This is a genomic window from Marinobacter sp. NFXS9 (assembly GCF_040148665.1).
In the GTDB taxonomy this organism is placed as follows: Bacteria; Pseudomonadota; Gammaproteobacteria; order Pseudomonadales; family Oleiphilaceae; genus Marinobacter_A; species Marinobacter_A mangrovi.
Map to the genome: position 1 here is coordinate 1 of NZ_JAGDDW010000016.1, position 55,220 is coordinate 55,220.

Here is a 55,220-nt window from a genome sequence, read left to right on the forward strand (position 1 = left end):
ATATAAATGACTATATTGAAGACTTTTATAATCGCCAACGGCTGCACAGTGGCCTGGGTTACCGGACTCCGCTAGAGTTCGAGGAAATCAACTGAAAGGGCGTGTCCGATTTATTGGGGGAATTCCAACGTCCCTGACGGGCCGCCGCTTCGCTCAGCGTTAAAAAACAGGATCTATGAGGAATCATCGAGAATGAATAGAGGATTTTTTGCGCTGTGCTTACTTTTCGTCACAGGGCCATTGTTCGCAGGAACTCAGATTAAGAGCCATTTCGACTTCACCGCTGTGCTACCAGATGGGTGGGTGCAGGTTGGCCCTAGTTCTGCATCAACGATGGAAATAGAGGACTTTTCCAAAGCGAGCCCCATCAATAAAGAAACTCTACATCAAATCAGGAATAAGGTAGCAGGAAAAGAGGTTGAATTCTTTTATGACGTAAAAACCCTCGAATCTGACTTTAAATCAAACATAAGCATTCAAAAAAGTGAGCCTGTTTTAGTCGATAGTCTGAAGGAGCTGAATTCAGAGTGCTCCAGCCTTCCTGAGGCTTTAGAGGAAGTCTATGGTGAGCCGGTTGACATCAAATTCTGTGAAGCAGGAATTTTGAACAAGTGGGCCGTCTTTCGTCATGTTTATGTGGTTCCGTCCCAAGAAATAATGATTATCAACGATACGTTACCCGTAGACGCGAAGCACTCTCTCATTATTGTTGGCGGTGCGCCAGTTGCCGACAAGGAGGGCTTGCAACGGATTCTACCAGCGCAGCAAGCCTTGTTAGACGGTTTGACAAATCACCTTCTCGATGCACAAATGGAATCGAAAAAATAGATCCTAATCCTAGAGCCCTGACATCAAGTGGATTCGGTATTTTTTAACAAAGCAATCAAATTCGTTCCGGCCTTTGGCCTCCACCGGATGCCCTTATCAGGGCGCCGTTTATTGCTGGCGTTAAAGCGCTCCACACAGATCATAGAGTAAACCGTGCTAGAAATTCGCTTCCTCTCACAGAATCAATTCAAAGTCGCCGAGGCTAGTGCAATCCTCAATGGTGCTGGTGTATCGGTTATTCCGATATCTAGTAAGGTTGAGGAATTGCAGACTGAAGACTCCAAGCGTTTGGTCAAGGACAAGGCGATTAAGGCTTTCAAACAAGCTGGTCGCCCGCTTTTTGTCGAGCATACGGGCCTATACATCGATTATATGAACGGCTTGCCAGGTGGTTTGACCCAAATTTTCTGGGATAACCTCCAGGCGGACAAATTTTGTGAAATCTTTGGAATGGCCTCAAAAAACACGCTGGAAGCCAAGACAGTTATTGGATTCATTGATGGCCAGCAGTTTTTCTTCTTCGAAGGCTCCATTCGTGGGACTGTACCTCCTGAACCACGTGGTGATAGATCATTTCAGTGGGATTGTGTGTTTGTTCCGGATGGCTATTCATCTACCTTCGCGGAAATGGGCGATCAGAAACACGATATCTCAATGAGAAGGCGGGCTTTGGACCAATTTTCTGAGTTTTTGAGAAAGCGAGGTATGGTTTAGATGCAGGAACTAGCGGCTGCTATCAGGTCAAAGAAAGCTGTGTTGTTTGCAGGTGCCGGCCTCTCAATGAACCTGGGCTTGCCTTCATTTGGAGGTCTAATCGACAAACTTGCTCGTGATCTAGGCTTCGATGTTGAAGTTTTCCAGAGTTGTGGAGATTATCTGGCGTTAGCGGAATTCTACTATCAGAAGAAGGGGAGCTTAGGACCGCTGAGAAGTTGGATGGATACCACTTGGCACTCAAATGATGTCGAGCTCGAAAAATCTGAAATCCACAAGACCATAGTCGAGCTGGATTTCCCAACGATTTATACCACGAACTATGATCGCTGGATTGAGAAGTCATTCGAGCTGTGGGAGAAAAACTATTGCAAAGTTGCAAGCGTTGCTGACCTAGCTGAAGCACATGATTCCTTGCCACAGATAGTTAAATTCCATGGCGATTTCGACAATGACGAATCTATCGTACTGACTGAATCCAGCTACTTTGACCGACTGGATTTTGAATCACCTCTGGACATCAAGCTACGTAGCGATGTACTCGGAAAAACAGTGCTATTTCTCGGTTACAGCCTATCTGACATAAACATCAGGTACCTATTGCATAAGTTGCAAAAGCAGTGGTCACGATCAGCAAATGGTAAAGGGCGTCCGAAATCTTACATTTTCCTCACAAGGCCAAATGTCGTCCAAGAGGAGTTGCTGAAAGCTAGGGGTGTCACTCCCATTGTTGCGGAATTGGACGATCCAAAAGAAGCAACTTTATCGTTCCTCAGGGAGTTGTTGCATGAAGCGTACGGCAAAACTGCCGCGCTTTAACAAGTGCGGTCAAGGGACGCTCCTATCGTCGCGCCCCTGCCGCTGGCGTTATGCATATGGTTTTGAGCAATGTTTAGATTAGCTGCTTTGTTAGTAATGCTGGTTTCGCACAATGCATCGGCTCAGAGTTTCTTGGACTCGGTAGCCGCAAAGTACTCAGACATGTTCTGTGAACATCAGGGTTTTCTGGAATGTGCTGAGGCGCAAAAGGTTGAGTGCGTATCTGCAATTGATCGTTCGGTTCAGCATTGCGACCAGTTTGCTTTGAAAATTTACAAAGAGATCGAGGCAGGTGAGGATTCCAGACCTTCAGGAGAATCATTTGCAGACTGTTTTTCGACGACCTTTGCCAATGGAATGGACCTCGAAGAAGAGAAGTTTGATTCTTGCAGCTTTCCCGCTCTTCGAGACCATCAAAATGAGCTACGAGAAAAACTTAGGTCTAAGCGGTCCTAAAATGCATAACAAGTGGCTGTTGTCGGACGCACCTACGCTGGCGCTCCGGTGCGCCGCAAAGCCAAAGCGTTAGGTACATAAAAAGGAATTCTGAGTTTGATTAAGAAGTGGGCAATTCCGTTGGTAACTGTGTTTGCGACTGGCTGTGCCAGTAAATACCCAGTGACGTTTGACTCCTACCCTCAAGGAGCGACGCTGGTGTGTAATGGTACCAACTGGGGGTATACACCTAGGACTTTGTATTACGAACCAGAGGTAAAGGAACAACAGTATCTATATCTGAGTGCATGTAGCGCAAATTGGGCAAGTGGAGCCAAGAAGGTCTATGATCCCGTGCCAGTTCAGCAGTTCCAGGATGGTGTACGTCAAACCGCGCAAAGACCAAATGTGCCAGGATTTCAACAGGACTCCGAATTTGCGCTAAAAGTTCAGCAAATGAATTATCAGAGACGCCAGGCACAAGCGGCTGAGCAGTCAGCATATGAGCAACAGCGTCAGAACAACAAAACAACCACCTGCATTACCAATTACGGATTTACTACATGCCATTGAGTACGTCTATTTTTACGTTCGGTTTAGAGAAATCCTCGGATTCGTCAACGGAGCAATTCGTAAGTGCACTATCTTGTGCCAGAGATTCGATTGAAAGCGTTTTGGACAATGAGTCCTTGAGCATCACCGTTGAAGGTCATTCGGTTGTCATCAAATCTCGAGATTCGGAACAGCCCATCGGGATGACTTTGGCGGATTGTCGCGAAAAACTTAAAGGTAGTTTTTGCGATTCATCCGGACAACTATATCCCGAATTCGCAAAGGTTGTGCCTGCTGGCAAAAATACCTAACCATTGCAGGCACAGCGACGCCCACTACATTGCGCCTTCGGCTCCATTCCGTGGGCGCGCATGCTGCAGGCGTTAAAACCACAAAGAATCGACCAGGGAGGGCGCGCAACATGATTTGGTACATCATTTTCCCGGCTACCTTACTCGTTCTGTGGGATCAGATTGGCCTCGCGTCCGATTCAATTTGGCAGGCCGTTTTTGCACCACTTTTATTCACATTAGTGTTGGTCTATTTCCTCATGTGGCTATTCTTGAAGTTCCTCGGAGGAGGCTCATCTGGTTCCCCTGGAGGTCTTGGCGGCTACATTGGTGGAGGCGGTTCAGGAGGCGATGGCGGAGGTGATGCTGGGTGCTAGGTTTTAACAAGTTGTTGTAGTTTGTTCCGGCCTGCGGCCTCCACCGGACGCCCCTGTCGGGGCGCCGCTAAACAAAAGCGTTAGCTGCTAAGGAAGCCGTTCATGAAGCTTTCAAAATCAAAAATAGACCGTGCTGGCGTTGCCCTAGCAAAAGATTCTTACCGAGACGCCGACGAATGGGTTGAGTACGAAGATGTACTTGATAAGTATCGTGAGGCTCACTTGCAGCCATTGACAGAGACCACTCTCGAGTTACAGCAATGGTTGACTGGTTGGACTTCCCCCGGTGCAGTGGACACTCCTAGCCTATGATTGGACTTCCCCCGGTGCAGTGGACACTCCTAGCCTATGATTAGAGCATAGGAGGATTGCCATGAGCAGCCAACGTTACACCCCAGAATTCAAGGATGAAGCGGTCCGACAAGTCCTGGAGCGGGGCTATACCGTATCGGAAGTATCGCAACGACTTGGAGTCTCCGCTCACAGTCTCTACAAATGGGTTAAAGCGGTAAAGCCGGATAAGTCCGATCAGCAGGCTGCCGAACTGGTTGAAGCCAAGAGTGAGATCCTCAGGCTGCGCGCCCAAGTGCGTCGGGTTGAAGAAGAGCGCGATATCCTAAAAAAGGCCGCTCGGTACTTTGCCAGAGAGCCCGAGTAAAGTACCGGTTCATCAACGATCACCGGCGTGAATTCAATACCAAAACGATGTGCCGGGTTCTCCGGGTCGCTCGTAGCGGTTTTTATCAATGGCTGCACAAACCCCTGTCTGACCGAGCCATTGATAACCAGCGACTGCTGGCGCAGATCCTAGCGTCTTATCAGGGCAGCTCCGGCGTTTATGGCTCCCCAAGAGTGTTTCTGGACCTTCGGGAGGCCGGGGAAACCTGTGGTTTGAATCGCGTGGCACGTTTGATGAAAGAACATAAAATCAAAGCGCTACGAGGTTATAAAGCGCCTCGAGTGATCGCAGGAAGGCCGTCCATCCTGACCCCGAACAAGCTTCAGCGCGAGTTTACGGTGGACCGCCCGGACAAGTCCTGGGTGACTGATATCACCTACCTTCGGACCTGGCAGGGATGGTTGTACCTGGCGGTGGTCGTTGATCTCTTCTCACGCCGCGTGGTGGGCTGGTCGATGAAACCTACTCTACACCGCAGCCTGGTGGTGGATGCGCTACTCATGGCCGTTTGGCGGCGTCGACCGAAGGACTCCGTCCTGGTCCACTCCGACCAAGGCGCGCAATATGGGAGCGATGATTGGCATCGGTTCTGTCGCGCCCATAATCTCGAACCCAGTATGAGTCGACGAGGCAACTGCTGGGATAATGCGGTAGCCGAGTCCTTCTTCAGCAGCCTGAAAAAGGAACGCATCCGCAAACGGATCTACAAAACCCGTGATCTGGCCAAGGCGGATGTGTTCGACTACATCGAAGTATTCTATAACCGGCTTCGGCGTCACACCCACTTGGGAGGCGTCAGCCCGGAGGCCTTTGAGCGGGCCTCCGTTTGAGGCTGGGGCGTGTCATGCATAGCGGGGGAAGTCCACCTAAGCAGGAGAAAACCGATGCCGGAAATGATCACGGGTAAGAAAACCCAGCAGTACAGCGCCGACTTCAAAGGCAAAGCGGTGAAGTGGAGCCACCTGGCCTCTACAGGAGCGCATCTCATTTGACAGGAATTGCCGCCAGGTAGCGGGCGTTTCTCGCTCCCTCAAATAACCCCAATAAACTGCAGCCTTTCCGAAACCAGATCCTGGTACCGAGCCTTCATCTCGTCGGGCAGGTAACTCGATCGAATCAAGTTCGGCGCGGCCTTTTCCACTCGTCCGGCCAACCGGCGAATACGGCTGGCGGCAGCCTTCTCTCCCAGACTTGCACTCGAAGCCAGTTCAACGAAATCCGATCCCGAGTAATGGCCATTGCCCATTTCCGCGTGGTAAGTCGGTTCCCGGTCCGGGAAGAATTTGAGCGCCATCGCCCGGCCGCCCTGATTGTAAAGACTGGCGGCGAGGACGTCGTAGGCGGGCGCGAGGACGATCGGTTGGCCCAGGACAAAGCTGATGTTCTTGAGGTGATGGTCGTCGTTGCCGACCAGGTAGGAAAAGACGAGGCGATCCAGCAATCTTGCGGCAACCGCCGTGCCGCAGCGCTCCTGCGTCAGCGCCAGCACTTCGGAGTAACTGGCTGAGTCGTACTTGGAGTCGGACGCGTCGTTGCGGATCCCGAGGGCTTGCATGGCGTCCTCTTGATGGCGTTTGCCGTCGGTGGTGCGATCGTAGCGCCGAATGACGAAAACGCGGTGACCATCCTGCAACGTGATCAAGCCACACGGCGGTACCTCAAACCCCACCTGGCGCATCAACGTCAGGGTCAGGTGCTCGTTTTCGGCAACGTATTCAAAAGACTCCGGGCTGGGTTTGAGGATCAGGTCGCCATCGTGGTCCACCAGCTCCAGTTTTTCTTCAATAACCTTCAACTGGGCCTTGATCTGGACGCCACTGATGGAAAACCCCTGGGTCATGCGCGGCATCTCACGGACCAGGTCGCCCCGTGTTGCGGCAAGGTCCGTTGAGACTTTCGCGCTCCCGAAGAGGGTTTTCAGGCAGGCCGGGTGATACGGCTTGTTGCCCGAGTCCTTAAGACAAATCTGACAGTTCAATGGTCACCGCTCCCGGCAGGTCTCTGCCGTTATGAACCAGCAAGGCGAACTGGTCGTTGGGATCAATATGCTGCTGCTGGGACTGCATGCGCTTGAGCCACCCTTCACTCACCAGTCCGCTGAAATAGCCGGGCAGCCCCTGGGTGATAAAAGGCGCTTCCTGCAGCGGCAGGCTCATGCTGAGTGGTGGGCGAGAGAGGGCCAGGTAATCCGGGGCGTACTGGAACATCACGGCACCATCGGGCTTTCTCTCCAGTGTTCCGGCCAGCTCGCCATGCAGGTAGACGTGGGCTCTCATACCATCTCGATCCAGAGCTTGAAGTTCAGGACCCGTCCCACACTTTCCAGCGTCTCAAGCCGCGGGTTGCCATCGGCTCGTTCCAGGGCCCGGTAGGTGTTGGGCGACAGACCAGCCAGCTCGGCCGTTTCCACCGGGCTGAGGCTGAGCTGCTCGCGCCGCTCCTGGAGCAGGTCGGGCAGATGCCGGATTTCCCGGAGATCCGGCGTGGTGGAGTGCTCAAGATCGTCCACGAGCGTCTGGAGCGACGTGATTTGATGCTTGAGCGCCGCAACGATTGTTGCTTTTGTGCGGACATCATCAGCCATGGCCGGACACCTCATTCTAGGATGTTCAATATATTGACCAGTAAGTCGTTTTGTATGTCTTTTGACTCACTATTTTGATTTTCTGGTGAGCTTTAGTCAATAAACTGCGCTTATTTATTCAAATGGCTATTTTTGATCATAAAAATGAATGGTTTGCCTGGAATGGTCCTTCCTGATGGGGGGATTCTGATGTGGGTGCTTTAGGCAGGGTACTGCGCGGCGCGTCAGCGTGGGGAGATTTTCTCGGGCATTGAGGTAACGGCAAACCGGGACGTCGGGCTTCCTCCGCGTCATCCCGGTTTGCTTCCTGATCGACTTCGCTGGCATTCGCTCATTTCAAGCGCCGGATCAGGGCCCGGAAGACCTCCCGCCGGGCGCGGCGCTGATCCCGTTTGACCCGCTCCAGATCAATGCCGCCCAGCCCGTCGCGGTATCGGGGCGAAATGCTCTCCTTGAGTGATTCCCTCTCCTCAACGGCGTGATCCTGACGTTTGACCAGGCGGCCGGGAATGTACGGTGCTTGTCCTGAAACCATCATCGTGTGACCTCCTTAACGCCGCCCCAATCAGGGGGCGTTGGTTATCCCGTGGATTCAGGAAAATGCTAACCTTGTTCTCTGTTGCACAACATTCCATAAACGTGAGTGTTTACTTTGCAAAAACGAACAGGGGAATCCGGCCAACCGGCAGCATCCAAAGCGCAGAAAACACGGAGTGCCCTGGCCTGGAACGACTTTGAGCTCGTCCTGGCCATTGCGACGGCGGGCTCGCTATCCGGAGCCTCGCGCACCCTGGGCGTCAGTCACGCCACGGTGTTCCGGCGGTTGGGTGAGATCGAGCGACGTCTGGGCGTGGCGCTGTTCGAGCGGGGTCGCACCGGCTATCAACCCACGCTGGCCGGTGAGGAGCTGGCCGACACCGCCCGGGTGATGGACGAGGCGGCCCTGGCCGCGGAACGAAAGGTGGCCGGGCGTGATCTGGAGCCGACGGGGGAGATCTGGACCACCACTACGGACTCGCTGTTGATGGGCCTGCTGGCGCCGCTGTTCACGGAGTTCCGGCACCGGTATCCGGGCATCGTGCTGGATGTGGCGGTGTCCAACCAGTTGTTCAACCTGACGCGCCGGGAGGCGGACGTGGCCATTCGCCCGTCCAACCGCCCGCCTGAGAACCTGATCGGCCGACCGCTGACCACCATCGGCCAGGCCGTTTACGGCCACCGCAGTCTGGGGCTGACGCCCGGGGCGTCCATCGAGTCCCTGGCCAGCCAGCCCTGGATCGGCGCCGGGCCCCGCCTGACGGATTCCGCGCTGGACCCCTGGATGGAAAAGCACGCCCTGAAGGCATCCTGCATCTACCGTGTGGATACGCTGGTGAGCATTCTGAGTGCCGTGCGTTCAGGCATGGGGCTGGCAGTCCTGCCCTGCTACCTGGCTGACGACGATCCGGACATCGTGCAACTCACCAGCCCCATCCCCGAGCTGCAATACGGCCTGTGGTTCCTGATGCATCCGGATCTGCGGGGCGTCGTGCGGATTCACGCGCTGATGGATTTTCTGACAGAGGCCGTGCGAGCCCAGAAGAAGCGCTTGGCAGGTGCGGATATTGGTTGATGCCGTTCCGGCCTGTACATAGGGAAAGGACAATGAACCCATGACGATCCTCATCATCGCCCCCGATAAAGATCCCGAACCGTGGATTAGCGCCCTGAAAAGCCTGGATCCGGAGCTCGACATCCAGGTCTATCCCAACGAGGCCCGCAAAGCCGACGTAACCTTCGCCCTGTGCTGGAATCATCCCGAAGGCGTACTGCGGGACTACCCGAATCTCCGCTGCATCTGTTCCATGGGGGCCGGCGTGGATCATGTGTTGAGCGACCCGCAGTTGCCTGAGGGCGTGCCGGTCATTCGACTGGTCGATCCGCAACTGGCGCAGTCGATGTTCGAGTATGTCTGCGCGGCGGTGATGGTTTACTTCCGGGACTTCGATGCCTACCGAGCCCAGCAGGAACAGGCGCTGTGGCAACCGCGGGCGCCAAGGCCGATCGGCGAAACGACAGTCGGCATGATGGGCCTGGGGCAGTTGGGTGAGTATTCGGCGATTCGTCTTTCGAGGCTGGGCTTCAATGTGATCGGCTGGTCCCGGACGCCGAAAACGATCGAGGGCATTACGGCCTACGCCGGAGCTGAGCAGCTGGAGGCTTTTCTGTCACAGACCGATGTACTCGTCTGTCTGCTGCCCCTGACGAATGAAACCCGCGATATTCTCAATCTGGACAACCTGCGCAAACTCCCGGCCGGCGCGTGTCTGGTGAACGTTGCCCGCGGCGAACACGTGGTTGACGAGGATCTGCTGGCCGCGCTCGACGAGGGCACGTTGTGGGGCGCCCGCCTCGACGTCTTCCGGCAGGAACCTCTCCCCGAGTGTCATCCCTTCTGGCGCCATGAAAAAATACGGCTGACACCACACTGCTCCAGCCTGACCGATCCGGTGTCCGTTGCGCCACAGATTGTCGAAAACGACCGCCGCCTGAAGGATGGGCGGCCGTTATTGAATCGGGTTATGCCGTCTCGGGGCTACTGAGCAGCGTTCGGTCACTGCGGCTGAGGCGCCCGTCTATTGACTCTGGCCAGCCCCGCGGTCATCGCGATACTGGCAAAGATCATCGCCGCGACGTTGGGGCCGAGCGCGTCCAGCAGCAGCCCGAACAGCGGTGCCCCGGCGGTCTGGCCGATAGCTATGGTAAGAAATCCAACCATCAACCCGGTGGCCGGCCGGTCTGACAGGGCCGTGACGCCCCAGATCAGGTAGACCCCGGTCAGCATCACGTAGGCGGCACCGAACAGCGCGCCACCCGCGATCGTCGTGCCCGGTGTCGCCAGGCCCGAACCCACGGCGAGAATACTCACCGCCATGGCGCCCAGGAAGCCCCAGTGGACCCGGTCAATGCCGAAGCGTCCAACCAGCGAACCGGCCCCGGCCCCGGCGATCCCGGCCGCGCCGATCGCGATCCAGAGCACGCCGATGCCGGTGGTGCCCCAGCCCAGCCGGAGCGTCGCCAGCTGCCCGCCAAAGGACCAGATGGCGGTGCTGGCGGCGCCCATGATGAAAGCAGCCATAATCAGTCGGGCGACGTCGTCGTTGATAGGCGGCAGGACGCTGGCGGTCGCCGAACGGCTTGTGGCCGAGGGCACACAGCGAGCGGTGGCAATTGTCAGTACGAGCGCCGCTGCTGTAAAGGCGGCAAACGCCAGGCGCCACTGGCCGCCAATCGCCAGGGCGACCGGTCCGGACAGCGCTACGCCAACGCTGGTACCGGCGTTGATCGTCGAATTGGTTTTATCCTGCCGGTCCCGGCGCACCGCGGCGGCGACCGCGGCCGCCATCGGTGGGGAGGCCAGACCGGTGCTGGAGCCGGCCAGCATGACGGCGCCGGCGAGCCAGAAGGCGTTGGGTGCCATTGCGATGCCCGCCATACCCACGGCCGCCACCAGAGCGGCACTGACGGCGACGGCCCGCGCGCCGATCCGTTCGGTCAGGTAGGCCGACCCGACAATCGCAAGGCAATAACCCAGAAACGAGCCGCCAGAAATGACACCCGAGAGGGCGGGGCCGAGCGCCAGATCGGCATCAATCTCGGGGAGGAACAGGCCAAAGGCAAAGCGCGCAAAGCCGTAGCAGACGCCAATCAGGCTGAAGCCGACGATGCCGAGTCGTAATGCCGGACTCATGGCCGCACCTGTTTGATCAGGATCGCCGCCGCTTGCCGGGCCGCCGCAATGGCTTCCGGCCCCCGATAGACGGATGCAGCCGTGGCGCCCTCGAAGAGCACCAGGATCTGGTCGGTCAATGCGTCACCGCCGGTCTTCCCGACATCCTGCTCAACCACGTTGGCAATGTGGCTTCTGAACGCGGCCTTGTGCGCGGTCACGGTCTCGGCAATTTCCGGTGTGTCGCCCCCGGTCTCGCTATAGGCCCGAAGGAACAGACAACCGCGCGAGCCCTCGTCCCGCACCCAGTCCTCCAGGGCGGCAAAGAGCGCATCCACGCTGTGAACGTCGAGATAGTGCATGAAGCGGCGCTCGCGCTCGGAAAGCACCAGGGCCGAGAGTGCGGCCTTGCTGCCGACATGCTTGTAGACCGTCCGACTCGAAAACCCGGCGGCCTTCGTCAGCCGGTCCATCCCGGTGGCGGTGAACCCGTGTCGATCGAAGAGTTGTTCGGCGGCTGTGATGAGCTTTGTCTTAATATCCATGCTGAACAGGGTAAAGTGATCGTTTTACCTGTGTCAACGGTGAGCGCCTCTTCGTTACCGTTTGGCGGGAGCGGCCCATGGGAGCCCTACACAGCGGCGCCCTGCGACAACCACCAGCGAGCCACCCCGAACAGCAGCATGCCAAAGCCGACGACCACGAGGGTTTTGCGCGTCAGCAGACTCAGGGCAATCGTACACAGGCCAGCCAGCAGATAGGGCAATACCACACTGCCCGGGCCTTGTGGTGTCTGGAAGACGATGGGCGCCCACATGGCGGTGAGCACAGCCGGCGCGGTGAAATCCAGCGCTCTGCGGAATAAGCCGGGCAGCTCAAATCGAATGCTTTGAGCAAGGAACACATACCGGCAGCTGAAGGTGACGACGGCCATCAGAACAATGTTGAGCAACGTGTTCATACAGAGGCCCGTCGACGCGGGCCATTCATCGACGCCAAAAGCCCGACCAGCATACCGGCCCCGGTGGCCAGGATCAGCCCGTGCTCAACGCCCTGATGGTTCAGGCTAACGGCACTGACACCACTGGTGATAACACAGAGCAGCGTCGGACAGCTGCGAATGCCGGGGATGACGATGGCGATGAAGGTGGCCGCGATAGCAAAGTCGAAGCCAAACTGATCGAGATCAGGAGCGGCATGACCAAGGACAATGCCGGCCAGCGTCGCGAGATTCCAGACGCCGTACATGGCGAATCCGGCGCTGAGGGCGTGACGCGGGCAAAAGTCGGCGCCGCGCCCGAGCCGGTTGGTGACAACGGCGAACATTTCGTCGGTCAACACAAACGCCAGGGCCAGGCGCCACCGGAGATTCAGGCTGCGCACTTCGTTCCGGAACACGGCGGCATAAAGCAGGTGCCGGGCACTGATTACGGCGGTTGTGCCCAGTAGCGAGCCGGTTGAGGCGCCGGCCGCAAACAGTTGCAGGCTGGCCAGTTGAGCGGCACCCGCGAAGACAAGCAAGGACATCAGTTGGGCCTGGATGGCCGTCAGGCCCACATCCACCGCCAGTGAACCACACAGGATACCCCAGGGGATCGTGGCGAGGGCGAGCGGCAGGATATCCACCATACCCTGGCGAATCGGGCTTTCTTCGCGATAGGGGCTTACGGAGGGAGCAACGGGCATAGCGGGCCGGCCTCTGTCGATTCAGTGAGGCAGACAGGCTATCCGCGCGACGACTATCCGGCTTGTACGGTCTTGCTCAGGGCTTTCTGGTAGCGGGCGGGTGTGGTGCCCATGCAGCGCTTGAAATTGTGGGTCAGGTGGCTCTGGTCGTGAAAGCCGCAGGCAACGGCGACGGTTGCTGGACTCAGGCCGTCCTTCAGCAAGGCTTTGGCACGAATGACCCGGGCCTGGACCTGGAAGGCATGGGGCGGCAGTCCGAATTCGGCCTTGAACTGCCGGACCAGATGATAGGGGCTGAGCTGGGCGACGGTGGACAGTTCATCGAGGGTCAGGTTCTGCTCCAGATGATCCATGAGGTAGCTGCGCACCCGTTGGAGCACCGGCTTGTCGGGCCTTCGCGGCCGCAACGGTTTGCGGGTTCTTGAGTGTCGCAGTACCAGCCCGCTGAGGATGGCATACAGGACCGTGTCCAACAGCAACCGGTTGGACGGGCTGTCGAGAAGTTCGTAGAACAGCCGCAACTGGGCGGCGATCTGGGCGTCTTCCACCACGGCATCCGGAAAGTACGGAGCGCCCCGGTCGCCGCAGAGCAAACCGTTGCAGACCCGTTCAAAATGGTCGGGCAGTGGGTAGATCGCGCGATAGGCCCAGCCCCCTTCGGTTTCCGCCTCGCCGGTGTGGACGTCATCCGCATTGACCAGGATGATGCCGTCCCGGGCAGCAATGTGCTGGGCGCCGGTCCGGTAGAAACGTTGGGCCCCGGTTTCCACCAGACCGATGGTGTAGGTTTCATGCACGTGCCGGGCAAAGGTATGCGTGCGGTACTGCGCCTCGACCATCTCGATATCCTGCCCCGCGCTGGGGTCGGGCACCATGCCAAAGCGGACCTTTTCGGTCAGTTCGTGTTTTTCCATAGGCCTATCATTACCGATTTTGGCGTCGGGTCTTGTAAAAAATTGCGCGGAATCGGGTAAATGGCGTGAATACCCACTTTGGGTATTTTTGTGCCCAAATTGGGTACTGAAGCAACGCCCAATCTCAGGCCCGTTGCCATAGCTTGATAGAATCGTTTTCGCTACAGTCGAAATGCAATGACTGGATGGCTGCTCTGCCCGTCCGGTGCTGCCCAGATCCCCACTCAATCACAGGTACGGCTTTTGACGTTCGAACTCGACGCCTTCAACGGCGTCATTATCCAGTCCGATGCGATGCCCGCTGAAACCGGGGCGTTTCGCGACGCTCTGCAGGAGATCGTGACGTTCTCGCGCCGTGAGTCGAAGAACATTGTCTGGCTGACGCTGTCGATCCAGTGTTCGCACCTGATCGCAGTGGCGACGGAGTTGGGGTTCGTGTTCCACAACTGCCAGGAGGACGAGTTGACGCTGATCCTGAAGGCACCGACGACGACTTTCGTGCCGTTTATCCCGACCCATACGGTCGGAGCCGGGGCGATCATCACCAACGATCGGGGCCAGATCCTGGTGATCCGGGAACAGGGCATGACCGGTTTCAAGCTGCCCGGTGGGCATGTGGAGCTGGGGGAGCGGATTGAGGATTCCGTGGTGCGGGAAGTCTGGGAAGAGACCGGTATTCGGGCCCGCTTTCTCTCGATTGTGGGCTTCACGACCCGCCACCCGTTCCGGTTCGGTAAGTCGAACGTCTATTTCGTGTGTCGGTTGGCGCCGTTAACCGAAGACATCGCGATCCAGGATCCGGAAGAAATCGCCGAGGCTCGCTGGGTCGACTGGCACGATTTCATTGCCGACAAAACCAACTCCCCGTTCAACCGCCAGATGGTGGAAGAACTGAGCCATGTCGACGGGTTACGCGCCTTTGAGCCCACAAACAACACCGGCCCGTTCCGCAAGCACGAGACCTTCTTTGCTAGAGGCAAATGACGTTCCGGGCCGAATCGGCCGTCAGGCCACGCAAACGCTATTACGGCCACCGTCCTTGGCCCGGTAGAGCTGTTCATCGGCGATCCGCAGCATGTCGTGCTGCGTGGTCTGCAGGCTGGTCAGGCCAAAGCTGGCGGTGACCTGCAGGCCGACGGCGATCTGGTGCCAGCTGTGCTCTTCGATGTGCCGGCGCATGCGCTCGGCAATCTCTTCCGCCATCTCTACGGATGTATCCGGCATCAGCAGGATCAGCTCTTCCCCACCGAAACGGGCCAGGATGTCGTGGCTGCGGACGCACTCGCGCAGCAGGCGCGCGATCTGTTGCAGCACGGCGTCGCCGGTCTGGTGGGAGAAGTTGTCGTTGATGCGTTTGAAATGGTCGACGTCGATGATGATCAGGGCCAACTGGCGTCCCTCGCGCCGGCACTCGCCGAACCAATGGTCGAACTGTTCGTTGAAGTAGCGGCGGTTGTACAGGCCGGTCAGCTCATCGGTGTAGCTCAGCTTTTCCAGGGTGTGGGCCTGCCGGGCGATGGTGGCGTTGGAGGACTGCAGGGCCTGGTACTTGTCGGTCAGCTCATCGCTCATCCGGTTGAAGGCGTGGGCCAGTGTGGCGATTTCGTCGCGGCCAGAGACGGTAATCGGCTCGCTCCGGTTGCCCGGCTCCATCCCGTCGACTGCGTTGCTCAGATGACGCAATTGACGCAGCATCGGCCGAGTCAGGAAGAACGCCACCAGAAACGAGAGCACCAGCGCGACACCGCCGGCGACGGCGAGGCTTTGGTAAAGCAGGGTGCGGTAGCTGTCGTCGAGGCGGGTCTCCGGTGCCGTGCCGGCGGCCAGGGCGTAGCCCACCGGTTGGCCGTTGAGCGTCAACTCATCGGCCCGCAGGCGCTCCAGCCAGGTCAGCTTCTGGCCGGCCTGGTAGTCGAAGAACGGATGGAAGACGTAGCCTTCGGTGTCGGCCAGCACGAATCGCATGTCCTGTGAGACAAAGGGGTCGCCCTGCTGCCGGCCGGGTGGCCCGAAACCGGGCGGGGGTGGAAAGCCCGGCAGCGGCCTTCGACCGGCTGGGTGCCGTGCCTGGCGTTGTGAGTGCCTGGCCTTGTCCACTTCGATAATACGGTGGTACAGATCCAGTGCCGCGTCACGATTGCCCCAGGGCAGCGCCCCGGGCATCTGCTGGTAGCGCTCGATCAGGTGGGTAAAGTGGTCGAAGTGGGTGTTGCGGGCCTGGCCCAGGAATCGGTGTTCCATCAGCCAGGGTGTGACCAGGGCCACCACCAGCACGGCGCCCAGGCTGCTCAACAACAGCGCAGCGAGCACCTTGGCCCTCAGGGTCAACGTCATCATAGGGGACATCCTCGTTACGTCTGCGTCGTCCTGCGGGACAACCCGCGTCCCCCGGTGGCCAGCGGTCTGATTCCGGCCGCTGAACAGTATAGCTGCAGTCGCTGGAAAAGATGAGAACCGGATCTTTCGGTGGGGCCGGTCCATTCGGTCATGTTGCGGATCGATCACCTGTGCTGGCGACTGCTACGCTATAGAAGCATTCCGGGGGGCATCAGCCCCGGCGACCTTCTCGTATCACAAGGACTGAGCATGGCTGAATCCGGAGAGGCTGCGAAGCCCGGCCGCGCGGCGGTCGGGCTGGCGGTGCTGGGGATCGTCTACGGCGATATCGGCACCAGCCCGATCTATGCGCTGCGTGAATGTTTTCGCGGGGTGAGCCCGGTCCCTATCACCGAGGCCAATATCCTCGGCATCCTGTCGCTCATCTTCTGGGCGCTGATCATCGTGATCTCCCTGAAATACATGGTGTTTATCCTGCGCGCCAACAACCACGGCGAGGGCGGGATTTTCGCACTGCTCGCCCTGTTGCGGCCGGATCGCAATCAGGAGAGCCGTTCCCGTCGGACGCTGGTGTTGTTGGGCCTGTTCGGGGCCGGGCTACTGTATGGCGGCACCATGCTGACACCGGCGATCTCCGTGCTCAGTGCCGTGGAGGGTTTGGAGGTGGCGGCGCCATCGCTGGAGAGTTACGTGCTGCCGATCACGGTCACCATCCTCGTGATCCTGTTTGCGGTGCAAAAGCACGGTACCGCCAAGGTGGGCACGCTGTTCGGGCCGATCATGGTGGCCTGGTTCCTGACACTGGCGGTGTTGGGTATCAACAGCATCGTGGCGCACCCGGAAGTCCTGAAGGCCGTGATGCCCTGGTACGCGGTCCAGTTCATGATCGAAAACCGGCTGCCCGGTTTCCTGGTGCTGATCGGGGTGTTCCTGGTCGTGACCGGTGGCGAAGCGCTCTACGCGGATCTGGGGCATTTCGGGCCGACGCCGATCCGGGTGGTCTGGTTCGGCTTCGTGCTGCCGGCCCTGCTGCTCAATTACTTCGGTCAGGGCGCGTTGCTGCTGGACAAGCCGGAGGGCACGTTACAGCCCTTTTTCCATCTGGCACCGGACTGGGCGTTGTTCCCGCTGGTGGGGTTATCGACGGCGGCAACCATCATCGCTTCCCAGGCGGTGATCACCGGCGCATTCTCGTTGACCCGGCAGGCCGTGCAACTGGGTTTCGTGCCGCGGTTGCAGGTGCACCAGACTTCCGAACACTCCCACGGCCAGATCTACATGCCGGGCATTAACTGGCTGCTGATGGCGGCCGCCCTGGCGCTGGTGGTGACCTTCCAGTCTTCCGAAGGGTTGGCCGCCGCCTACGGCGTCAGCGTGAACGCCACCATGCTGGTGACGACCATACTCGCCTTCAATGTGGCCCGGGAGCGCGGCGGCTGGAGCCTGGCCAAGGCAAGCTTCTTCCTGCTGGTGTTCCTGAGCGTGGATGTGGCGTTCCTGAGCGCCAATGCGGAAACCATCCCCCGCGGCGGCTGGTTCCCGGTGGCCATGGGGGCGGTGATCTTCACGGTGATCGTCACCTGGCGGCGCGGCAGCGAATTGCTGGTGCAATCCTACGAGGCGAACACGGTTTCCGTCGAGACGCTGCTGGGCCGGCTTGAACACGATCCGCCTCACCGTGTGCCGGGCACCGGGGTGTTTTTCACGGCGCGGGCCGAGGAAGTGCCGCGATCGATGATGCAGCTGTTGAACCTCAACAAGTTGCTGCATGAGAAGATCGTGATCGTGCATGTGAACGTAACGCGGGATCCGCGGGTGTCCAACGACGAGCGCTGGGAGATCAAGGATTGCGGCCAGGGACTTTACGAGGTCATCCTGAACTACGGGTTCATGCAGGGCTTCAACATCCCGTCGGACCTGGCCTACTGCATCGAGCACCGCAATCTGCCGATCGACCTGAATGAAACCACCTATTTCGTCGGGCGCACCTCGGTCATCGCCGACCGCAAGAAGGACGGTATGATGGCCTGGCGGGACCGGATGTTTGCCTTCATGGTCCGCAACACCTTGCATGAGACCTCGCTGTACCGGATTCCGGCGGGACGGGTGATCGAGATCGGGCTGCAGTTGGGGATTTAGGGCCCCGTCTGGTTTAAGGTGGTCGGAGAACCGGGGCCGTCGTCCCGGTATTGAGTAACGGAAAAGGAGATTCCAGACCATGATTCGTTCGTTCCGCATCGCCGTCATGGCCCTCGCTCTCGTCTCTTTCGGTGCGCTTGCTGAAGGCCGGCCCAGTGCCGCCACGGAGGCCTTGCTCGACGGCCAGTTAAAAGCCATCGCGGCCGACGATTACGCCGGATTTGTCGACCATGCCGACGCGCACTTCCGCCAGACCCTGGGGAAGGATCAATTCCATTCGGTCGCACAGGCTCTGGGCGGTCCGTTGCAGGCGGGTTACGAGACGACCTATCTGGGCGCTCTGAATCAGGCCGGTTTGAAGGTATACCTGTGGAAGATTGTCTACAGTGAAAAGAAAGACGACAACCTGATCAAGATGGCGCTGCGGGACGATGACATTGCCGGTTTCTGGATTCAGTGACACACGCGAGCTGGCGACAAACGGCTTTCCGGTGCGCAGTCGAAAAGCCCGGGCAGAACCGGTGATCAGGCCATCCAGGAGGAATGGGAGGTCATGAAGGTTCATCACCAGCTCGCCATAGAAGCGCCGCCGCGACTTATATACAAAGCCCTCACCGACCCGGAACTGATCGGCGAATGGTGGGATCGGCAGACGGTGCAGCATACGCCAAACGGGGTGATACTGGAGCACGATCCCGGGCCCGAGCACGGCGTCGTCCAGATGCGTGTGGTCGTGGATGTGCGGGATCAATGGGTGGAATGGGAGTGCATCAGCCGCCACCCGCCGAGCAGCCCGGCGTCCGCCTGGACGGGCACGCACTTCATTTTTGAAATCACCGAAGCCGAAACCCCCGCCACCCGGGTGCTGCGCGCCTATCCCGGTTTCGACTCCACCCGCCTGTGCACGCTGAATTTTTTCCAGACCGACTACGACGAGCGCAGTGAGTTCCTGGGATTCAACAACTTCGCCTGGGCGCACGTGTTGCAGCAGTTGAAGCGGTTTTGTGAGGAATAAGGCGGCATTCGTTCGGCACAAATCGCCCAGCAAGGAAACGCTGTGAAGCTTGTTTCAGCAACTGAGATGGATATCCCCTTTGCCGAAAGTCTGGTTGTCCAAAATATGGATCCCTATTTCCGGGAGTATGGAATGAACTGGGATCCGGATCGATTTCGCGAAAACTGGGCGCAGGCCATCCCTCTGATTTTAGAGTCTGAGGGTTCACAAGCCGGCTACGTGTCGCTGGTAATGGACGATACGTGTACGTACATCAGAGATCTTCACATCGTGGCGGCCCATCAGGGAAAAGGCATTGGATCCTGGGTCATGCGGCAAGTCGAGCAAATGTCACGGGATAGAAATCTGTTCAAGCTCCGGCTGCGGACATTTCATTCCAGCCCGGCTACGACGTTTTACAGGAAGCTGGGCTTCGAAATAAAGAAATACGAGGAGGCCACTGTGGGCATGGAAAAGGTGTTAACCATGCCATGCACCAGTGAAGAGGCTGTATTGATTGATCAGGTGACATCCGATGAGTCTTGAAGCTGCGTTCGTTCGACTGAATGCCGCCATTTTTGCGCTCTATGGGGTTGGATTCATACTCTTTCCGGAAGCGCTCGCTGGCATGGTTACCGGTGAGATTCCTGTTACGGCGACCGGCCTGACTGACATGCGAGCGACCTATGGTGGCATGTCTCTGGGAGTCGGGATTGTGCTGTTTGTCCTGACCCTGAAAAGAGAAACGCTGCGGCTCGGTGTCCTGGGTGTGGTCATCCTGATGCTGGGTATGGCCGGTGGGCGAGGCGTTGGACTGGTCATCGACGGCGTGGCCAGCCAGACCATGGTCACTTACCTGATGCTGGAGCTGGCCATGGCCGCCCTGGCCTTTTGGGTGCTGGTGCGGTCCGAGGCCAGTAATCGGTAAACTGCAATCCCAACGGAAATAGACGAAGACAGGTTGTGGATGAAACGGAAAAGATTTGTCGATGGAACGACGGTGCTTGAAAGCCTCGATGGCGTCACAGGGCTGCGGATTACCAAGGTGAATGCCGCCGGATGCAATGCTTTCCGGGTACTGGCTTTGCCCAGCGAAGATATTGTCTACTGGTCATTCTCCCGGCACAAAGTGAATCGGTTCGCGCGCGGCAAAGCCGAAGAACTGGCACGTCCCATTGAGCTTGGCGCCCAACTGGCGAAATACCCGTTGGACTATGATTTCGGGTATTCGCCTGGAGCGTATGTGATCGGCGCTATTGTGTTCGGATTGATGGGCTTTTATGGGCTGATAACCGCCTCGGCGCCGACACCGTCGATACTCTTGCTTGGGGTGAGCCTATTCACCCTGTTTCAGGGGTTCCGAGCCAGTAAATACCTCAACGCCAGCCAGTAACCGTAAAGGAAGCCGGGTTAATCCTCTGTGTCGACCTGCTGGGAATCCTGCGGCGCCTCATCGCGTTTGCTGTTTGGCGGTGTCGATCAGGAGCTCAATCTGCCAACGGAACTTACAGAATAGTCGGGTGGCCGACTCGATAGACGAGCGAGGGATTCGCCTTGAAAAAAATCAAGCAGTGGTTTCGGCTCGTCTTGATGTTCTACATCGTATTGCTGGTTATCGGTCTGATGGCACAGTGGGCCTCTCCAGGTTCGGTGGTGCCGGATCCAGGCCGTGGCACTGCATGTTATCTGCCTTTCTATTTCCACCACGGTGATCCAGGTTACGTCGCAGCTGTTTGTAGTACGCCGCAATCGATGTTCTCGCTTTTGCGCATTTCGGCATCCGACCCGCTATCGGTTACTGCTAATAACCTGGCCGATGCCACTTTATTTCTGATACTGCTAATTGCCGGCTTGGTAACCTGGTATCGATTTATCATTGAGATTTTACCAACGTATCTGCCATGGCTCGGATCGCGCCGGAATCGATACGGGAAAGGATGATTTGGAGAATATTCGATGCAATACCGCCCCATGGCGATAGAAGATTACAATGCCGCGATTCAGCTCTGGCAGGACACCGCCGGCGTGCGGCTTCGCGATGCCGACTCGCGGGAAGGCATCGCCCGCTATCTGGACCGTAATCCCGGACTGAGCTGGGTGGCGTTGGATGACGGGCGCATCGTGGGCACGATCATGGCGGGCCATGATGGCAAGCGGGGGTATATCCAGCATCTGGCGGTTGCGGAGGACTATCGTCGCCAGGGCATTGCCTCCCGTTTGGTGGCCAATTGCCTTGAGGCGCTGCAGCAGGCGGGGATTATCAAGTCACACGTCATGATCCTGCGGACCAACGCGCTGGGAGAAGCCTTCTGGCATCGTCTGGGCTGGCAGCGACGGTCGGACGTGGAGCTGTTCTCGTTCATCAATGGTGGCGGCGAAAACGTCTAGTGCATCGGGTGATGATCAGTCCCGCCAGCGCGAATGCTTCTGCAGTTTCCGTTGCAGGGTCCGCCGGTGCATGTTGAGCGCGCGGGCGGTGGCGGAGACGTTGCCGTCGTGTTCGTTCAGGACCCGCTGGATGTGTTCCCATTCCATTTCTTCCACCGACGGCGGCGCCATGCGCAGGTTGGGCTCATCCGCCACGGGTTCAAAGCCGCCCATCAGCTGACTGGCGGTGATGGGCTTGCACAGGTAGTTGATGGCGCCACGCCGCATGGCTTCTACGGCGGTGGCGATACTGCCGTAGCCGGTGAGCACCAGCACTTCCAGGTCCGGCTGCCGTACGAGCAGTTCGGGCAGTAACTGCAGGCCGCTCTCGCCGGCGAGGTTCAGATCCAGCACGCAGCGCTCGAAGTCGGTCTCCGCCAGCGCGTCCAGCGCCTGCTCGCCAGTGTTGGCGGTGGTGGTGCGGATGCCCTGCCGGGTCAGAGAGCGTTGCAAAACCTGCAGGAAAGCGACATCGTCGTCGACAAGAAGCCAGTCACGCGGTTTGCTCATCTCACTCTCCTCTCCTGACTTTCCCGGCTTGTGGCAGCTCAATAATCATCGTGGTGCCCTCATCGGTAGTAAAGGCTTTGAGGGCCCCGCCCAGGCGCTGGATTGTGGCATTGGACAGGAACAGGCCCACGCCAAGGCCGCGCTCCGACTTGACGACGTGATCGCCCGGGCTGCCCTGCTCGCTGATGTCCAACCCTTTGCCATGATCGCGAACGACAATCTCGACCCCATCCGGCCCGGTCACCTGGGCGCCAATGGAGACCCATTCCGGGCTGGCGGTCAGGGCGTTGGCGACCAGGTTGAGCACGGCCTGATCCAGCGTGGCGTCCACGGCGACCCGCGCCTCGGGATACGGCTGTTCCCAGCCAATGCGGCTGGCCGGCCAGAGCAGTGTGGCAGACTCTCTCAGACGCGCCAGCCAGTCCCGCACCGTCAGGGTTTCCAGCTGCGCTGTCCGGACCTGCATGGCAGCTGTGGACAGCTGCTTGAGGTGGCCCGAACACAGCTGCAATTGTTCCTCCAGCATGTTCAGGTCATCCCCCAACTGCGGGGCTTCGGCTCGCATTTCATCCACCAGCAACGTCATGGTGTTCAGCGGTGTGCCCAGCCGATGAGCGACCGTGGCTGAGGAAAGACCCAGCGCGATGATCTGTTCGTCCCGCAGGCGGCTCTCCCGGGTTTCCGACAGCTGCGCCTGCTGTTCGCGGATCTGCCGGGCCAGCGAACCGACCACCAGCATGAGGATACCGGCGGTCAACGAGAAGGCCACCCACATACCGAGCAGGTAAAGGTCCGGCAGGTGTGAGTTGGTTTCGTTGGGCAGGACCGGCGAGCGCCAGAGAATTTCCACCGCATAGGCGGTAATCGTCAGTCCTGTCAGTACGATGCTGTGGCGCAACGGGACCAGCAGGATGCCGAAGGCGATGGGCAGCAGTAGCGCAGGGGTTAACGGGTTGGTGTAGCCGCCGGTCTTCAGCAGCCAGGTGCCGATCAGGACCAGATCGAAAACGAGAGTGGCGGTGACCGTGAGCGCGTGACGCGGTGGACGCTGCCGGAACCAGAGCCAGATCAGGGTGGTGAACACGCCGTAAACGAGGCACAGCAGCAGCGCCTCGGTACTGTAGAAACTGGGGGCCACCGCCTGGGTGACCGCCAGCGTGACCAGCTGCATGGCGACGATAGCCACACGCATGGTCAACAGGTAGCGGGACGCCTGGCGAAAACCGGTCTGGGATTGTGTAAGCCACTCCATGGCGGCCATTCTACCCACTTTCAGGCGCGTCGTTGCTGCTGTTTTCACGGTATTCCTGCGTCATTGTGTCGCGGAAACAGTAGCACAGGTTGGATTTTATTCGGGCCCTGCCGATTGACCTTTCGTGAGGAGAGGCAGCAGCACGCCCTGCCAGAGGGACTCCCGATAGCGCTCGCGGAACCAGCCGAGATGCCCGATCTGACGTTCGCCGATATCGGCCGGCTCGATCCGCCGGATGGTGACGTCGGCGTTACGGTAAAAACCGTGGAGCGATTCGGTATTGCGCCGGGACATCATTTCATCGTCGGTGAAGGCCACCGCAGTCATTGGAATCGTCACCTGTCCAAAACGTTCGCGCATGGCCGGCCCTTCGGCGCCGACGGCGTACTCCCGGTCCAGGCACCAGCGGCGCCACTGGCGGATCACGTTGGGCGGCAGGTCGCCGACCATCTTCAGGCGGTTGCCGGGGAAATAGCCCACGGTCGCTACGCTCACCGGAGCGACCAAATACCAGAGCAGCCACGCGATGCGCCTGGTGGGCGGAGAGTTCTCCCGCCAGTAGCCGCTGCCGCAGGCAACCGTAATGGCCTGATCCAGATCGTTCACATTTGGCGTCATGCCCAGCAGCTGGCCGCCGACGCTGTGGCCGATCCAGTGGCATGGCAGGCCGGGATGGCGGTTGCGGGCAAGCTCGATCACGCTGCGGCAATCCTGCTCACCCCAGTCGGTGATCCGCACCGGGCAGTCGCGCATGGCACCCTCCAGGGAGGCACCGGTACCGGCGTAGTCAAAGGTGAAGGCGCTGAAGCCCTCGGCCTGCAGGAAGCGGGCGAACTTCTCGTAGCAGTGTTGGCCGACGCCCATCGCGCCGGCGACGATGACCACGGCGTGCGGGTCCGGGTTCTCGAACAGGCGTAGTTGGATTCGGTAGCCGGCGGGTGTGTCGAGAGCCAGGTCCTGGCGCTCGGTACCGAAGGGCGTGTGAATGCTCATGGTGATGTCTCCCTTCGCCTCAGAAATCGTCCACCAGGTGATTCAGGAAGCGGTAGACCACCTGCATCTCCTCGTCGGTGAAGCCGGCGCTCATGGTGTCGTTGAATTGGCGGATCAGTGGCCTGGCGGCTTCGATCTTCTGACGGCCGCGGTCGGTCAGGTAGAGCCGTCCGGCCCGGCCGTCTTTTTCGCAGGGGCGGCGTTCGATCAGTTCCCGCTGGATCATCCGGTTGGCCAGCCCGGTCAGCGCGGAGTTGTTCAGGTGGAGGCCACGGGCCACGTCTTTCAGCAGGCAGCCTTCGTTGCCGGCAATCAGCAGCAGGGCGCCGAGTTGGGTCACCGAGATATCGAGACCCTTTTCGGTCTGTTGGTCGGCGTAGTTGTAGACGCGCTGGCGGGCGCTGTTGAGCAGGTAGAAGAGTCGCTGATCCATGGCGGGCCATCCAGTTCACATGTGAATCGAATATAGTTTACATGTGGACTATATGGCAAGAGGCCCATGGTTTGTGATTCCGCTCTACTGTGTTTGGTGTTGAACCGGATCGCTACTCGCCAGTCTTCACACTGTCCAGAATGGCTCCCAGGAAGGGCTTCTGGGCGTCGATCTCGTCACGGCTCAGGCCGTTCATTTCGTAGGGAAACACCAGCCAGTCTTCCGAGGTGTGCTGGCAGAAGTCCGGTTTGAGCCCGGTCCGGTTCGCGCCCGGGCGCTGGTAGAGCGTGGCGATCCGGGTGTCCTGCGGCATGTTGCGCTTGAGCTGGCTGTTGAGTCGCTCCAGCACGGCGGCGATGCTGTAGCCGGTGCTGAACACGTCGTCGACGATCAGCAGGCGGTCGTCGTGGTTCAGGTTGTCCAGCAAATAGTGGGTACCGTGCACGCGGATGTTTTCCTGCGGTGAGGCCACCATGGCGTCGTAATCATGCATACCGCGATAGGAGGTGCGCAGGGCAATGTGGTCGGTGGCCACGCCCAGGGTTTGCAGGCATTCCTGTACGTAGATGCCGATGGCGCTGCCGCCCCGCCACAGACCGACGATGAAGTTGGGCCGGAATCCGCTTTCAAACACCTGGACCCCCAACCGGAAGGCGTCTTCGATCAGGTCGGCTTCCTGCAGGAAACGACGGGAACGGGCGGGCTTCGAAGTGGTTTGGGTCATGGTGGCTCGATGATGGCGGATTGGATCAGGACCGGATGGTATCGCATCCGGGACGTATAGGTTAATCGTCGGCACCAACGGACACCAGCCCCCGGTCGGAGCAACGTCCTTGTCGACTGACGGTTTGCCGCGAACGGCGGTTTAATGGGATTATGGCGCCATTATCCAAGCAGTTGTGGTGCCATGGCAGACAAACAGTACATCAGTGCGCAGAGCCTTCTGGAGGACGCCTTCCGGCTGGGGGCCCAGATCCTCAACTCCGGTTTCCGTCCCACCTTCATGATTGCCGTCTGGCGCGGTGGTGCGCCGATTGGTATCGCGGTGCAGGAGTTTCTGGATTACCACGGTGTCGAGACGGACCACATCGCCATCCGAACCTCGTCCTACCACGGCATTGATCAGCAGAGTAAGACGGTCCGGGTGCATGGTCTCAACTACCTGGTCAAGCATGTCACCCAGGAAGATTCCCTGCTGATCGTCGACGACGTCTTCGATACCGGTCGTTCCGTCGAGGCGATCATCGGCGAGTTGCGCCAGCGGGCGCGCCTGAATACGCCGCACGACATCCGCGTTGCCGTGCCCTACTACAAGCCCGATCGTAACGAGGTGGGCTGGGCGCCGCATTATTTCATCCACGAAACCGATGCCTGGCTGAAATACCCCCATTCGCTGGAAGGTCTTTCCCAGGCGGAGATCGCGCAGAATCGGCCGGAATTGCACGCGATTCTGGCGCCCCACCTCAAGCAGGACGCCTGACCGTCAGGCGTCTTCGGTCTCGGCGTCCTGGCGCTTGGCCACTTTGTGCTGGTCCTCGCTGATGCCGATTTTCCAGTAGCTGGACACGTACAGGTTGCGGCGCCCCACGTCTTTCTCCTGCTTGAAATAGCGGCGCAGGTTGCGCATGCCGCTGAACTCGCAGGCGGCCCACACCGACGGTTCACCGTCCAGCCATTCCAGCTGCCGGATGCGATCGACAATCACCTCGCCCCGCGGATCCGGCTCCGGATTGATCACCCAGTGCAGTTCCAGGTTCTCGGGGTGCGTCAGTGGCTGGATGTCGGCCTCGTCGAGCACTTCGATCACGGCATAGCCGCGGGCGTCTGCAGGCATCGTCTCCAAGTTGACGCTGATCGCCGGCAGGGCGGTCATGTCGCCGGCCAGCAGGAACCAGTCGGCCTCCGGGTTGATCAGTTTGCGGGCGCCGGGACCGCCGACCAGGATGCGGTCGCCGGGTTGGGCCTGCTGGGCCCATACGGAGGCCGGCCCTTCGGTGTCGTGAATCATGAAATCCACGTCCAGTTCCCGGGGCCGCTGTTCGCGGATGGTGTAGGTGCGCATAAGCGGTTGCCCATCGCCGGGTTGGGGGAACAGGAGTTTGATGTAAGCACTGTCCTGTTCTTCGGGAAAGCCGGCCAGATTGTCGCCGCCCAGGGTGACGCGCAGCATATGTGGCGTCACATATCGGGAGCGGATAACGTCCAGTTCACGGGGTGCCGGTCTTGGCATGATTCGATTCTCCAGTGGTGGTCACCCCGGCCTCGCCTCCTGCGTTCTGCAGGTTGTCGGCCATGACGTTTGCCAGGGTGATGAAGGTGTCGACGTCGTCCGGTTTGAGATGACGCGTCATTCGGTCCATGGCGATCGTTTCCACCGCCTGCATCCGGTCGATCATGGATTCGCCGTCGGGCGTCAGCCGCAGCAACTGGCTGCGACGGTCCTCGGGATTTTCCACTTTGACGATCAGACCCTCACCCAGCAGTTCATTGAGGACCCGGGTGATCTGGGCCTTGTCCCGGCGCATGCGCTGGGCGATGAAGTGGGCGGTACACCGCTCCTGCTTCCAGACCGCCTTGAGCACACGCAAGTGAGTGATCGGCAGGCCAATGCCGGCATCGACGACGGCCGACCGCATGAAGGAGCGGTAGGCGTGGGTCAGCCGGTGCAACGGCTCGCCGAGTGAGGTGAGTGACATCGGTCTCTCCTTATTGTTGATACTGTCAACCATATTCCTGCTGGTTGATACTGTCAACTACGTGGAGCTACCCATAGGTCGATAATGAGTGGACAGGTATGACGGTGAGGCGGCGGGCCGGTGGACCCACCGATGGGATGGACTCAGGGATGCAGGGTGCCAGGATTGCTGGCGTCCGGATCATCTTCGTCGTCTTCTATATCTTCCAGCGTCAGATCCATGAAGCTGGAGGTGCTGGCGGGCTTCTCCTCGGCCGTCGGCGCCGCGGGGGCTTTGGTCGCTGAGCCCGCGGCCTCGCCGCTTTCCAGCTTGATCCGCAGCCGCAGGTTGTTGGGGGAATCGGCGTTGGCGATGGCGTCGTCCAGGCTGATCCGCCCGCTCTGGTGCAGCTTGAACAGCGCGGCATCGAAGGTCTGCATGCCGAGGTTCTCGGATTTCTCCATGATTTCCTTGATCTCGGTCAGACGGTTCTTGAGGATCAGTTCCTGGATCGTCTTGGTACCCAGCAGCACTTCCACGGCCGCGCAGCGCTTGCCGTCGACGGTCGGGATCAGGCGCTGGGAGACGAAGCCGCGGATGTTCTGCGCCAGGGACATCAGCAATGCCGGGCGCTTCTCGTCCGGGAACAGGTTGATGATCCGCTCCAGCGCCTGGTTGGCATTGTTGGCGTGCAGGGTGGAGATGGCCAGGTGGCCGGTTTCGGCGAACTCCAGGGCGTGCTCCATGGTTTCGCGGTCGCGGATCTCGCCGATCAGGATCACGTCCGGCGCCTGGCGCAGGGTGTTCTTCAGGGCATTGCGGAAACTGCGCGTGTCGACCCCGACTTCACGCTGGTTGACGATGGATTTCTTGTGCTTGTGCACATACTCCACAGGATCCTCGATGGTGATGATGTGGCCGCCCACGGAGGAATTGCGCAGGTCAATCAGCGACGCCAGCGAGGTGGACTTGCCCGAGCCGGTACCGCCGACGAACAGGATCAGCCCACGCTTCTCCATCACCAGCTTCTTGAGGACCGGCGGCAGGCCAAGATCCTCGAATTTGGGGATCTCGGTGTTGATGTTCCGTGCGACGATGGCGACTTCATTGCGCTGCTTGAATATGTTCACCCGGAAGCGGCCTACCCCGGCGATCGATACCGCCAGGTTCATCTCCAGCTCGTTGGCGAAGATCTGCTTCTGCTCGGCGTCCATCAACTCCATGGCGATGGCCTCGACCTGCCCGGCCGTCAGCGTCTGCTGCGACAGTGGCTTGAGTGTGCCCTGGAATTTGGCGCTGGGCGGCGCGCCCGTGCTCAGGTAAAGGTCGGAGCCGTCGTGTTTTGCCAGGACATTGAGGTACTTGTCGATGGGAGAGGCCACTGTGTGATTCCTTTGAAGCTGCCCGGGAACGCAGTCGGAGCGATCCCGATGGATCCGGATAGTGGCGTCAGTATTGGAAAAACACAGGTGGGGCTACAAGATGAGCTTTGTAACTTTCGGTTTGTACTCGTATCTTTATCGGGTTGGCCGAAACAGGCCTCGACTGGAAAGCCGGTTGCACGGGATCGGGCAACGGCATTGGAAATGGAAACCACAGACATGATCACAACAACCATCAAACGTTGGCACGACCTGGTCGAAGCCCGCAACCCACAGGCACTGGACGATCTTCTGGCGGATGAGGTGATGTTTCACTCGCCGGTGGTGCACACGCCTCAGGAAGGCAAGGCGATCACTAAGCTCTACCTCACCGCCGCCCTGCACACGCTCAACAACGAGCATTTCCACTACACCCGCGAAGTGCTGGACGGCAACAACGCCGTTCTGGAATTCACCACCGAACTGGAAGGCATCCAGGTCAACGGCGTCGATATGATCCGCTGCGACGGCGAGGGGCGAATCGTGGACTTCAAGGTGATGGTCCGGCCGCTGAAGGCAGTAAACAAGATTCACGCGATGATGGCGGCGATGCTGGAGAAAATGGCTCCGGGCAAACCTGCCTGAGTCGGCCGTTTGCCGGCGTTTTCATAAGGCCGTTCAGAGAAGTAATGATCGGGCTCACGCCCGATCATTAACGGTTCCTGGGGCCGCCGGCCCCTTTGGCAGTCCGGTGGTATGCGTTACTGGCGCTGAATGCTTTGTATGTCGCGGTAGTTGACCGGCACCACCATGTTGCCGCCGAACATGCGGCGTTGAAGCTGCAGGCGCTGGCTTTCCACGGCCTGCAGGCGACCCTCCAGTACTTTCCCGCTGTTCATAACAATACGAAGGCCCTGGTTCATGTGCCGATCCAGGTCGCTGACAGCGATGGTGGACTGGGTGGATGGCGTTTCCCGGGTTGTGGTGGACGCTGCTGGCGCAGGCTCCGACTCAGACGGGTCGGCGGAAGGTTCGCTTGCCGGGTTGGTGGCGTTGGCTGTGGTTTCGGTCCGTGTGATCGTGAACGGTTTCAGAGAGGCGCCATCCACGCCCACCTGTGGATTGAGGCGTCCGCTCAGGTAGTCGGGGTCGGTGCTCAGGTAACGATCTTTCGTGCTGATCGGCGGAAACGGCTCTATGGCCAGGTCCAGGGTGCTGCCCGGATGCTCAATGTACTGCTTGTAGGCGTGGGTCAGTGTGTCGTCGGGCGCCAGCCCATACGTTGACCAGACGGCCCTCCTGGCCTCGAGGTGATGCTTCCGGAACGCCTCCACGCTCATGCCTGTTTCGCGGGCACAATCTTCGAGTTCCTGCAGGACCAGGCCCTGATCCTGGATGTGTAATTCGGCGCTTTTGAGTTCCACGGATCGGGCACTCTGCAGACCATTGAAGGCGTTCAGGGCGCCACCGGGATCCAGTGTCAGTCGGGTGGTGAGGGTGTTCTCGCCGTGGATCGTAACCCGGGACAGGAGGTCGAGCTGGCTGCCACCCTGCGCCTGCTGGTACCCCAGGCTTATGTCGATGATGTCATCAGAGCTGCCGGAGGCCGGTCCATTCCGGTCATCAACGTTGCAACCCGCCAGTGCCAGTTTCGTCATCATGCCTTCCCCGCCCTGGCGTTCGGTGGCCGACTGCATCAGCGGTCCATGCGGGTTAATTCGCAGGCCGACGACGTTCAGCGCCAGGTGGTCGGGGACATGGCCGTTTTTCAGCTCGTCGGACAAGGTGTACAGCACCCAGGGATTGTCGGTTTCCAGAACCAGCTTATCCACTCGGATCGAGTCATCGACGGTATGGGGGGCAAACCGGATCCCGCTGATCTCAAGATCACCCGTGGGCGTGATGGAGACGTCGTCGTAACTCAGCTGGCCGTAGAAGCTGGCCATCTGGACGGTTTTGTCCAGCTGTTCCCGCACGGCGCTGGTCATCTGATACTGGGCGAAGAACAGTCCGCCGGCAATCACGACGACAGCGGCAATCAGGATTCGTTTCATGGGCGTCCTTGTTGTGGCATCCCTGGAATTGGTGGCCCCTGCGGGCCGGGTCAGCTGAAACATTAACTGAATTTCATGTAACGATAAATATTGGAAATGTAAGAGGTTCGCCCTGGCGCGCTGAGCTGGTTGAAGGATTGGTATCCACGTCAAGCTGCGCAGGCAGTGCCAGTTTGGGCGTATCACCGGGAAGGTTGACGGCGCTGACAATCTGGCGTTATACCGAGGTATGAGCAACGGTATGCGGAGGCTTGGCGAATGAAATGGATTATCGTAGTGGTTGTGGCGATCGTGGTGGGTGTGTGGCTCTATCGCGGCCGGCGCAAGAACGACGTTGAGAATCCCGAAGCCAAGCCCTTTGAAGAAAGCGAGTATTACCTGTCGCCGGATGAGGAAAAAGAGTCCGACGACAGGCGCTCCTGAAGGGGCGGGGCTACATGGCGTGCTTTACGCCCCGCTGGACCAACCACCAGTTGGCCGGATAGGCGGTGGCGAAGCCGAGCACCATGCCGATCTGCATCATGAACCAGAACTGCGGGGTGTCGGGGCGGGGCTCCATGCCCAGCCACAGGACCGCAGCGATGGCCATCCAGCCGAACATGCCGATCTCGAAAGCGATCAGCGACAGGGTGTCGGCTTTAATCGCATCCTTCAGCGCGCTACGCCAGTTGCCGTGCCCCATGCTCATGATGGGCAGGAACTGGAACAGGATACCGAACAGGTAGGCGCCCACGAACTCGCCCACGAAGTGGCCTAAAAGGGCCGAACCCAGGACAGTGACACCCAGCAGCGTCATGAGTGGCGCTGCTACCGTATCCCCCAGGGTACAGCCGCCCCCGCAATGGGTGGTGGACACGAAAACGCCCTGCCACAATGGCTTTTCGCCATGGCCTTTCAGGCCGATCCGTTTGTAGAGCCACCAGCCAACGACCGGAAAGTAGAGGCCGGTCACGGGCCAGGTGATGTTCATGATGGCCATATGCTGTGGGCGGCGTCTGACATCGAGCGCGATGGCGGCGGCTGTCAGTATTCCCAGGGCAATGAAGAACCAGGCAATCATTTCGAATCCGCTCAAAACAACCTCCTTAGCGACTGGAAGTGCCTATGGGACAGGGTTTCCAGTGTTGCAGACTATTCGGGCGCGACAAAGTGTCGCGGGCTTGTCATCCCTTCAGGATGGGTTGTCCGGCCGGTGATGTGTCGCGCCTTAATGGGGGCCACGGCTTTCTCAGGCCCGTGGTGGCTGCGTTCAGCAACTTGTTGTCTTCGACAGGGCAGACGTTAAAACCCTTGAGCCACTAAAAGGTCAAGGGTTGAGCGGCGTCTGGAGCCACATGAACGGTGTGATAGACTCTCGCCCCGCTGAGGGAGTGATCAGTGTCGCAACGTTGATGTCGGCGTCAATGCAGCGGTTCTGGTTGGAGACATAAGGCGGACATGACAATCCGTTAAGGGTGATCTGTCATATGACGGACAGTCTGTCTGACTATTCCGCGATTTCAGCGGATGTGTCGCGTCAGGCGATGTTGTTGATTCCCCTCACTAACTGGGAGAATCGCCGCCGTCAATTGTCTCTGCATGATGTAGGTCAAGTTGCTGGTGGAATCCGACTGTGAGCTACTCCACTATTGGCGCCGATTTCTGCATGGAGTCAGGCTTCACCTGCACGCAGTCGGGCCTGACTGGCCGCACTGTCCGCTATAGATTCCTGAAACTTCCGTAATCCATTGATAGCTACATATGAGCTTGCCCGCCAGGCCCTGGCCTGCCCTTGCTCTAATGAGGTTGAAAAATGAGAGAGAAGAGCTATTTACGCGTCTTGGGCGCTGTACTACTAGCCGCTTTGCCATTGCTGTTGTCGGGTTGTAGCTCGGCGCTGATGGATCCAAAGGGGCAGGTCGGTGAGGAACAGAAGGTCCTGATAATCACGGCTTTCGCTTTGATGCTGATTGTCGTTATCCCCGTAATCGTGATGACGCTGCTCTTCGCTTACCGCTATCGCGAAAGCAATAAAGAGGCGACCTACAAGCCGAACTGGGCGCATTCCACTGCGATCGAAGTGGTGGTCTGGCTGGTTCCCTGCGTGATCATCGTTGTCCTCGCGATTCTCACCTGGATCACCTCTCACAGCCTCAACCCGATGAAGCCAATCGCCTCCGAAGACGGCAAGGAGACGATGGAAATCCAGGCGGTCTCTCTCGACTGGAAGTGGCTGTTCATCTATCCGGAACAAAAGATTGCCACCGTTAACGAGCTGGCGATTCCGACCAACACGCCAATCCGTTTCCACATCAGCTCCGGTTCGGTGATGAACTCCTTCTGGGTGCCGGAACTGGGTACGCAGATTTATGCCATGGCCGGTATGGACAGTCAGTTGCACCTGATTGCCAACGAAACAGGGGAATGGCAGGGCAAGTCTTCCAACTACAGTGGCGCCGGTTTCGCCGGGATGACGTTCCCGACGCATTCCCTGTCCGAGGAAGACTTCAAGGCATGGGTACAGAAGGTCAAGGACGAGTCGTCCAAGACCCTGTCCTTTGACGACGGTTACCAGGAACTGGCCAAGCCGAGCGAAGACGTGCCGGTTCAATACTTCTCGAAGGTTTCACCGAATCTTTACAACAACATTCTCAACAGCTTCCGCAAGGGCATCAGCGATGAGCATGGTGAAACCGGTGAACAAGAGCATGGCGAGCGCATGAGCTCAGAGGCAGCGGAGTAAGCATATGTTCGGAAAATTAAGTCTCGATTCGATTCCCTATCACGAGCCGATCATCATGTCGACGGTGGCCGTGATTGCCATCGTGGGCGCGGCTCTTGTTGGCTGGATTACGGTCAATAAGAAGTGGACCTATCTGTGGAGTGAGTGGATCACGTCCATCGATCACAAGAAACTGGGCATCATGTACTTCCTGGTGGCCCTGGTCATGCTGGTCCGTGGTTTCGCGGACGCCATCATGATGCGGACCCAGCAGGCGATGGCCGCTGGCGGAGCCGAGGGCTACCTGCCCCCGGAGCACTACGACCAGATCTTCTCCGCCCACGGCGTGATCATGATCTTCTTTGTCGCCATGCCGATGGTGATCGGTCTGATGAACCTGGTGGTTCCGCTACAGATCGGTGCGCGCGACGTTGCCTTCCCGTTCATGAACAACCTGAGCTTCTGGCTGTTCGCGGCCGGCGTTGTGCTGGTGAACGTGTCCCTTTTCGTCGGTGAATTCGCCAAGACCGGTTGGCTGGCTTACGCGCCCCTTTCAGAGGCCAAGTACAGTCCCGGCGTCGGGGTGGATTACTGGATATGGGCGCTGCAGATCTCCGGTATCGGGACAACCCTGACCGGTATCAACTTCTTCGTGACCATCATGAAGATGCGCACCAAGGGCATGACCCTGTTCCGCATGCCGATCTTCACCTGGACCTGCCTGGTGACCAACGTCCTGATCATCGCGGCCTTCCCGATTCTGACCGCGACCATCGCCCTGTTGACCCTGGATCGTTACTTCGACTTCCATTTCTTCACGAACGATATGGGCGGCAACATGATGATGTACGTGAACCTCATCTGGGCCTGGGGCCATCCTGAGGTGTACATCCTGATCCTGCCGGCATTCGGCGTGTTCTCTGAAGTCATTTCGACCTTCGCCAAGAAGCGTCTGTTCGGCTACAACACCATGGTCTGGGCGACCCTGGCGATTGGTGTCCTGTCCTTCATTGTCTGGCTGCACCACTTCTTCACCATGGGTGCGGGGGCCAACGTCAACGCCTTCTTCGGCATCATGACGATGATCATCGCGATACCGACGGGTGTGAAGATCTTCAACTGGCTGTTCACCATGTACCGGGGTCGCCTGGAGTTCTCGTCTCCGGTGCTGTGGACCCTGGGCTTCATCATCACCTTCACCATCGGTGGTATGACTGGTGTGATGCTGGCCGTTCCGGCTGCGGACTTTGTCCTGCACAACAGCCTGTTCGTTATAGCCCACTTCCATAACGTCATTATCGGCGGCGTCGTGTTCGGCATGATGGCCGGCTACACCTTCTGGTTCCCGAAAGCGTTCGGCTTCAAGCTGGACGAGAAGTGGGGCAAGCGTTCCTTCTGGTTCTGGCTGGTCGGCTTCTACGTGGCCTTCATGCCGCTGTACATCCTGAGCTTCTACGGTGCTGTGCGTCGGATGCAGTCTTACGCCAACGACGAATGGCAGCCGCTGATGATCGTCGCCTGGTTTGGCGCGGTACTGATCCTGTGCGGCATCGCCTGCACCGCGATCCAGCTGATCGTCAGTATCCGCGATCGCGAGAAGAACAAGGACGTCACCGGCGATCCGTGGGGTGGTCGTACCCTGGAGTGGGCCGTGTCTTCACCGCCCCCGTACTACAACTTCGCGCATCTGCCTGAGATCCACTCGATCGATAACTTCTGGGAAGACAAGCAGAAGAACCAGGGCAAGGCGCAGCTGGCTGATCCGGAAACCATCGAGTACAAGGACATCCACATGCCGCGCAACACCGTTGCCGGTCCGGTGATGGGTGCCTTCAGCATCGTGTTTGGCTTCGCCCTGGTCTGGCACATCTGGTGGCTGGTCGGCGTCGGCGCCCTGGGTATGTTCGCGGCCTTCATGGGTCGGATCTTCAACGAGGATATCGACTATTACGTGCCCGCTGAGGAAGTGAAGCGGATCGAAACCGAACACCATAAACAGGTGGAGATGCAGGCGTAATCATGGCAACAGATACGATGACTAACCAACACGTGGCCGCGCATGACGGCCACGACGATCACGAACATCACGACATGACCGGCACGAAGATGTACGCCTTCTGGGTGTACCTGATGAGTGACTTGATCATCTTCGGCTCGTTGTTCGCGACTTACGGCGTGCTGCACAACGGCACCGCCGGTGGCCCGGGTGGCAAGGACATTTTCGAGCTGGACTTCGTTCTGGTTGAAACCTTCCTGCTGCTGTTCTCCAGTTTCACCTATGGCCTGGCCGTGCTGGCCATGCACAAGGACAAGGTCAAGCAGGTCATTGGCTGGCTGCTGGTCACCTTCGCCTGTGGTGCAGGCTTCGTCGGGATGGAAATCTATGAATTCCATCACCTGATCGTGGAAGGCCTGGGGCCGGATCGCAGCGCGTTCCTGTCCTCCTTCTTCGCGTTGGTCGGCACGCACGGCCTGCACGTGAGCTTCGGTCTGCTGTGGATGGCGATCATGCTGATCCAGCTGTCCACCAAGGGCCTGACCGACATGACGCGTCCGCGCATCATGTGCCTGAGTCTGTTCTGGCACTTCCTCGATATCGTGTGGATCTGCGTGTTCACCTTCGTCTACCTGATGGGAGCACTGTAAATGAGTCACTCTCACGACCACGACAGCCATAGCCACGGCAGCACCAAGTCCTACATTATCGGGCTGATCCTTTCCATCCTGCTGACGATCATTCCGTTCGGCATGGTGATGAAAGGCGGATTCGACGAGACGTTCGTTGTCATTGCAATTGCGATCCTGGCGGTATGCCAGGTGCTGATTCAGCTGATCCTGTTCATGCACCTGAACCTGAAGACCCAGGAAGGCCGAGATTCCGGTTCCTTCGTCTTCTTCACCGCCGTGATCCTGGTCCTCGTCATTGGTGGCTCCCTGTGGATTATGTATCACCTGAACATCAACTTGATGTAATGCCGGGCACGTCCTTCAAAGACGTGCTTGGGCAGTTCATCGCGCTCACCAAGCCGGGGATCATTTTCGGTAATTCGATTTCCGTCATGGGCGGCTTCTTCCTGGCCGCCCAGGGTGAGTTCAGCCCGGGCCTGTTCATTGCCACACTGGTGGGACTGGCCCTGGTGATTGCCTCCGGCTGTGCGTTCAACAACCTGATCGATCGCGATATCGATGCGGTGATGGAGCGCACCCGGAACCGGCCTCTTGTTCAGGGAACGATCACGCCGGCCACGACCCTGGGTTTTGCGACCCTGCTGGGTCTGGCCGGATTCACCATGCTGCTGAGCACCAATCTGCTGACGGCGGGCCTGGCGGTCTTCGGCTTTGCGATTTACGTCGGCGCCTACAGCCTCTACTCAAAGCGGCACTCCGTATACGGCACGTTGATTGGCAGCCTGTCCGGGGCGGTCCCGCCGGTGGTGGGCTACTGCGCCGTCAAGGGTCAGTTTGACGTTGGTGCGGCGATCATCCTGGTCACCTTCTGCCTGTGGCAGATGCCGCATTCCTACGCGATTGCCATCTTCCGCTTCCGCGACTACCAGATGGCCGGTATTCCGGTCCTGCCGGTGGCCCGGAGCATTCGCACGGCCAAGATCCACATCGTGGGTTACACCGTGGCCTTTATGCTGGCGGCGTTGTCGCTGAGCCTGGCGGGTTACACAGGCATCGCCTATTTCGTAGTGATGCTGCTGATGGGCCTGTACTGGCTGAAGCTGGGAATCGCCGGTTTCCGCACTGAAGACAATGTGAAGTGGGCCAAGGGTAACTTCGGCTTCTCCATTCTTACGGTGTGTGTGCTGAGCCTGATGATGGGCATCAACGGCGTCCTGCCGGCTTTCCTGGCCTGAATCGCCATCCTGACGAGCTGCTGTAATGTGTTGTAGCAGCTCGTTTTTCCCTTCCTTTTCCCGATTTCCCCGCCACGCCATCGTTCGCTGAATGCGCTTTCCGGCCTGTGATGGAGTCATGATTCGGGCAATTTCTGTTCGATATCCGGTGTGCTATTTTCAGAATCATCAACTATATGTTTGAGTAATAGAAGCTAAGTGTAGAAAGCCGTCATCACCATTGAGAGGGGTGCTTGTATGCTGACACACGTCTGGGGCCTTCTGACTCACCCGAAAAGTGAATGGGGCCACATCGAGGACGAGCACGAAACGGTAACGCATCTGTATGCGCACCATGTCTTTACGCTCGCCGCTGTTCCCGTTATCTGCGCCTACATCGGCACGACCCAGGTGGGGTGGGGCTTTGGAGGCGAACACGCCTTTATCAAGCTTGATCTGCTAAGCGCGCTCTACGCCGGTATCGCCTTCTATATCGCCATCCTGGCGGCCGTGTTCCTGGTGGGCAACGTGATTTACTGGATGGCCCACCGGTTCAGAAAACCGCCGAGCCGGCGCCGCTGCGTGATTTTTGCCGGTTATATCGCGACCCCCATGTTCCTCAGTGGTCTGGTCGCCGTGTATCCCATGGTCTGGCTGTGTCTGCTGGCGGGTATCGTGGGCTTGTGTATCAGCGCCTATCTGCTCTACCTGGGGATTCCCTACTTCCTGGGCATCAGCTCGGAACAAGGCTTTATTGTCTCCAGTACCACCCTGGCGGTCGGGGTGCTGGTGCTTGAAGGTCTGCTGGCCGTGACTGTGATGATCTGGGGTTACGGTGAGGTTCTCCTGCCCTGGTTGTTCCGGTTCTGACGACGGGGTGCTGAAAGCACCCCAGTGCTTTTCCATCTGAGCCTATTTGGCGGGCACCGCGTCGCGGAGAGCACTCTCCGTGGCAGGTCGTCCGCTTTTTTGCGTCGGGGCCGGCGGCGCATTGACCGCCGTTGGGCCCGCCAGGTCAGACAGTGCGGCATCCACCAGGGCAAACAGCGTATCGACCGCCTGGGTGCCCAGCTCAAAAACCGTCTTCGCGTGGACTGCAATTTCCTCGGAGCCCAGCAGGTCGTGATCCAGGCTTTCAAGAAACCGGTCAACCGCCCGTTTGCAGGCGTCCAGTCGCGCAGCGGGGCCGGTACCGGGGATTCCTAGTCGGGAAAAAGCGGTACGGGACAGCGTGTCGACCTTCTGATGAAGAAACCGCAGTCTCACCCGTTGTGCCGCGTCGCTGGCCCCGGCGGCGGCCATGCCGGTTCCCAACGCCCTTGCCTGACCGGCCCATTCGGCGGCATTGATGACCTCCTGCCAGATGCAGGGCAGATACGCGAGGCGCGAGTCACCCTGCGCCAGGTCCATGTGACACGCGGTGTCCTGAATCAGGTTGATGCCACGACGGATGAGACGATGGTGATCGGTGAGGTTGTGGCCCGGATCGCGGCCGTTCACGTCTTTTACACGTTGCCATTGATTGACCAACGTCTGCCAGTCGCCGGTCAGATCGGCCGGTAATTCGGGCGGTGACCCCATCAACCGGTCGAGCTTTGCTGCCAGGGCGCTGAGATCCTGTGCCATGGTCCGGTTTCCGTTCAGCACCCCGTTACTCAGTCCACGATGACGCTGCAGCCCGCTCACCAGTTGTCGCAGTTGGGTGAGCGTCTCGAGAGCTGCCTGCCGTTCGCGGCGTTGCTGGCGGCGCTGGTGGACATGGAAAGCCATCAGTGCGATGACCAATAGCACCAGAACGGCCACCTCCGCCGTTATGAAGAGTAAGCGGGTATCAGGCATGGCTGGGCTCCTGTCCGGTAAGGTGTGCCAGATGAAGGGCGATGTGACGGGCCTGGTGGGCTGCCGCCTGATTGTCGCTGTTACCGGCCCGGACCCGCTCCGCCAAGCTGGCTATCTCGGCGACGGCCTGGCCCTGTTCGCCGGTGCTGACGGCAACCTGATCCACCTGTCCGGCGAGGTCCCGGGTGCGTCCCTGGACGGCTTCCAGCAACGTGCGGACCGTCTCTGAACTGCCGGCGCTGCGATCCGCCAGGGCAGCCAGCCGTCGCACCTGTTCCGCGGCCTGTTCGATCTGTTCCTGCACGGCTGCATTGTTCTGCCCAATCTCGTCGGCGGAGGCCTGGCTGTGCTGGGCCAGCCGCCGGACCTCTTCGGCGACGACGGCGAATCCCCGACCGCTCTCGCCAGCCCGGGCCGCTTCGATGGCGGCGTTGAGTGCCAGCAGATTGGTCTGTTCGGCGATGCCGCGAATGGTACCGGTCATGGCCGTGATGGTTCGGGAATGCTCACTGAGCTGCTGGATCAGGCGGTCGGTGGCCGCGGTTTGTTGCGCCATTTCGGTGACCTGCTGCACCAGAATGGACAACTCGCGCAGGCCTTTGGCCAGTTCGGCATCGGCCGTCTGACTGGCGTCGCGGGACTCGCCGGCGCGATCCGCCACGTCACGGATACTGGCGGTCAGCTCCTCCACGGCCGCGGCGGCAACGCCCGCGGATTCGCTCTGCTGCTCGGCGTTGCGGTTGACCAGCGCTGCCGCCGCCTCGACTTCGCCGGACGCGTGTGAGATTTCGTCCAGGCGCTGTTGCAGGCTGTGTCGGGTTCGTTCCAGCTCGGTCAGCTTGCGCTGCAGCCGCCGGGCTACCGGGCCCAGCAGGAGCCAGCGTGTGCTTGTGAGGAGGTCGCCCTCGTCACGCTCAATGCCGTCACGGAGCCGGCCCAGCTCCCAACCGATCAGCCAGAGGCTGGCGATCAGCAGGTACAAGGGCATGGCGACGACGAAGACCGCCCACACCGGCTTCAACGCCGGCGCGGCGGCCAGGGCCAATAACCAAAGTGCCGCCAGGAGTAACGCCAATCCGGTTGTGTGAAGTGCCCGCATCAAAAGTTGTACGGGGTAAGTAAGCGCTTGCATGCGACTGGTCTCCTGTCCTGGGGCGGCGTCTGAAGCAAAAACGCCGCCGCCCGGAATCCTGTCTGCAATGACAGGATCCCGGGACGACGGCGTCGTTGCCGGACAGGGCCGCGCCCTGCGTTTGATGATCTGCCCTGGCCGACGCAAATTGGGTGCCACGGGACCGTAGCTTTTTGTAAGCCGCGCCGGTGCCGGTCGTTTCCGTGCCCCTCTTGACGGCGGGGTCGGTCACGGAGAAGGATGAAGCGACTGTCGTTGCGTTCTGGAGGTGCCCATGTGTCCGCCGTTTAGCGATCCCAGCCAACACCTGTCTGTACGTCAGGCCACCCTGCAGGATATTCCCGGCATCATTCGGCTGAGTCGCCGGGTGTATGCCGACACCGGCATGTACGGCTACACCGAAGGCCCACTGACCGGGCAGATGAACAACTTTCCCGAGGGCCAGTTCGTGGCTGTGGTGGGGGACCAGGTGGTGGGCTACTGCGCGACGTTCCGCATCGCCGGGGAAGTCGCCCTGGCGCCGCACGACTGGACGTCCATCACTGGCAATGGCTACGCCTCGCGACACGATCCGGAGGGCGACTGGCTCTATGGCATGGAGGTGTGTGTCGACCCGGATTATCGCGGCTACCGCATTGGCCAGCGTCTGTATAACGAACGCAAGGCCCTGTGCCAGAGCCTGGGGCTGCAGGGCGTGGTGTTCGCCGGTCGGCTGCCGTCGCTGCGTCGGCGCATCCGCAAGTTCGAATCCGTCGAGGCCTACATCGAGGCGATCAAGAGCAAGAAACAGCGCGACGACGTGCTGTCCTTCCAGCTCCACAACGGGTTCGAGATCCACGGCATCATTCCCCATTACCTGGATGCGGATCACGATTCCATGGGCTATGGCATTCACCTGGTCTGGCGCAACCCGGCAGTGGAACGCAACGGCGACCGCGGCAAGCAGAAGCGCTACGGCAAGCGCATGCCCGACACGGTGCGGGTGGGTACGGTGCAATACCAGCAGCGGCCGGTGGCGTCCTTCGAGGCGTTCAGCGACATCGTCACCTACTTTGTCGACGTGGTGTCCACCTACAAGGGCGATTTCGTGGTGTTCCCCGAGCTGTTCACGTTGCAGTTGCTGTCGATAGAACGCCGCAAGGAAAGTCCGGCGGCCGCAATCGAGGCGATCACCGAATACGCCGGGGCCTACCACGACCTGATGCGGGATCTGGCCCTGCGTTACAACATCAACATCATCGGCGGGTCGACACCGGTGCGCGAGGAAGACGGCGCCATCCGCAACATGGCCTACGTGTTCCTGCGTGACGGCCAGGTCTTCAGCCAGCCCAAGATTCACCCCACGCCGAACGAGGCCTACTGGTGGAACATCAGTGGCGGCCGCCGGGTCAGCGCCATCGAGACGGACTGCGGACCGATTGGCGTGCTGGTCTGTTACGACGCCGAATTCCCCGAAGTCACCCGCCACCTGGTGGATCAGGGCATCCAGATCCTGTTCGTGCCCTTCTGCACCGATGAAAGGCAGAGTTACCTGCGGGTGCGCTATTGCTGCCAGGCCCGCGCAGTGGAAAACCAGCTGTTCGTGGTGATGTCCGGCAACGTCGGCAACCTGCCCAATGTGCCCAACATGGAGCTGCAATACGGCCAAAGCTGCATCCTGACGCCCTGCGATTTCCCCTTCGCCCGGGACGGCATTGCCGCCGACACCACGCCCAACGTGGAAACCGTGGCCTTCGCCGATCTGCGCCCGCAGGTGCTGCTCACCGCCCGCAACAGCGGCACGGTAAAGAACCTGTACGACCGCCGGCACGAGCTGTACAGCGTCAACTGGCGAGGCGAGTGAGCAGATCGTCATGTGCCGTTCAGCCTCGGTTCATGGAACCGGGTTGATGCCATCCGGGTCAGAGCGGTTAAAGTGGAAGGACACATCAGAACACCGACAACGTGGAGGTGAACAATGGCTGCGCAGTCCGAATGGAAATCCCTGCGCGAGGAATATGAGGCTGCCTGGACCCGGTATCAGGACGTGGCAGACCGGGTGTATGCCGCCTATGAGGATCTGGACAGTGGCGTTCAGGATCAGACGCCGGCCAATGAGGACCTGTCCGAGTTACAGGAAGCCTGGAAGGCACTTGAAAGCGCTCGTGAGCGACTTCAGGAGCGCGCCAACGAGTTGCATGAACGCCATATGAAGACGGGTAAGTCGATCTCATAGGGTTCAGTTTTAGGCGCTAGTGAGGGGAGTGCCCTGCGGCTCCGGGGCCGTCGGAATGCGGCCGAAGAGGCCGGGAAAACCGACGGCTTTCCGGGCACCTATGCATGCAAACTGCAATTAAGTTGAAATTAAGTGGTTTCGACGGTTGTCGATTGACCTTCCGGACATTTATCTTGAACACCACTTAAAGCTTTAAGTTTCGCGGATTCGACGGAATCGGGTGGTAACGGCCAGATTCCGTTTTTTATGTGGAGAATCTTAAAGCATTAAGTTAATGCAAAAACGTTTAAGCCTTACAACAACAAAATGAGGTGTGTTCATGTCTTTCTCTATGACGCGGAGTCGGATCCAGGCTCTCGCTTCAGGTTTTATCCTGCTGACGTCGGTACCTGCCGCCCTCGCGGCCGAAGAGGCCACCCTCGAAGAGCGGGTGGAAACGCTCGAACAACAGTTGATCGAAGCGCAACAGCGGGCCCAGGACGCCGAAGTCAGCGCCCGCGATGAGCGCCTTGAGCAATTCGCCCGGCACATGGACGGTGAGGAGGGCTTCTCCTTCAACGGCTATGCCCGTTCCGGACTGGACATTGGCGAGAACGGCAAGAGCGCCCCGGGCGACCCCTACCTGACGCCCGCCGGCTCCGTGGGCGGTGCGGTCGGCCGATTGGGCAATGAGGACAACACTTACGTCGAGGCGACTCTCAATTACCTCCAGCGCTTTGAGAACGGCGCCAAGTCCCACTACCGGGTCATGCTGGCGGACTACAGCCAGTCGTCCAATGACTGGACCGCAGCGGACTCCCAACTGAACGTGCGGCAGGTCTACGTGGAGTTCAGCGATTTGCCGGCGTTTACCGGTGCCTTCGAGAACGCGTCCATCTGGGCCGGCAAGCGATTTGACCGGGATAACTTCGATTTCCACTGGCTCGACAGCGACTTTGTTTTCCTGGCGGGTACCGGTGCCGGGATATACGACATTGCGTTCAGTGATGCCTGGACAATGAACCTGTCGCTTTACGGCCGCAGCTTTTCGGAGTTTCCGACCGACACGGACGTGGAACCGGAAACCGACAGTACCGATAACCTGGTGCTGACAGCGAATAACAACTTTGGCCCGGTCCAGTGGATGATCAGTGGCATGTCCGCGGCGGACAACGACGAGCGCGTTGTGGCTGGCAGCCCGGGGGTGGCGGACAACGGGGTACACACCATGCTGGCCTACCACGGTGACAGCTTTTTCGGGCTGAGCGAGGGCAACTTCAAGCTGGCCGTGATGGCCGGTGAGGGACTGGGGGCCGAGGTCAAGAATATCGGTTCCGACGGCAACCTGAGCGAGGATGCCATCGCCACCCGCTTCGGGGTGTACGGCACCACCTATATCAGTGACCACTGGCGGGTCGCGCCCATGATCCTCGCGGAAACCAGCCAGGATCGCTACGTCGAGGGTGACGAATACAACTGGCTGACATTGAACGTTCGCCTGGCCGACGAGATCAACAGCAACTTCGAAATGCAGTACGAGACCACCTGGCAGACCATGGATCTCAAACCCCAGCAGTACGCCGGTCGCAGCGATGCCCGCGGACACTATGCCAAGGTGACGGTGGCGCCGACGTTCAAGCCCCAGGTCGGGGGCTTCTGGAATCGTCCGGAAATCCGCGCGTTTGCCACCTACTCCACCTGGAGCGACGAGCTCAATGACTACGCCGAAACGGACGCCTTCGGCCAGGACGATTTCACCGGCGGCCAGTGGACCTTTGGTGTCCAGGCGGAAACCTGGTTCTGAGCCCGTGGGGCTGGAATCCCACCTGTAAATTTAAGTTAAATTTAAGTGGATCTGGCGGTTGCGGGCCTGCCTCGCATTCTCTAACTTTAACGATGAGCTTAAAGCATTAAGGAGCCCCTGGTGAACGCCTGAATCGGGGCTCCTGAGGTGTACCAGATCCGACGAACCCGACAACAACAACATGAGGTTCAATGATGTTTACACAACTCTGTAAGACCGTTCTGCCGGGCGTGATGGCCGCGATGCTTTGGGGCGCGGGCTCCGTGCAGGCAGCCACGGTCACGATCTCCTGCGGCGCCGTGGGTGCTGAGCGCCAACTCTGTGAACAGGGTACCCAGGCCTGGGCCGACAAGACCGGCAACCAGGTCAAAGTGGTCTCCACGCCCAATTCCTCCACCGAACGCCTTTCCCTCTACCAGCAGCTGCTGGCCGCCCAGTCGGGCGACGTGGACGTGTTCCAGATCGACGTCATCTGGCCCGGCATGCTGGGGGACAACTTCATCGACCTCAGTCAGTACAGCAACGGAGCCGAGAAGGAACACTTCCAGTCCCTGGTGCGTAACGACACGGTCGACGGCCGTCTGGTCGCCATGCCCTGGTTCACCGACGCCGGGGTGCTCTATTACCGCAAGGACCTGCTGGAGAAATACGACCAGCCCGTGCCGGAAACCTGGCAGCAGCTGACCGACGTGGCCAAGACGGTCCAGGCCGGTGAACGCAAGGCCGGCAATGACAAGATGTGGGGCTTCGTCTGGCAGGGCCGGGCGTACGAAGGCCTGACCTGCGATGCCCTGGAATGGCTGGCCAGCTACAACGCCGGCACCATCGTCGATCGGGACGGCAAGGTCACGGTGGACAATCCGCAGGCGGTGAAAGCCCTGAAAATGGCCCAGGGCTGGATCGATACCATCTCCCCCGTGAGCGTCCTCAATTACACCGAAGAAGAGGCCCGCGGCGTGTTCCAGTCCGGCAATGCCGTGTTCATGCGCAACTGGCCCTACGCCTGGGCGCTGGCCCAGAGCGCCGACAGCCCGGTCAAAGGCAAGGTCGGTGTGGTCGCCCTGCCCAAGGGCGGCGAGGACGGCCGTCACGCCGGTACCCTGGGCGGCTGGCAGCTGGCGGTTTCCAAGTATTCCGAACATCCCGAAGTGGCGGCGGACCTGGTGATGTACCTCACCAGCTACGAGGAGCAGAAGCGCCGCGCCATTGAAGGCAGCTACAACCCGACCCGTCCTGACCTCTACAAGGACGACGAGGTGCTGGCCAAGGTCCCCTTCTTCGGCGACCTGTTCGAGACCTTCAAGAATGGCGTACCGCGGCCTTCTTCGGCCACCGGCGACAAGTACGGTCGGGTGAGCAACGCCTTCTACAACGCGGTACACAGTGTGCTGTCCGGTGAGAGCTCACCAGAGGACGCCCTGGGTAGCCTCGATCACCAACTGAACCGTCTGGGTCGGCGCGGCTGGTAAGCCCGCCGCCTATCGATCGAGGTCACCATGGCTCTGTCTAAAACCGATCCGGCCGCCACGCGGTCGGTCTCGCCTGCGCCGGTGCAGGCTATGCCCCGTCGGCGCGGCCGGGTGAGCCGCCAGCGGGTGCGTGCCGCCTGGCTGTTCCTGATCCCCATGCTGGTGGTTCTGGCCGGCGTGGCTGGCTGGCCGCTGCTGCGGACCATCTGGTTCTCGCTCACCGACGCCAGCTTCTCCGATCTGACCAGCTACCACTTCATCGGCCTGGAGAACTACCTGGTCTATGACGATGGCGCCTGGTACGGCGTACTGGCCGATCCGGTCTGGTGGCATGCAGTCTGGAACACCGTGTTCTTCACTGTGGTGTCCGTCAGTCTGGAGACCGTCTTCGGTCTGGTGATCGCCCTGACCCTGAACATGCAGTTCCGCGGTCGGGGCTGGGTGCGGGCCGCCACGCTGGTGCCCTGGGCCATTCCCACCATTGTCTCCGCCAAGATGTGGGGCTGGATGCTCCACGACCAGTTCGGGATCATCAACCATATCCTGTTAGGCATGGGTGTCATCGATTCGCCGCTGAACTGGACTGCCAACCCGGACCTGTCCATGTGGGCAGTGATCATGGTGGACGTGTGGAAAACCACGCCATTCATGGCCCTGCTGGCGCTGGCGGCGCTGCAGATGCTGCCGTCGGACTGCTACGAGGCGGCGAAGGTGGACGGCATCAACCCGGTGAGGGTCTTCTTCCGGGTGACCCTGCCACTGATCACGCCGGCGCTGATGGTGGCGATCATCTTCCGGGTGCTCGACGCCCTGCGGGTATTCGATGTGATCTACGTGCTGACCTCGAACAGCGAGGACACCATGTCCATGTCGGTCTACGCCCGCCAGCAGCTGGTGCAGTTCCAGGACGTCGGCTACGGCTCGGCAGCCTCGACCGTGCTGTTCCTGATCATCGCCCTGCTGACCATTACCTACCTCTACCTGGGCCGCAAGCAGATCGGAGGTGACGCATGAGCGCGCAGCCGTTGGTGTCTCGTCGCAAGCTGAAACGCTATCTGGGCAAGGTCGCCTTCTTCTTCCTGATCGTGGCGATCCTGCTGTTCACCGTCTTCCCGTTCTATTACGCGATCCTAACGTCGTTCAAGAGCGGTTCCGAGTTGTTCACCGTGGACTACTGGATCCATTCACTGAATTTCGGTAACTACAGCTCGGTCCTCGGCCAGCAGTCGTTCCTGGACAGCATCTGGAACTCGGTGCTGGTGTCGTCGATGACCGTCTTGATCGCCATGCTGCTGGGTGTGACTGCTGCCTATGCCCTGGGCCGGGTGCGCTTCCGCGGACGCGGGCCGATCCTGATGATCGTACTGGGCGTGTCGATGTTTCCGCAGGTCGCGGTGCTGTCCGGCCTGTTCGAGGTCATCCGGGCGATGGACCTGTACAACAACCCCTGGTCGCTGGTGTTCTCTTACACCATCTTCACCCTGCCGTTCACGGTGTGGGTGCTGACCACCTTCATGCGGCAACTGCCCAAGGAACTGGAAGAGGCGGCCATCGTGGATGGCGCGTCACCGGTGGTGACCCTGTTCAAGGTGTTCGTGCCGCTGATGGGGCCGGCCATGGCCACCACCGGTTTGCTGGCCTTCATCGCCGCCTGGAACGAGTTCCTGTTTGCCCTGACCTTCACCCTGACCAACGACCAGCGCACGGTCCCCGTGGCCATCGCCCTGATCACCGGCGGCTCCCAGCACGAGCTACCCTGGGGCACGCTGATGGCTGCCTCGGTGATCGTGACCGTGCCGCTGATCGTGCTGGTCCTGATCTTCCAACGACGCATCGTGTCCGGCCTGACGGCGGGCGCGGTCAAAGGCTGATTCGAGGAGTTCCTTTTTATGACCCAAGCACGACCCTGGTGGAAAGGCGGACTGATCTACCAGATCTATCCCCGCAGCTTCATGGACAGCAACGGGGACGGCATTGGCGACCTCAAGGGCGTCACGTCGCGCCTGCCCTACGTGGCCTCGCTGGGCGTGGACGCGATCTGGCTGTCGCCGTTTTTCCTCTCGCCGATGAAGGACTTCGGTTACGACGTCTCCGATTACCGGGCGGTGGATCCGATGTTCGGCACCCTGGACGATTTCCGGGCGCTGACCGCCGAGGCCCACCGGCTGGGACTGCAGGTGATGATCGACCAGGTGCTTTCCCACACCTCCGACCAGCACCCCTGGTTTGCCGAAAGCCGGTCCAGCCGGGACAACCCGAAAGCCGACTGGTTCGTCTGGGCCGACCCGCGCCCGGACGGCACGCCGCCCAACAACTGGCTGTCGATCTTCGGCGGCAGCGCCTGGGCCTGGGATACCCGGCGCGGGCAGTATTACCTGCACAACTTCCTGGCCAGCCAGCCGGACCTGAATTTCCACAACCCGGATGTGCGCCAGGCCCACCTGGACAACATGCGTTTCTGGCTGGATCTTGGGGTGAACGGCTTCCGTCTGGACACCGTCAACTTCTTTTTCCACAACCGGTCGCTGGCGGACAACCCGGCGGTGCCGGCGGGGGAGAAGAAAACCGTGGTGGCCAAGGGGGTGAACCCCTACACCTACCAGCGCCACGTCAACGATCTGAGCCAGCCGGAGAATCTGGACTTCCTCAGCGACATGCGCGCGTTAATGGACAGCTACCCGGATACCTCCCTGGTCGGCGAAATCGGCGACGACAAGCCGCTCGAGCGCATGGCCGAGTACACCGCCGGCGATCACCGGCTGCACATGGCCTACTCTTTCGACCTGATGGCGGACAGCTTCAGCCCGACCTATATTCGCGACGTGGTGCGCAACTATGAGCAAGGGATCGGCGACGGCTGGCCCTGCTGGGCGCTGAGCAACCACGATGTGGTGCGGGTGGTCAGTCGCTGGAGCCACGGTGACGAAGACCCGCAGGCCTACCCGCCGGTGCTGATGGCCCTGCTGCTGTCCCTGCGTGGCAGCGTCTGCATCTACCAGGGCGAGGAACTGGGGCTGCCGGAGGCGGACGTGCCGTTCGAAAGCCTGCAGGACCCCTACGGCATCAACTTCTGGCCGGAGTTCCGCGGTCGTGACGGCTGTCGCACGCCGATGATCTGGACGCCCACCGAGAAGGCCGATTTCACCACCGGCGACCCCTGGCTGCCGATCGACCGCGATCATCTGGCGTATGCGGTCAGCGTGCAGGAGGAGCACAGCGATTCGATCCTCAACCGTGTCCGCACCCTGATTCGTTGGCGTCAGCAGCAGCCGGCGTTGTGCGGCGGCGAACTGGAGCTGGTGGAGGACACCGGTGACGTCCTGTGCTGGATCCGCCGTCACCTGGACCAGACCCTGCTGGTGGCCATCAATATCACGGGCCAGGCGCAATCGGTGACCTGGTCCGGAGCCGGGCTGACGCCCGTCGAGGGCCACGGATTCCGCGGACAGCTGCAGGACGGCCAGATCGACCTGCCGCCGTACCAGGCTTTCTACGCTGAACTCTGAGACTGGACGCATCAGGCGTCCCGGGAGCATTGAACATGGCTTGTGTGGAACTGAAAAACATCACCAAGGCGTTTGGTAACGAGGAGATCATCCATCAGATCGACCTGCGGGTGGAGGACGGCGAGTTTGTGGTCTTCGTCGGCCCTTCCGGCTGCGGCAAGTCAACGTTGCTGCGGCTGATCGCCGGGCTGGAGGAAATCACCGACGGTGAACTGGAGATCGACGGCGAGCTCGTCAACGAACTCTCCCCCAAGGAGCGGGGTGTGGGCATGGTGTTCCAGTCCTATGCGCTCTACCCGCACATGAGCGTCTTCGAGAACATCGCCTTCGGCCTCAAGTTGGGCAGCGGTGCGGGCAAGGAGAAGATTCGCGAATGGGTGCAGAAAACCGCCGATGTGTTGCAGCTGGGCGAACTGCTGCACCGTAAGCCCCGGGAGCTGTCCGGGGGCCAGCGCCAGCGGGTGGCGATCGGTCGGGCGATGGCGCGGGAGCCGCGCATCATGCTGTTCGATGAACCCCTGTCGAACCTGGACGCCAGCCTGCGGGTGCAGATGCGCAACGAGATCGCCAAGCTGCACAACCGGCTGCAGTCCACCATGATCTACGTGACCCACGACCAGGTGGAAGCCATGACCCTGGCGGACAAGATCGTGGTGCTCAACAAGGGCCACATCGAGCAGGTGGGCTCGCCGTTCGACCTCTACGAGAACCCGGAAAGCCTGTTCGTGGCGGGCTTTATCGGCTCGCCCAAGATGAACCTGCTGCCCGGGACCCTGACAACCCCCGGGGCGGACACCAGCGAGGTCACGCTGGACGGGATTGGCCTGGCCCGCTGCGCGTGCGATAGTTCCCGGCTGGAGGCAGGCGCGACGGTGACCCTGGGCATTCGCCCGGAACACCTGCAGCTGCGCAAGCCGGGACCCGACGACACGCCACTGGAGGTCATGAACGTGGAATACCTGGGCAACGAGGCCTATGTCTATCTGGACGTGCCGGGTGCCGGCGAGCCCCTGGTGGTGCGCCAGCCCGTGCCCTGTCCGGTTATCCAGGGCCAGTCGCTGGTGCCGGTAATCAGCGTTGACAGCGCGCATCTGTTCGATGAAAGCGGGCAGGTCCTGCGTCGAACCCGCGCACCGACCGCCAATGAGGTCGGGGAAGCCCGGATGGGAGGTGCCCAGGGATGACCGGCACCGGAGCGCCGTCGCGGCCGGGAGGGGAGCGGCTGACCGTCAAACGCATGGCGGAGCTGCTTGACGTCTCCACCGCGACCATCTCCAACGCCTTCAACCGCCCGGATCAGCTGTCCGAAGCCCGCCGGCGCTGGATTCTGGACGAGTGCAAACGCCTGGGCTACATGGGGCCCAACGCCGCGGCCCGCAGCCTGCGCACCGGACGCACCGGCAACGTCGGCGTGATGCTGGCGGACAATCTCGCCTACTCCCTGACCGATCCAGTGGCCAGCGAATTCCTGCACGGCCTGGCTGAAGTCTTCGACCAGAACCGCATGAACATGCTGCTGCTCTCCAGCCAGGATCCGGACAGCGAGTATCGCAGCCATCTGCAGGAAGCCATGGTGGACGGCTTCATCATTTACGGCTGGCTGTCCAAAGGACGCACCTACGATCGGTTGCTGCAACAGGGCAAGCCCATGGTGGCGGTGGATTTCGACCTGGACGGTTGCACCTGGGTCAATATCGACAACTATGAAGGCGCCCGTACCAGTGCCGAGCACGCCCTGAAAACGCCACCTCGGCGGGTCAGCATCCTCGGGTTGCGACTGGTGGCGTCAGAAACGGTCTGCCGTATCGACGGCCGGGAGCTGTTCCGTGAGCAGCGGGCGGTGTCCGTGCGGCGCCTGGGCGGCTATCTCGATGCCCTGCATGCCGCCGGCTACGACGTGCCGGCCGAGCGCATCTGGTCCACTCCCACCAACGATCATCCCGACGCCTATCAGGCCGCCTGGGAAGCGCTCAACAGCGACCAGCGGCCGGACCTGCTGCTGTGCATGAGCGATCGCCTGGCGCTGGCGGCGATCCAGGTGGCGCTGCAGATGAAACTGCGCATCCCCGAAGACCTGCGCATTGTCGGCTTCGATGGCATTCCCGAGGGCAACACCCTGCATCCATCGCTCACGACGGTCTACCAGCAGAGTGCCGAAAAGGGACGCATGGCGGCGCGTCTGTTCCTGGGCGAAGAGCCTGATCGCAACGTACTGATCCCGACCCGCCTGATGGTGCGCGAAAGCTGCCCCTGAGCGGACTGTCTGGACGGGTTAGCGTCACATGACAATCCGGACAGGTTGCGGGCCGCGACAACATTCCTATCGTACATCTGGCCTATAGTGTAGAAGTCTGTCCGGAAAAGGCTTTTATGTACGCGTCCATCGAAAAACTCTGGTTGCAGGGCACGGCAGGCCGACCGCCCCGGCTGCGTCGTCAGATCGCGTTGACCAACCAGATTGCGCTGTTCGGTGCCCTGGCGACGTTGCCGTACCAGGTGTTCTATCTGTTCTACGACATCGCCCTGTACTGGCCGGTTTTTTCCCTGAACATGCTGTTCATGGCAGGCTACCTGACGGTGCTGGGCTTCAATCGCAGTCATCGATACACCTATTCCCGGAACCTGGTGCTGATCAATGCCTGCACCCAGATCCTCGTGGTGACCTATTTCATCGGGGCAGCAGCCGGTGTCCACCTCTTCTACTACGCCATTGGCAGCGTGCAGGCGCTGATCTTTATCCGCCATCGCACGGCGGTGCTGGTGTGGCTGCTGGGCGGGTTGGTGACCCTGTTCCTGGTGTGCCAGTTCCTGTTTTCCGAGGCGGCAACGCCGGTGCCCGAGGCCTATGTAAACTGGATGTTTGCGGTGAGCGTCGTTGGGGCCATGACCCTCAGTGGCAGCTTTTCCCACCTGTTCCGGAAAGAGATCGATCACGCCGAGGACCAGTTGATCCAGTCAAACCGTAACCTGGAAAAGCTGAGCACCACCGACAAGCTCACGGGCCTGGCCAACCGGCGCAGTCTGGATCAGTTCCTCAATCACGACTGGAGCCGGGCCCACCAGGATCAAATGCCGACGTCGATCCTGATGTGCGACGTGGACAGCTTCAAGGCCTTCAACGACCACTACGGCCACCAGGCGGGCGACGATTGTCTGCAGGCGATCGCGCGGGCCCTGAGGGACGTGGTGCGCCGCCCCACGGATCTGGTGACCCGCTATGGTGGCGAGGAATTCGCGCTGGTCCTGCCCATGACGCCGGAAGCCGACGCCCGGGCTATCGCCGAACGGCTGCGCACCCGGGTCGAGGCCCTGCAGATTCCCCATGCCCATTCGGAGGTGGCGCCGGTGGTGACCATCAGCATCGGTCTGAGCACTCTGATGCCGGCGGACGAACAGCCGGTGGCTGAGGTGCTGGCGCAGGCGGATCGTGCGCTCTATCGGGCCAAGCGCCAGGGGCGCAATCGAGCGGTGGTGCATGGAGAGACCGGCTGATGCGACCCGACGTGGGCCGAGGACGGCGACGGGCTGCAATCTCGATAGTAGCGGGTTAAGGTAAGGCCAACACATTCCGGGTCTGTCAGGAGGTGCTTATGTCCCTGTCTGGTCAATCCCTGGCCGGTAAACGCATTCTGGTCACCCAGGCGGATGCCTTTATGGGGCCGGCGCTGTGCGAGGTGCTGGCGGAACACGGTGCGACGGTGATCGACGACACCACGCCGCTGTTGCCTACCGGTGCTGCAGCCAAGGTGGTCCGTGCCGCCGGCGATGTGGATGTGCTGGTGGCCAACCTCGCCATTGCCGCGCCCAGCACGCCTGTGGACGAAGTGACCCAGGACGAGTGGCGCAACGTGTTTTCCGCCCTGGTAGATCCGCTGCCGCGGCTGGTCCAGGCGGTCCTGCCGGGCATGCTGGACCACGGCCGCGGCAAGATCCTGCTGATGGGCAGCGCCTCGGCCCTGCGCGGCATGAAGCGGGCGTCCACCTACAGCGCCGCCCGGGGCGCGCAGCTGGCCTATGTCCAGTCGGCCGGCGTAGAGCTGGCCCGGCACAACATCCAGTTCAACGCCATCGCCCAGAACTTCGTGGATAACCCCACCTACTTCCCGCCAGAGGTCCAGGCCAATCCCCGCTTTCAGGAACGGGTGCAGCGAGAGGTGCCGCTGGGGCGATTGGTGACGCCCCGGGAGGACGCCAGCCTGGCGGCCTACCTGTGCAGTGACGCGGCGGACTGCTTTGTCGGGCAGGTGTTTCCGATGAGCGGCGGTTGGGCCACCCGCTGAGGGAATCGTAACCTGACAGCCTGTGAATTCGCTTATAAAGTAGGCGGGTGCATGTCCGTTTTCACAGGTTGGTTATCCGATCATGGCCAGTGTCTTGTTTTGCAGCCTTTTTGCCGGGAATCGCGGCGCCCTGCCCGCTCTCTGGCTTCTGCTGGCCATGTTGGGGTTGGGAGGCTGCGCCAGCGACAGGACCCTGTCACGAGCCCCTGCGACGCCGCCGGATACGGTCGCGACCTCGGACACGGCGGCCCGCCTGTGGCAGGTGTTCGAACGTTACGAGGGCACGCCCTACCGCTACGGCGGCACCGACGGCGGTGGCTTCGACTGCTCCGGGTTTATCATGACCGCCTATCGCGAAGGTCTGGACCGGCTGCTGCCGCGCACCACTGACCAGATGCTGGCCATGGGCGATGTGGTGCCCCTCGACCAGATCCGGCCCGGCGACCTGGTGTTTTTCCGCATCGAAGGCAAGGACCAGCACGCCGGCATCTATATGGGCGACGAGCGGTTTATCCACGCCTCCTCGTCGGTCGGCGTCACCGAATCCCGTCTCGACGGCTACTACTGGCGGGACCGCTACAGCCAGGCCCGCCGTTTCGACCATTGATCAGCCACCACCATTGAACATGCCCAGCAACTGCCACCACAGGTAGTCCAGCGGCGTCAGGATCAACAGGGCGATTACGGTCAGCGGCACGGTAATCTTCAGCAGGCTGCGCACCGGCTCGTTGGCCAGCTGCATCCCCACCAGCAGCGGGCCGGACTGATACGGCAGCAGGATGGTGGAAAAGCCCACCACCTGCGTCATGATCACCGCCTCCAGGCTCATCCCGGTCAGATCGGACAGTTGGCCAGCCATCGGGGTCAGTACCGCCGGTACGCCGGGCAGTGTGGTCAGGATACCGGTGGAAAAGGCCATCCCCACCAGTGAGAAGAAGTTGCGGGCATCCTCGCCCGGCGCCAGTGGCAGCCAGCGCTCGAGGGTGGCGGCCAGGACCTGGCCCAGCCCCGAACTGTTCACCACCGCGCCCAGCCCCAGCACGCCGGCCACGAACAGCAGCACCGTGATGTTCAGCTGCTGGCTCACCCGGCTGTTATCCACCAGCCCGATTCGGGGCAGCAGCAGATAGATGGCGGCACCCAGCCCTACCCAGGCCGGGCTGACGCCGTGCCAGCTGTCGGTCAGCCACAGCGCCAGGGCCAGCAGCAGGATGACGGACAGGTAGCGCTGTTGCCCGGTCATCGGGCCAATGGGTGCCTGCGCTTCCGGGGTCACGGATTGCGCGGCGATACGGGCAGGAAAGAACCGCAGGATCAGGCCGGCAATGATCACGGCCTTGAGCGCTCCCAGGATGGGAAAGTGAAGCAGCAGGTACTGGGTGTAGCTGAAGTCGACGCCGTAGATGGTGTTGGCGGCGCCCACCAACACCATGTTGGGAATGTTGGCCGGCAGGATGGTAAAGGTCGGCACGTGGCAGCCGAAAGTGACCGCCAGGGCGATGCCGGTGCGGCCCTGGCTGCCGGTCCCGAAGCCGCAGCGCTCGGCCAGCGCCAGGCCCACCGGTACCATCATCAGAATGCGGCCCATGGATGACGGCATGACGAAACCCAATAGCGCGCAAAACACCACCAGGCCGATGATCAACCCGCGATAGCTGTGTGCCAGATGCCGACCCAGTACAGCCGCCACC

General features: G+C 60.2%; 61 protein-coding genes (1 of these 61 running past the window's edge). 38 read left to right on the forward strand and 23 right to left on the reverse strand.

Annotated elements, in window-relative coordinates; translation table 11 throughout:
* The 6 genes from J3364_RS19155 to J3364_RS19180 all read left to right on the forward strand — a co-directional run.
* On the forward strand, positions 1–95 hold a 95-nt coding region (locus tag J3364_RS19155), incomplete at its 5' end, for an IS3 family transposase (RefSeq protein WP_349559876.1).
* A gap of 97 nt (positions 96–192) precedes the next feature.
* A complete protein-coding gene (locus tag J3364_RS19160; RefSeq protein ID WP_349559768.1) occupies positions 193–828 on the forward strand; it encodes a hypothetical protein in 636 nt (211 codons plus the stop codon).
* A gap of 153 nt (positions 829–981) precedes the next feature.
* Positions 982–1,542 carry a non-canonical purine NTP pyrophosphatase gene (locus tag J3364_RS19165; protein ID WP_349559769.1) on the forward strand — a complete coding sequence of 187 codons (561 nt, stop codon included), beginning with the start codon at positions 982–984 and terminating at the stop codon, positions 1,540–1,542.
* Positions 1,543–2,361 (forward strand): SIR2 family NAD-dependent protein deacylase, encoded by an 819-nt coding sequence (locus J3364_RS19170; RefSeq protein WP_349559770.1) that lies wholly within the window; start codon positions 1,543–1,545, stop codon positions 2,359–2,361.
* A 552-nt stretch (positions 2,362–2,913) separates the two neighbouring features.
* Positions 2,914–3,369, forward strand: coding sequence for a hypothetical protein (locus J3364_RS19175; protein WP_349559771.1), 456 nt, complete (start codon positions 2,914–2,916; stop codon positions 3,367–3,369).
* 1,019 nt (positions 3,370–4,388) lie between these two features.
* A protein-coding gene (locus J3364_RS19180; protein WP_349559772.1) for an IS3 family transposase occupies positions 4,389–5,524 on the forward strand; the annotation gives its coding sequence in 2 pieces (ribosomal slippage) (positions 4,389–4,632 and positions 4,632–5,524; 1,137 coding nt in all).
* Positions 5,525–5,724: 200 nt separating this feature from the next.
* Here J3364_RS19180 and J3364_RS19185 read toward each other — a convergent pair.
* The 4 genes from J3364_RS19185 to J3364_RS19200 all read right to left on the reverse strand — a co-directional run bounded on the left by J3364_RS19185 (position 5,725) and on the right by J3364_RS19200 (position 7,816).
* The gene (locus J3364_RS19185) at positions 5,725–6,672 is read right to left on the reverse strand and encodes a type II toxin-antitoxin system HipA family toxin (protein ID WP_349559773.1); all 948 of its coding nucleotides are present in this window, start codon (positions 6,670–6,672) and stop codon (positions 5,725–5,727) included.
* The gene (locus J3364_RS19190; protein WP_349559774.1) at positions 6,650–6,970 is read right to left on the reverse strand and encodes a HipA N-terminal domain-containing protein; all 321 of its coding nucleotides are present in this window, start codon (positions 6,968–6,970) and stop codon (positions 6,650–6,652) included. Before J3364_RS19190 ends, J3364_RS19185 begins: the two co-directional genes overlap by 23 nt.
* Complete coding sequence (locus J3364_RS19195) at positions 6,967–7,278, reverse strand: helix-turn-helix domain-containing protein (protein WP_349559775.1); 312 nt, start codon at positions 7,276–7,278, stop codon at positions 6,967–6,969. The genes J3364_RS19190 and J3364_RS19195 overlap by 4 nt, the downstream gene beginning before the upstream one ends.
* A 331-nt stretch (positions 7,279–7,609) precedes the next feature.
* Positions 7,610–7,816 carry a hypothetical protein gene (locus tag J3364_RS19200; RefSeq protein ID WP_349559776.1) on the reverse strand — a complete coding sequence of 69 codons (207 nt, stop codon included), beginning with the start codon at positions 7,814–7,816 and terminating at the stop codon, positions 7,610–7,612.
* 114 nt (positions 7,817–7,930) lie between these two features.
* Here J3364_RS19200 and J3364_RS19205 point away from each other — a divergent pair, with 114 nt between their 5' ends.
* Both J3364_RS19205 and J3364_RS19210 read left to right on the forward strand, forming a co-directional pair.
* Positions 7,931–8,890, forward strand: a complete 960-nt coding sequence (locus tag J3364_RS19205) for a LysR family transcriptional regulator (RefSeq protein WP_349559777.1) — start codon at positions 7,931–7,933, stop codon at positions 8,888–8,890.
* A 40-nt stretch (positions 8,891–8,930) separates the two neighbouring features.
* Positions 8,931–9,860, forward strand: a complete 930-nt coding sequence (locus J3364_RS19210) for a 2-hydroxyacid dehydrogenase (protein ID WP_349559778.1) — start codon at positions 8,931–8,933, stop codon at positions 9,858–9,860.
* A gap of 11 nt (positions 9,861–9,871) precedes the next feature.
* Here the strand turns inward: J3364_RS19210 and J3364_RS19215 are convergent, their stop codons facing one another.
* The 5 genes from J3364_RS19215 to J3364_RS19235 all read right to left on the reverse strand — a co-directional run bounded on the left by J3364_RS19215 (position 9,872) and on the right by J3364_RS19235 (position 13,587).
* Complete coding sequence (locus J3364_RS19215) at positions 9,872–11,008, reverse strand: MFS transporter (protein WP_349559779.1); 1,137 nt, start codon at positions 11,006–11,008, stop codon at positions 9,872–9,874.
* Positions 11,005–11,532, reverse strand: a complete 528-nt coding sequence (locus J3364_RS19220; protein WP_349559780.1) for a TetR/AcrR family transcriptional regulator — start codon at positions 11,530–11,532, stop codon at positions 11,005–11,007. The genes J3364_RS19215 and J3364_RS19220 overlap by 4 nt, the downstream gene beginning before the upstream one ends.
* Positions 11,533–11,618: 86 nt before the next feature.
* Complete coding sequence (locus tag J3364_RS19225; protein ID WP_349559781.1) at positions 11,619–11,948, reverse strand: AzlD domain-containing protein; 330 nt, start codon at positions 11,946–11,948, stop codon at positions 11,619–11,621.
* Positions 11,945–12,673 carry an AzlC family ABC transporter permease gene (locus J3364_RS19230; RefSeq protein ID WP_349559782.1) on the reverse strand — a complete coding sequence of 243 codons (729 nt, stop codon included), beginning with the start codon at positions 12,671–12,673 and terminating at the stop codon, positions 11,945–11,947. The genes J3364_RS19225 and J3364_RS19230 overlap by 4 nt, the downstream gene beginning before the upstream one ends.
* Before the next feature lie 53 nt (positions 12,674–12,726).
* A complete protein-coding gene (locus J3364_RS19235) occupies positions 12,727–13,587 on the reverse strand; it encodes an AraC family transcriptional regulator (RefSeq protein ID WP_349559783.1) in 861 nt (286 codons plus the stop codon).
* A 243-nt stretch (positions 13,588–13,830) separates the two neighbouring features.
* Here J3364_RS19235 and J3364_RS19240 point away from each other — a divergent pair, with 243 nt between their 5' ends.
* Positions 13,831–14,571, forward strand: a complete 741-nt coding sequence (locus J3364_RS19240; protein ID WP_349559784.1) for an NUDIX hydrolase — start codon at positions 13,831–13,833, stop codon at positions 14,569–14,571.
* 21 nt (positions 14,572–14,592) lie between these two features.
* Here J3364_RS19240 and J3364_RS19245 read toward each other — a convergent pair whose 3' ends face one another.
* Positions 14,593–15,924: a GGDEF domain-containing protein gene (locus J3364_RS19245; protein WP_349559785.1), complete on the reverse strand. Its 1,332-nt coding sequence runs from the start codon at positions 15,922–15,924 to the stop codon at positions 14,593–14,595.
* Positions 15,925–16,173: 249 nt separating this feature from the next.
* Between J3364_RS19245 and J3364_RS19250 the strand changes: the two genes are divergently transcribed.
* From J3364_RS19250 to J3364_RS19285, 8 genes are all read left to right on the forward strand, one after another.
* On the forward strand, positions 16,174–18,063 hold the full coding sequence (locus J3364_RS19250) for a potassium transporter Kup (RefSeq protein ID WP_349559786.1): 1,890 nt from the start codon (positions 16,174–16,176) through the stop codon (positions 18,061–18,063).
* A gap of 79 nt (positions 18,064–18,142) precedes the next feature.
* A complete protein-coding gene (locus tag J3364_RS19255; RefSeq protein ID WP_349559787.1) occupies positions 18,143–18,523 on the forward strand; it encodes a hypothetical protein in 381 nt (126 codons plus the stop codon).
* A gap of 93 nt (positions 18,524–18,616) precedes the next feature.
* Complete coding sequence (locus tag J3364_RS19260) at positions 18,617–19,078, forward strand: SRPBCC family protein (RefSeq protein ID WP_349559788.1); 462 nt, start codon at positions 18,617–18,619, stop codon at positions 19,076–19,078.
* 42 nt (positions 19,079–19,120) lie between these two features.
* Complete coding sequence (locus J3364_RS19265; protein ID WP_349559790.1) at positions 19,121–19,603, forward strand: GNAT family N-acetyltransferase; 483 nt, start codon at positions 19,121–19,123, stop codon at positions 19,601–19,603.
* Positions 19,593–19,985, forward strand: a complete 393-nt coding sequence (locus J3364_RS19270) for a DUF4345 family protein (RefSeq protein ID WP_349559791.1) — start codon at positions 19,593–19,595, stop codon at positions 19,983–19,985. The genes J3364_RS19265 and J3364_RS19270 overlap by 11 nt, the downstream gene beginning before the upstream one ends.
* 39 nt (positions 19,986–20,024) lie before the next feature.
* Complete coding sequence (locus tag J3364_RS19275) at positions 20,025–20,450, forward strand: hypothetical protein (RefSeq protein ID WP_349559792.1); 426 nt, start codon at positions 20,025–20,027, stop codon at positions 20,448–20,450.
* A gap of 161 nt (positions 20,451–20,611) precedes the next feature.
* Entirely contained in the window at positions 20,612–20,998 is a 387-nt protein-coding gene (locus tag J3364_RS19280) for a hypothetical protein (protein WP_349559793.1), read from the forward strand.
* 15 nt (positions 20,999–21,013) lie between these two features.
* Complete coding sequence (locus J3364_RS19285; RefSeq protein WP_349559794.1) at positions 21,014–21,445, forward strand: GNAT family N-acetyltransferase; 432 nt, start codon at positions 21,014–21,016, stop codon at positions 21,443–21,445.
* Between the two features lie 15 nt (positions 21,446–21,460).
* Here the strand turns inward: J3364_RS19285 and J3364_RS19290 are convergent, their stop codons facing one another.
* The 5 genes from J3364_RS19290 to J3364_RS19310 form a co-directional block, all read right to left on the reverse strand.
* Positions 21,461–21,994 (reverse strand): response regulator transcription factor, encoded by a 534-nt coding sequence (locus J3364_RS19290; protein WP_203142042.1) that lies wholly within the window; start codon positions 21,992–21,994, stop codon positions 21,461–21,463.
* A 1-nt stretch (position 21,995) separates the two neighbouring features.
* On the reverse strand, positions 21,996–23,294 hold the full coding sequence (locus tag J3364_RS19295; protein ID WP_349559795.1) for a sensor histidine kinase: 1,299 nt from the start codon (positions 23,292–23,294) through the stop codon (positions 21,996–21,998).
* Positions 23,295–23,342: 48 nt separating this feature from the next.
* Complete coding sequence (locus J3364_RS19300; RefSeq protein ID WP_349559796.1) at positions 23,343–24,239, reverse strand: alpha/beta hydrolase family protein; 897 nt, start codon at positions 24,237–24,239, stop codon at positions 23,343–23,345.
* Between the two features lie 19 nt (positions 24,240–24,258).
* The gene (locus tag J3364_RS19305; protein WP_349559797.1) at positions 24,259–24,672 is read right to left on the reverse strand and encodes a MarR family winged helix-turn-helix transcriptional regulator; all 414 of its coding nucleotides are present in this window, start codon (positions 24,670–24,672) and stop codon (positions 24,259–24,261) included.
* Between the two features lie 112 nt (positions 24,673–24,784).
* Positions 24,785–25,396, reverse strand: coding sequence for a phosphoribosyltransferase (locus tag J3364_RS19310; protein ID WP_349559798.1), 612 nt, complete (start codon positions 25,394–25,396; stop codon positions 24,785–24,787).
* A gap of 183 nt (positions 25,397–25,579) precedes the next feature.
* On the opposite strand from J3364_RS19310, the gene J3364_RS19315 reads away from it, so the two are divergent.
* The gene (locus tag J3364_RS19315; RefSeq protein WP_349559799.1) at positions 25,580–26,152 is read left to right on the forward strand and encodes a phosphoribosyltransferase; all 573 of its coding nucleotides are present in this window, start codon (positions 25,580–25,582) and stop codon (positions 26,150–26,152) included.
* A 3-nt stretch (positions 26,153–26,155) separates the two neighbouring features.
* Here J3364_RS19315 and J3364_RS19320 read toward each other — a convergent pair whose 3' ends face one another.
* The 3 genes from J3364_RS19320 to J3364_RS19330 all read right to left on the reverse strand — a co-directional run bounded on the left by J3364_RS19320 (position 26,156) and on the right by J3364_RS19330 (position 28,729).
* The gene (locus J3364_RS19320; RefSeq protein ID WP_349559800.1) at positions 26,156–26,902 is read right to left on the reverse strand and encodes a siderophore-interacting protein; all 747 of its coding nucleotides are present in this window, start codon (positions 26,900–26,902) and stop codon (positions 26,156–26,158) included.
* Positions 26,880–27,368, reverse strand: a complete 489-nt coding sequence (locus tag J3364_RS19325; RefSeq protein ID WP_349559801.1) for a MarR family winged helix-turn-helix transcriptional regulator — start codon at positions 27,366–27,368, stop codon at positions 26,880–26,882. The genes J3364_RS19320 and J3364_RS19325 overlap by 23 nt, the downstream gene beginning before the upstream one ends.
* 143 nt (positions 27,369–27,511) lie before the next feature.
* On the reverse strand, positions 27,512–28,729 hold the full coding sequence (locus J3364_RS19330; protein ID WP_349559802.1) for a PilT/PilU family type 4a pilus ATPase: 1,218 nt from the start codon (positions 28,727–28,729) through the stop codon (positions 27,512–27,514).
* A 219-nt stretch (positions 28,730–28,948) separates the two neighbouring features.
* On the opposite strand from J3364_RS19330, the gene J3364_RS19335 reads away from it, so the two are divergent.
* Complete coding sequence (locus J3364_RS19335; protein WP_349559803.1) at positions 28,949–29,353, forward strand: nuclear transport factor 2 family protein; 405 nt, start codon at positions 28,949–28,951, stop codon at positions 29,351–29,353.
* A 116-nt stretch (positions 29,354–29,469) separates the two neighbouring features.
* On the opposite strand, the gene J3364_RS19340 is transcribed toward J3364_RS19335, so the two are convergent.
* Positions 29,470–30,762 (reverse strand): aq_1923 C-terminal domain, encoded by a 1,293-nt coding sequence (locus J3364_RS19340; protein ID WP_349559804.1) that lies wholly within the window; start codon positions 30,760–30,762, stop codon positions 29,470–29,472.
* 258 nt (positions 30,763–31,020) lie between these two features.
* Between J3364_RS19340 and J3364_RS19345 the strand changes: the two genes are divergently transcribed.
* Positions 31,021–31,185, forward strand: a complete 165-nt coding sequence (locus J3364_RS19345; RefSeq protein ID WP_349559805.1) for a hypothetical protein — start codon at positions 31,021–31,023, stop codon at positions 31,183–31,185.
* A gap of 10 nt (positions 31,186–31,195) precedes the next feature.
* Here J3364_RS19345 and J3364_RS19350 read toward each other — a convergent pair whose 3' ends face one another.
* On the reverse strand, positions 31,196–31,837 hold the full coding sequence (locus J3364_RS19350) for a DUF4396 domain-containing protein (RefSeq protein ID WP_349559806.1): 642 nt from the start codon (positions 31,835–31,837) through the stop codon (positions 31,196–31,198).
* 717 nt (positions 31,838–32,554) lie between these two features.
* Between J3364_RS19350 and cyoA the strand changes: the two genes are divergently transcribed.
* From cyoA to J3364_RS19380, 6 genes are all read left to right on the forward strand, one after another.
* Entirely contained in the window at positions 32,555–33,484 is a 930-nt protein-coding gene (cyoA, locus tag J3364_RS19355) for a ubiquinol oxidase subunit II (protein ID WP_349559807.1), read from the forward strand.
* A 4-nt stretch (positions 33,485–33,488) separates the two neighbouring features.
* Positions 33,489–35,480, forward strand: a complete 1,992-nt coding sequence (gene cyoB / locus J3364_RS19360) for a cytochrome o ubiquinol oxidase subunit I (protein ID WP_349559808.1) — start codon at positions 33,489–33,491, stop codon at positions 35,478–35,480.
* Between the two features lie 2 nt (positions 35,481–35,482).
* Positions 35,483–36,109: a cytochrome o ubiquinol oxidase subunit III gene (locus J3364_RS19365; protein ID WP_123633700.1), complete on the forward strand. Its 627-nt coding sequence runs from the start codon at positions 35,483–35,485 to the stop codon at positions 36,107–36,109.
* Positions 36,110–36,436, forward strand: coding sequence for a cytochrome o ubiquinol oxidase subunit IV (gene cyoD, locus J3364_RS19370; RefSeq protein ID WP_349559809.1), 327 nt, complete (start codon positions 36,110–36,112; stop codon positions 36,434–36,436).
* On the forward strand, positions 36,436–37,326 hold the full coding sequence (gene cyoE, locus J3364_RS19375; protein WP_349559810.1) for a heme o synthase: 891 nt from the start codon (positions 36,436–36,438) through the stop codon (positions 37,324–37,326). Before cyoD ends, cyoE begins: the two co-directional genes overlap by 1 nt.
* A 237-nt stretch (positions 37,327–37,563) precedes the next feature.
* Positions 37,564–38,175, forward strand: coding sequence for a Yip1 family protein (locus J3364_RS19380; RefSeq protein WP_349559811.1), 612 nt, complete (start codon positions 37,564–37,566; stop codon positions 38,173–38,175).
* Between the two features lie 42 nt (positions 38,176–38,217).
* On the opposite strand, the gene J3364_RS19385 is transcribed toward J3364_RS19380, so the two are convergent.
* Positions 38,218–39,144: a nitrate- and nitrite sensing domain-containing protein gene (locus J3364_RS19385; RefSeq protein WP_349559812.1), complete on the reverse strand. Its 927-nt coding sequence runs from the start codon at positions 39,142–39,144 to the stop codon at positions 38,218–38,220.
* Positions 39,137–40,276 carry a methyl-accepting chemotaxis protein gene (locus tag J3364_RS19390; protein ID WP_349559813.1) on the reverse strand — a complete coding sequence of 380 codons (1,140 nt, stop codon included), beginning with the start codon at positions 40,274–40,276 and terminating at the stop codon, positions 39,137–39,139. The genes J3364_RS19385 and J3364_RS19390 overlap by 8 nt, the downstream gene beginning before the upstream one ends.
* Before the next feature lie 274 nt (positions 40,277–40,550).
* Here J3364_RS19390 and J3364_RS19395 point away from each other — a divergent pair, with 274 nt between their 5' ends.
* From J3364_RS19395 to J3364_RS19450, 12 genes are all read left to right on the forward strand, one after another.
* Positions 40,551–42,119, forward strand: coding sequence for a GNAT family N-acetyltransferase (locus tag J3364_RS19395; protein ID WP_349559814.1), 1,569 nt, complete (start codon positions 40,551–40,553; stop codon positions 42,117–42,119).
* Positions 42,120–42,233: 114 nt separating this feature from the next.
* Positions 42,234–42,491 carry a hypothetical protein gene (locus tag J3364_RS19400; RefSeq protein ID WP_349559815.1) on the forward strand — a complete coding sequence of 86 codons (258 nt, stop codon included), beginning with the start codon at positions 42,234–42,236 and terminating at the stop codon, positions 42,489–42,491.
* A gap of 319 nt (positions 42,492–42,810) precedes the next feature.
* Positions 42,811–44,274, forward strand: coding sequence for a carbohydrate porin (locus tag J3364_RS19405; RefSeq protein WP_349559816.1), 1,464 nt, complete (start codon positions 42,811–42,813; stop codon positions 44,272–44,274).
* A 194-nt stretch (positions 44,275–44,468) separates the two neighbouring features.
* The gene (locus J3364_RS19410; protein ID WP_349559877.1) at positions 44,469–45,743 is read left to right on the forward strand and encodes an ABC transporter substrate-binding protein; all 1,275 of its coding nucleotides are present in this window, start codon (positions 44,469–44,471) and stop codon (positions 45,741–45,743) included.
* Positions 45,744–45,833: 90 nt separating this feature from the next.
* Positions 45,834–46,757 (forward strand): carbohydrate ABC transporter permease, encoded by a 924-nt coding sequence (locus J3364_RS19415; RefSeq protein ID WP_349559878.1) that lies wholly within the window; start codon positions 45,834–45,836, stop codon positions 46,755–46,757.
* A gap of 14 nt (positions 46,758–46,771) precedes the next feature.
* On the forward strand, positions 46,772–47,614 hold the full coding sequence (locus J3364_RS19420) for a carbohydrate ABC transporter permease (protein WP_349559879.1): 843 nt from the start codon (positions 46,772–46,774) through the stop codon (positions 47,612–47,614).
* Between the two features lie 18 nt (positions 47,615–47,632).
* Positions 47,633–49,249, forward strand: coding sequence for an alpha-glucosidase (locus J3364_RS19425; protein ID WP_349559817.1), 1,617 nt, complete (start codon positions 47,633–47,635; stop codon positions 49,247–49,249).
* A 35-nt stretch (positions 49,250–49,284) separates the two neighbouring features.
* Complete coding sequence (locus J3364_RS19430) at positions 49,285–50,433, forward strand: ABC transporter ATP-binding protein (RefSeq protein WP_349559818.1); 1,149 nt, start codon at positions 49,285–49,287, stop codon at positions 50,431–50,433.
* Positions 50,430–51,503 (forward strand): LacI family DNA-binding transcriptional regulator, encoded by a 1,074-nt coding sequence (locus tag J3364_RS19435; protein WP_349559819.1) that lies wholly within the window; start codon positions 50,430–50,432, stop codon positions 51,501–51,503. The genes J3364_RS19430 and J3364_RS19435 overlap by 4 nt, the downstream gene beginning before the upstream one ends.
* Before the next feature lie 116 nt (positions 51,504–51,619).
* Positions 51,620–52,741 (forward strand): GGDEF domain-containing protein, encoded by a 1,122-nt coding sequence (locus J3364_RS19440; protein WP_349559820.1) that lies wholly within the window; start codon positions 51,620–51,622, stop codon positions 52,739–52,741.
* A gap of 98 nt (positions 52,742–52,839) precedes the next feature.
* Entirely contained in the window at positions 52,840–53,529 is a 690-nt protein-coding gene (locus J3364_RS19445; protein ID WP_349559821.1) for an SDR family oxidoreductase, read from the forward strand.
* Between the two features lie 82 nt (positions 53,530–53,611).
* Positions 53,612–54,136: a C40 family peptidase gene (locus J3364_RS19450; protein ID WP_349559822.1), complete on the forward strand. Its 525-nt coding sequence runs from the start codon at positions 53,612–53,614 to the stop codon at positions 54,134–54,136.
* On the opposite strand, the gene J3364_RS19455 is transcribed toward J3364_RS19450, so the two are convergent.
* A protein-coding gene (locus J3364_RS19455; protein WP_349559823.1) for an SLC13 family permease crosses the window boundary here: on the reverse strand, positions 54,137–55,220 show its 3' portion. 320 nt of this gene lie beyond the right edge of the window; only the last 1,084 of its 1,404 coding nucleotides appear in the window; the start codon falls outside the window, past its right edge; it ends in the stop codon at positions 54,137–54,139.

What these genes read in the sequence shown, in the direction of transcription:
- J3364_RS19300 (WP_349559796.1), bottom strand. Translation starts at nt 24,239, where the DNA reads ATGAGCATTCACACGCCCTTCGGTACCGAGCGCCAGGACCTGGCTCTC.
- J3364_RS19260 (WP_349559788.1), top strand. Translation starts at nt 18,617, where the DNA reads ATGAAGGTTCATCACCAGCTCGCCATAGAAGCGCCGCCGCGACTTATA.
- J3364_RS19335 (WP_349559803.1), top strand. Translation starts at nt 28,949, where the DNA reads ATGATCACAACAACCATCAAACGTTGGCACGACCTGGTCGAAGCCCGC.
- J3364_RS19385 (WP_349559812.1), bottom strand. Translation starts at nt 39,144, where the DNA reads ATGCCTGATACCCGCTTACTCTTCATAACGGCGGAGGTGGCCGTTCTG.
- J3364_RS19220 (WP_349559780.1), bottom strand. Translation starts at nt 11,532, where the DNA reads ATGGATATTAAGACAAAGCTCATCACAGCCGCCGAACAACTCTTCGAT.
- cyoE (WP_349559810.1), top strand. Translation starts at nt 36,436, where the DNA reads ATGCCGGGCACGTCCTTCAAAGACGTGCTTGGGCAGTTCATCGCGCTC.
- J3364_RS19445 (WP_349559821.1), top strand. Translation starts at nt 52,840, where the DNA reads ATGTCCCTGTCTGGTCAATCCCTGGCCGGTAAACGCATTCTGGTCACC.
- J3364_RS19235 (WP_349559783.1), bottom strand. Translation starts at nt 13,587, where the DNA reads ATGGAAAAACACGAACTGACCGAAAAGGTCCGCTTTGGCATGGTGCCC.
- J3364_RS19275 (WP_349559792.1), top strand. Translation starts at nt 20,025, where the DNA reads ATGAAACGGAAAAGATTTGTCGATGGAACGACGGTGCTTGAAAGCCTC.
- J3364_RS19340 (WP_349559804.1), bottom strand. Translation starts at nt 30,762, where the DNA reads ATGAAACGAATCCTGATTGCCGCTGTCGTCGTGATTGCCGGCGGACTG.
- cyoB (WP_349559808.1), top strand. Translation starts at nt 33,489, where the DNA reads ATGTTCGGAAAATTAAGTCTCGATTCGATTCCCTATCACGAGCCGATC.
- J3364_RS19215 (WP_349559779.1), bottom strand. Translation starts at nt 11,008, where the DNA reads ATGAGTCCGGCATTACGACTCGGCATCGTCGGCTTCAGCCTGATTGGC.
- J3364_RS19400 (WP_349559815.1), top strand. Translation starts at nt 42,234, where the DNA reads ATGGCTGCGCAGTCCGAATGGAAATCCCTGCGCGAGGAATATGAGGCT.
- J3364_RS19345 (WP_349559805.1), top strand. Translation starts at nt 31,021, where the DNA reads ATGAAATGGATTATCGTAGTGGTTGTGGCGATCGTGGTGGGTGTGTGG.
- J3364_RS19290 (WP_203142042.1), bottom strand. Translation starts at nt 21,994, where the DNA reads ATGAGCAAACCGCGTGACTGGCTTCTTGTCGACGACGATGTCGCTTTC.
- J3364_RS19195 (WP_349559775.1), bottom strand. Translation starts at nt 7,278, where the DNA reads ATGGCTGATGATGTCCGCACAAAAGCAACAATCGTTGCGGCGCTCAAG.
- J3364_RS19440 (WP_349559820.1), top strand. Translation starts at nt 51,620, where the DNA reads ATGTACGCGTCCATCGAAAAACTCTGGTTGCAGGGCACGGCAGGCCGA.
- J3364_RS19365 (WP_123633700.1), top strand. Translation starts at nt 35,483, where the DNA reads ATGGCAACAGATACGATGACTAACCAACACGTGGCCGCGCATGACGGC.
- J3364_RS19255 (WP_349559787.1), top strand. Translation starts at nt 18,143, where the DNA reads ATGATTCGTTCGTTCCGCATCGCCGTCATGGCCCTCGCTCTCGTCTCT.
- J3364_RS19325 (WP_349559801.1), bottom strand. Translation starts at nt 27,368, where the DNA reads ATGTCACTCACCTCACTCGGCGAGCCGTTGCACCGGCTGACCCACGCC.
- J3364_RS19435 (WP_349559819.1), top strand. Translation starts at nt 50,430, where the DNA reads ATGACCGGCACCGGAGCGCCGTCGCGGCCGGGAGGGGAGCGGCTGACC.
- J3364_RS19410 (WP_349559877.1), top strand. Translation starts at nt 44,469, where the DNA reads ATGTTTACACAACTCTGTAAGACCGTTCTGCCGGGCGTGATGGCCGCG.
- J3364_RS19225 (WP_349559781.1), bottom strand. Translation starts at nt 11,948, where the DNA reads ATGAACACGTTGCTCAACATTGTTCTGATGGCCGTCGTCACCTTCAGC.
- J3364_RS19245 (WP_349559785.1), bottom strand. Translation starts at nt 15,924, where the DNA reads ATGATGACGTTGACCCTGAGGGCCAAGGTGCTCGCTGCGCTGTTGTTG.
- J3364_RS19405 (WP_349559816.1), top strand. Translation starts at nt 42,811, where the DNA reads ATGTCTTTCTCTATGACGCGGAGTCGGATCCAGGCTCTCGCTTCAGGT.
- J3364_RS19160 (WP_349559768.1), top strand. Translation starts at nt 193, where the DNA reads ATGAATAGAGGATTTTTTGCGCTGTGCTTACTTTTCGTCACAGGGCCA.
- J3364_RS19270 (WP_349559791.1), top strand. Translation starts at nt 19,593, where the DNA reads ATGAGTCTTGAAGCTGCGTTCGTTCGACTGAATGCCGCCATTTTTGCG.
- J3364_RS19210 (WP_349559778.1), top strand. Translation starts at nt 8,931, where the DNA reads ATGACGATCCTCATCATCGCCCCCGATAAAGATCCCGAACCGTGGATT.
- J3364_RS19380 (WP_349559811.1), top strand. Translation starts at nt 37,564, where the DNA reads ATGCTGACACACGTCTGGGGCCTTCTGACTCACCCGAAAAGTGAATGG.
- J3364_RS19415 (WP_349559878.1), top strand. Translation starts at nt 45,834, where the DNA reads ATGCCCCGTCGGCGCGGCCGGGTGAGCCGCCAGCGGGTGCGTGCCGCC.
- J3364_RS19285 (WP_349559794.1), top strand. Translation starts at nt 21,014, where the DNA reads ATGCAATACCGCCCCATGGCGATAGAAGATTACAATGCCGCGATTCAG.
- J3364_RS19390 (WP_349559813.1), bottom strand. Translation starts at nt 40,276, where the DNA reads ATGCAAGCGCTTACTTACCCCGTACAACTTTTGATGCGGGCACTTCAC.
- J3364_RS19250 (WP_349559786.1), top strand. Translation starts at nt 16,174, where the DNA reads ATGGCTGAATCCGGAGAGGCTGCGAAGCCCGGCCGCGCGGCGGTCGGG.
- J3364_RS19320 (WP_349559800.1), bottom strand. Translation starts at nt 26,902, where the DNA reads ATGCCAAGACCGGCACCCCGTGAACTGGACGTTATCCGCTCCCGATAT.
- J3364_RS19425 (WP_349559817.1), top strand. Translation starts at nt 47,633, where the DNA reads ATGACCCAAGCACGACCCTGGTGGAAAGGCGGACTGATCTACCAGATC.
- J3364_RS19230 (WP_349559782.1), bottom strand. Translation starts at nt 12,673, where the DNA reads ATGCCCGTTGCTCCCTCCGTAAGCCCCTATCGCGAAGAAAGCCCGATT.
- J3364_RS19315 (WP_349559799.1), top strand. Translation starts at nt 25,580, where the DNA reads ATGGCAGACAAACAGTACATCAGTGCGCAGAGCCTTCTGGAGGACGCC.
- cyoD (WP_349559809.1), top strand. Translation starts at nt 36,110, where the DNA reads ATGAGTCACTCTCACGACCACGACAGCCATAGCCACGGCAGCACCAAG.
- J3364_RS19170 (WP_349559770.1), top strand. Translation starts at nt 1,543, where the DNA reads ATGCAGGAACTAGCGGCTGCTATCAGGTCAAAGAAAGCTGTGTTGTTT.
- J3364_RS19305 (WP_349559797.1), bottom strand. Translation starts at nt 24,672, where the DNA reads ATGGATCAGCGACTCTTCTACCTGCTCAACAGCGCCCGCCAGCGCGTC.
- J3364_RS19430 (WP_349559818.1), top strand. Translation starts at nt 49,285, where the DNA reads ATGGCTTGTGTGGAACTGAAAAACATCACCAAGGCGTTTGGTAACGAG.
- J3364_RS19190 (WP_349559774.1), bottom strand. Translation starts at nt 6,970, where the DNA reads ATGAGAGCCCACGTCTACCTGCATGGCGAGCTGGCCGGAACACTGGAG.
- J3364_RS19310 (WP_349559798.1), bottom strand. Translation starts at nt 25,396, where the DNA reads ATGACCCAAACCACTTCGAAGCCCGCCCGTTCCCGTCGTTTCCTGCAG.
- cyoA (WP_349559807.1), top strand. Translation starts at nt 32,555, where the DNA reads ATGAGAGAGAAGAGCTATTTACGCGTCTTGGGCGCTGTACTACTAGCC.
- J3364_RS19395 (WP_349559814.1), top strand. Translation starts at nt 40,551, where the DNA reads ATGTGTCCGCCGTTTAGCGATCCCAGCCAACACCTGTCTGTACGTCAG.
- J3364_RS19200 (WP_349559776.1), bottom strand. Translation starts at nt 7,816, where the DNA reads ATGATGGTTTCAGGACAAGCACCGTACATTCCCGGCCGCCTGGTCAAA.
- J3364_RS19450 (WP_349559822.1), top strand. Translation starts at nt 53,612, where the DNA reads ATGGCCAGTGTCTTGTTTTGCAGCCTTTTTGCCGGGAATCGCGGCGCC.